Source organism: Caballeronia sordidicola, from assembly GCF_002220365.1.
In the GTDB taxonomy this organism is placed as follows: domain Bacteria; phylum Pseudomonadota; class Gammaproteobacteria; order Burkholderiales; family Burkholderiaceae; genus Caballeronia; species Caballeronia sordidicola_C.
The window spans coordinates 1-57,224 of record NZ_MTHB01000290.1 but is presented as its reverse complement, the minus strand read 5'-3'; the positions used below and the strand labels follow the sequence as shown (position 1 = coordinate 57,224).

52 protein-coding genes, 5 tRNA genes and 1 pseudogene (1 of these 58 running past the window's edge) are annotated in these 57,224 nt (G+C 60.0%); 28 read left to right on the top strand and 30 right to left on the bottom strand.

Translation table 11 applies throughout. From position 1 onward, the window contains the following. Positions 1-379: the 5' portion of a CDP-alcohol phosphatidyltransferase family protein gene (locus BSU04_RS42645; RefSeq protein ID WP_089166197.1), read on the bottom strand. The gene continues 326 nt to the left of window position 1, outside the view; only the first 379 of its 705 coding nucleotides appear in the window; it begins with the start codon at positions 377-379; the stop codon falls past the left edge of the window. 192 nt (positions 380-571) lie between these two features. Next, entirely contained in the window at positions 572-1,318 is a 747-nt protein-coding gene (locus BSU04_RS42640) for a DUF4136 domain-containing protein (protein ID WP_089166240.1), read from the bottom strand. Between the two features lie 253 nt (positions 1,319-1,571). On the opposite strand from BSU04_RS42640, the gene pepN reads away from it, so the two are divergent. The 5 genes from pepN to BSU04_RS42620 all read left to right on the top strand — a co-directional run bounded on the left by pepN (position 1,572) and on the right by BSU04_RS42620 (position 7,310). Then, entirely contained in the window at positions 1,572-4,280 is a 2,709-nt protein-coding gene (gene pepN / locus BSU04_RS42635; protein WP_089166196.1) for an aminopeptidase N, read from the top strand. 194 nt (positions 4,281-4,474) lie between these two features. Beyond that, on the top strand, positions 4,475-5,500 hold the full coding sequence (locus BSU04_RS42630) for a class 1 fructose-bisphosphatase (protein WP_089166195.1): 1,026 nt from the start codon (positions 4,475-4,477) through the stop codon (positions 5,498-5,500). A gap of 54 nt (positions 5,501-5,554) precedes the next feature. Further along, positions 5,555-5,630, top strand: a tRNA-Thr gene (locus BSU04_RS42625). 651 nt (positions 5,631-6,281) lie between these two features. Continuing rightward, on the top strand, positions 6,282-6,431 hold the full coding sequence (locus BSU04_RS46950) for a hypothetical protein (protein ID WP_160172473.1): 150 nt from the start codon (positions 6,282-6,284) through the stop codon (positions 6,429-6,431). 270 nt (positions 6,432-6,701) lie between these two features. Beyond that, complete coding sequence (locus BSU04_RS42620) at positions 6,702-7,310, top strand: chorismate mutase (RefSeq protein WP_089166239.1); 609 nt, start codon at positions 6,702-6,704, stop codon at positions 7,308-7,310. Here the strand turns inward: BSU04_RS42620 and BSU04_RS42615 are convergent. Beyond that, positions 7,307-8,425: an exonuclease domain-containing protein gene (locus tag BSU04_RS42615; RefSeq protein WP_256983897.1), complete on the bottom strand. Its 1,119-nt coding sequence runs from the start codon at positions 8,423-8,425 to the stop codon at positions 7,307-7,309. The genes BSU04_RS42620 and BSU04_RS42615 overlap by 4 nt on opposite strands. Before the next feature lie 425 nt (positions 8,426-8,850). On the opposite strand from BSU04_RS42615, the gene BSU04_RS48420 reads away from it, so the two are divergent. Next, complete coding sequence (locus BSU04_RS48420) at positions 8,851-9,108, top strand: hypothetical protein (protein ID WP_256983905.1); 258 nt, start codon at positions 8,851-8,853, stop codon at positions 9,106-9,108. 550 nt (positions 9,109-9,658) lie between these two features. After that, positions 9,659-10,801 carry a porin gene (locus BSU04_RS42605; protein ID WP_089166193.1) on the top strand — a complete coding sequence of 381 codons (1,143 nt, stop codon included), beginning with the start codon at positions 9,659-9,661 and terminating at the stop codon, positions 10,799-10,801. Between the two features lie 97 nt (positions 10,802-10,898). On the opposite strand, the gene greB is transcribed toward BSU04_RS42605, so the two are convergent. Next, positions 10,899-11,459, bottom strand: a complete 561-nt coding sequence (greB, locus tag BSU04_RS42600; RefSeq protein ID WP_089166192.1) for a transcription elongation factor GreB — start codon at positions 11,457-11,459, stop codon at positions 10,899-10,901. A gap of 139 nt (positions 11,460-11,598) precedes the next feature. On the opposite strand from greB, the gene BSU04_RS42595 reads away from it, so the two are divergent. Then, a tRNA-Arg gene (locus BSU04_RS42595) sits at positions 11,599-11,675 on the top strand. A gap of 90 nt (positions 11,676-11,765) precedes the next feature. Beyond that, positions 11,766-11,842, top strand: a tRNA-Arg gene (locus tag BSU04_RS42590). 156 nt (positions 11,843-11,998) lie between these two features. Here the strand turns inward: BSU04_RS42590 and BSU04_RS42585 are convergent. From BSU04_RS42585 to BSU04_RS42565, 5 genes are all read right to left on the bottom strand, one after another. Next, a complete protein-coding gene (locus BSU04_RS42585; protein ID WP_089166191.1) occupies positions 11,999-12,490 on the bottom strand; it encodes a phage protein NinX family protein in 492 nt (163 codons plus the stop codon). Positions 12,491-12,613: 123 nt separating this feature from the next. After that, positions 12,614-15,046, bottom strand: a complete 2,433-nt coding sequence (locus BSU04_RS42580) for a RelA/SpoT family protein (protein ID WP_089166190.1) — start codon at positions 15,044-15,046, stop codon at positions 12,614-12,616. Between the two features lie 62 nt (positions 15,047-15,108). Further along, positions 15,109-15,312, bottom strand: coding sequence for a DNA-directed RNA polymerase subunit omega (gene rpoZ / locus BSU04_RS42575; protein ID WP_031359151.1), 204 nt, complete (start codon positions 15,310-15,312; stop codon positions 15,109-15,111). A 57-nt stretch (positions 15,313-15,369) separates the two neighbouring features. Next, on the bottom strand, positions 15,370-16,035 hold the full coding sequence (gene gmk / locus BSU04_RS42570) for a guanylate kinase (RefSeq protein ID WP_089166189.1): 666 nt from the start codon (positions 16,033-16,035) through the stop codon (positions 15,370-15,372). A gap of 7 nt (positions 16,036-16,042) precedes the next feature. After that, complete coding sequence (locus tag BSU04_RS42565) at positions 16,043-16,975, bottom strand: YicC/YloC family endoribonuclease (RefSeq protein ID WP_089166188.1); 933 nt, start codon at positions 16,973-16,975, stop codon at positions 16,043-16,045. Positions 16,976-17,361: 386 nt separating this feature from the next. On the opposite strand from BSU04_RS42565, the gene rph reads away from it, so the two are divergent. From rph to BSU04_RS42540, 5 genes are all read left to right on the top strand, one after another. Then, positions 17,362-18,108, top strand: a complete 747-nt coding sequence (gene rph / locus BSU04_RS42560; protein ID WP_256983904.1) for a ribonuclease PH — start codon at positions 17,362-17,364, stop codon at positions 18,106-18,108. Next, the gene (rdgB, locus tag BSU04_RS42555) at positions 18,101-18,730 is read left to right on the top strand and encodes an RdgB/HAM1 family non-canonical purine NTP pyrophosphatase (protein WP_089166186.1); all 630 of its coding nucleotides are present in this window, start codon (positions 18,101-18,103) and stop codon (positions 18,728-18,730) included. The genes rph and rdgB overlap by 8 nt, the downstream gene beginning before the upstream one ends. Then, positions 18,727-19,974, top strand: coding sequence for a radical SAM family heme chaperone HemW (gene hemW, locus BSU04_RS42550; RefSeq protein ID WP_256983896.1), 1,248 nt, complete (start codon positions 18,727-18,729; stop codon positions 19,972-19,974). Before rdgB ends, hemW begins: the two co-directional genes overlap by 4 nt. Before the next feature lie 40 nt (positions 19,975-20,014). After that, positions 20,015-21,205 carry an MFS transporter gene (locus tag BSU04_RS42545; RefSeq protein ID WP_089166237.1) on the top strand — a complete coding sequence of 397 codons (1,191 nt, stop codon included), beginning with the start codon at positions 20,015-20,017 and terminating at the stop codon, positions 21,203-21,205. A gap of 112 nt (positions 21,206-21,317) precedes the next feature. Beyond that, positions 21,318-21,407: transfer RNA gene (locus BSU04_RS42540), tRNA-Ser, on the top strand. A gap of 64 nt (positions 21,408-21,471) precedes the next feature. Here the strand turns inward: BSU04_RS42540 and BSU04_RS42535 are convergent. From BSU04_RS42535 to BSU04_RS46945, 3 genes are all read right to left on the bottom strand, one after another. Further along, positions 21,472-21,741 (bottom strand): BrnA antitoxin family protein, encoded by a 270-nt coding sequence (locus tag BSU04_RS42535; protein ID WP_256983895.1) that lies wholly within the window; start codon positions 21,739-21,741, stop codon positions 21,472-21,474. 4 nt (positions 21,742-21,745) lie between these two features. Further along, complete coding sequence (locus BSU04_RS42530) at positions 21,746-22,012, bottom strand: BrnT family toxin (protein ID WP_089166184.1); 267 nt, start codon at positions 22,010-22,012, stop codon at positions 21,746-21,748. Between the two features lie 181 nt (positions 22,013-22,193). Further along, complete coding sequence (locus BSU04_RS46945; protein WP_179258625.1) at positions 22,194-22,352, bottom strand: hypothetical protein; 159 nt, start codon at positions 22,350-22,352, stop codon at positions 22,194-22,196. Between the two features lie 114 nt (positions 22,353-22,466). Here BSU04_RS46945 and BSU04_RS42525 point away from each other — a divergent pair, with 114 nt between their 5' ends. Then, positions 22,467-22,946 (top strand): energy transducer TonB family protein, encoded by a 480-nt coding sequence (locus BSU04_RS42525; RefSeq protein WP_089166183.1) that lies wholly within the window; start codon positions 22,467-22,469, stop codon positions 22,944-22,946. Positions 22,947-23,258: 312 nt separating this feature from the next. Continuing rightward, complete coding sequence (locus tag BSU04_RS42515) at positions 23,259-24,575, top strand: MFS transporter (protein ID WP_089166181.1); 1,317 nt, start codon at positions 23,259-23,261, stop codon at positions 24,573-24,575. Positions 24,576-24,640: 65 nt separating this feature from the next. Here the strand turns inward: BSU04_RS42515 and BSU04_RS42510 are convergent, their stop codons facing one another. Next, a complete protein-coding gene (locus tag BSU04_RS42510) occupies positions 24,641-25,795 on the bottom strand; it encodes an OpgC domain-containing protein (RefSeq protein WP_089166180.1) in 1,155 nt (384 codons plus the stop codon). A gap of 207 nt (positions 25,796-26,002) precedes the next feature. Between BSU04_RS42510 and BSU04_RS42505 the strand changes: the two genes are divergently transcribed. Continuing rightward, on the top strand, positions 26,003-26,182 hold the full coding sequence (locus BSU04_RS42505; RefSeq protein ID WP_089166179.1) for a hypothetical protein: 180 nt from the start codon (positions 26,003-26,005) through the stop codon (positions 26,180-26,182). A gap of 308 nt (positions 26,183-26,490) precedes the next feature. After that, positions 26,491-27,861 carry a chloride channel protein gene (locus tag BSU04_RS42500; protein WP_089166178.1) on the top strand — a complete coding sequence of 457 codons (1,371 nt, stop codon included), beginning with the start codon at positions 26,491-26,493 and terminating at the stop codon, positions 27,859-27,861. A 212-nt stretch (positions 27,862-28,073) separates the two neighbouring features. On the opposite strand, the gene BSU04_RS42495 is transcribed toward BSU04_RS42500, so the two are convergent. The 7 genes from BSU04_RS42495 to BSU04_RS46110 form a co-directional block, all read right to left on the bottom strand. Further along, positions 28,074-28,379, bottom strand: coding sequence for a YXWGXW repeat-containing protein (locus tag BSU04_RS42495; RefSeq protein WP_089166236.1), 306 nt, complete (start codon positions 28,377-28,379; stop codon positions 28,074-28,076). Between the two features lie 247 nt (positions 28,380-28,626). Further along, positions 28,627-28,881 carry a cell division topological specificity factor MinE gene (minE, locus tag BSU04_RS42490; protein ID WP_031359136.1) on the bottom strand — a complete coding sequence of 85 codons (255 nt, stop codon included), beginning with the start codon at positions 28,879-28,881 and terminating at the stop codon, positions 28,627-28,629. A gap of 9 nt (positions 28,882-28,890) precedes the next feature. Further along, positions 28,891-29,706, bottom strand: coding sequence for a septum site-determining protein MinD (minD, locus tag BSU04_RS42485; protein ID WP_031359135.1), 816 nt, complete (start codon positions 29,704-29,706; stop codon positions 28,891-28,893). Positions 29,707-29,803: 97 nt separating this feature from the next. Next, a complete protein-coding gene (gene minC, locus BSU04_RS42480) occupies positions 29,804-30,559 on the bottom strand; it encodes a septum site-determining protein MinC (protein WP_089166177.1) in 756 nt (251 codons plus the stop codon). Positions 30,560-30,768: 209 nt separating this feature from the next. Beyond that, positions 30,769-31,290 carry a GNAT family N-acetyltransferase gene (locus tag BSU04_RS42475; RefSeq protein ID WP_089166176.1) on the bottom strand — a complete coding sequence of 174 codons (522 nt, stop codon included), beginning with the start codon at positions 31,288-31,290 and terminating at the stop codon, positions 30,769-30,771. A 193-nt stretch (positions 31,291-31,483) separates the two neighbouring features. After that, on the bottom strand, positions 31,484-32,266 hold the full coding sequence (map, locus tag BSU04_RS42470) for a type I methionyl aminopeptidase (protein ID WP_089166175.1): 783 nt from the start codon (positions 32,264-32,266) through the stop codon (positions 31,484-31,486). A 914-nt stretch (positions 32,267-33,180) separates the two neighbouring features. Further along, the gene (locus tag BSU04_RS46110; protein WP_144021527.1) at positions 33,181-33,501 is read right to left on the bottom strand and encodes a hypothetical protein; all 321 of its coding nucleotides are present in this window, start codon (positions 33,499-33,501) and stop codon (positions 33,181-33,183) included. A 187-nt stretch (positions 33,502-33,688) separates the two neighbouring features. Between BSU04_RS46110 and BSU04_RS42460 the strand changes: the two genes are divergently transcribed. Continuing rightward, positions 33,689-34,150: a hypothetical protein gene (locus BSU04_RS42460; RefSeq protein ID WP_144021526.1), complete on the top strand. Its 462-nt coding sequence runs from the start codon at positions 33,689-33,691 to the stop codon at positions 34,148-34,150. Positions 34,151-34,240: 90 nt separating this feature from the next. On the opposite strand, the gene BSU04_RS42455 is transcribed toward BSU04_RS42460, so the two are convergent. The 3 genes from BSU04_RS42455 to BSU04_RS42445 all read right to left on the bottom strand — a co-directional run bounded on the left by BSU04_RS42455 (position 34,241) and on the right by BSU04_RS42445 (position 37,315). Further along, positions 34,241-34,330: transfer RNA gene (locus BSU04_RS42455), tRNA-Ser, on the bottom strand. Positions 34,331-34,519: 189 nt separating this feature from the next. Beyond that, the gene (gene serS / locus BSU04_RS42450; RefSeq protein ID WP_089166172.1) at positions 34,520-35,818 is read right to left on the bottom strand and encodes a serine--tRNA ligase; all 1,299 of its coding nucleotides are present in this window, start codon (positions 35,816-35,818) and stop codon (positions 34,520-34,522) included. Between the two features lie 183 nt (positions 35,819-36,001). Further along, positions 36,002-37,315, bottom strand: coding sequence for a replication-associated recombination protein A (locus BSU04_RS42445; RefSeq protein WP_089166171.1), 1,314 nt, complete (start codon positions 37,313-37,315; stop codon positions 36,002-36,004). 242 nt (positions 37,316-37,557) lie between these two features. On the opposite strand from BSU04_RS42445, the gene cytX reads away from it, so the two are divergent. Beyond that, positions 37,558-38,898 (top strand): putative hydroxymethylpyrimidine transporter CytX, encoded by a 1,341-nt coding sequence (gene cytX, locus BSU04_RS42440; protein WP_089166170.1) that lies wholly within the window; start codon positions 37,558-37,560, stop codon positions 38,896-38,898. Positions 38,899-39,049: 151 nt separating this feature from the next. Here the strand turns inward: cytX and lolA are convergent, their stop codons facing one another. Further along, the gene (lolA, locus tag BSU04_RS42435; protein ID WP_179258624.1) at positions 39,050-39,715 is read right to left on the bottom strand and encodes an outer membrane lipoprotein chaperone LolA; all 666 of its coding nucleotides are present in this window, start codon (positions 39,713-39,715) and stop codon (positions 39,050-39,052) included. Positions 39,716-39,772: 57 nt separating this feature from the next. Continuing rightward, entirely contained in the window at positions 39,773-42,088 is a 2,316-nt protein-coding gene (locus tag BSU04_RS42430; RefSeq protein WP_089166168.1) for a DNA translocase FtsK, read from the bottom strand. 379 nt (positions 42,089-42,467) lie between these two features. Between BSU04_RS42430 and trxB the strand changes: the two genes are divergently transcribed. From trxB to BSU04_RS49075, 7 genes and pseudogenes are all read left to right on the top strand, one after another. Then, a complete protein-coding gene (trxB, locus tag BSU04_RS42425) occupies positions 42,468-43,463 on the top strand; it encodes a thioredoxin-disulfide reductase (RefSeq protein ID WP_089166167.1) in 996 nt (331 codons plus the stop codon). Positions 43,464-43,736: 273 nt separating this feature from the next. After that, positions 43,737-44,621: a Smr/MutS family protein gene (locus tag BSU04_RS42420; protein ID WP_089166235.1), complete on the top strand. Its 885-nt coding sequence runs from the start codon at positions 43,737-43,739 to the stop codon at positions 44,619-44,621. 2 nt (positions 44,622-44,623) lie between these two features. Then, positions 44,624-45,244 carry a trimeric intracellular cation channel family protein gene (locus tag BSU04_RS42415; protein ID WP_089166166.1) on the top strand — a complete coding sequence of 207 codons (621 nt, stop codon included), beginning with the start codon at positions 44,624-44,626 and terminating at the stop codon, positions 45,242-45,244. Positions 45,245-45,413: 169 nt separating this feature from the next. Then, positions 45,414-46,067: a protein-L-isoaspartate O-methyltransferase family protein gene (locus tag BSU04_RS42410; protein ID WP_089166165.1), complete on the top strand. Its 654-nt coding sequence runs from the start codon at positions 45,414-45,416 to the stop codon at positions 46,065-46,067. A gap of 179 nt (positions 46,068-46,246) precedes the next feature. Continuing rightward, the gene (locus BSU04_RS42405) at positions 46,247-46,570 is read left to right on the top strand and encodes a rhodanese-like domain-containing protein (protein WP_089166164.1); all 324 of its coding nucleotides are present in this window, start codon (positions 46,247-46,249) and stop codon (positions 46,568-46,570) included. Next, a pseudogene (locus BSU04_RS48415) lies at positions 46,531-47,640 on the top strand (TolC family protein). Before BSU04_RS42405 ends, BSU04_RS48415 begins: the two are co-directional and overlap by 40 nt. 24 nt (positions 47,641-47,664) lie before the next feature. After that, positions 47,665-48,186 (top strand): TolC family protein, encoded by a 522-nt coding sequence (locus BSU04_RS49075; protein ID WP_089166161.1) that lies wholly within the window; start codon positions 47,665-47,667, stop codon positions 48,184-48,186. 66 nt (positions 48,187-48,252) lie between these two features. Here the strand turns inward: BSU04_RS49075 and BSU04_RS42385 are convergent, their stop codons facing one another. Genes BSU04_RS42385 through hemC form a run of 3 tightly spaced genes read right to left on the bottom strand, consistent with a single transcriptional unit; the run spans position 48,253 to position 52,684 of the window. Further along, positions 48,253-49,446, bottom strand: a complete 1,194-nt coding sequence (locus BSU04_RS42385) for a heme biosynthesis protein HemY (RefSeq protein WP_179258626.1) — start codon at positions 49,444-49,446, stop codon at positions 48,253-48,255. Next, complete coding sequence (gene hemDX / locus BSU04_RS42380; protein ID WP_089166159.1) at positions 49,446-51,617, bottom strand: fused uroporphyrinogen-III synthase HemD/membrane protein HemX; 2,172 nt, start codon at positions 51,615-51,617, stop codon at positions 49,446-49,448. Before hemDX ends, BSU04_RS42385 begins: the two co-directional genes overlap by 1 nt. Positions 51,618-51,673: 56 nt before the next feature. Further along, complete coding sequence (gene hemC / locus BSU04_RS42375; RefSeq protein WP_089166158.1) at positions 51,674-52,684, bottom strand: hydroxymethylbilane synthase; 1,011 nt, start codon at positions 52,682-52,684, stop codon at positions 51,674-51,676. A gap of 346 nt (positions 52,685-53,030) precedes the next feature. Between hemC and ppc the strand changes: the two genes are divergently transcribed. Continuing rightward, positions 53,031-56,105, top strand: a complete 3,075-nt coding sequence (ppc, locus tag BSU04_RS42370; RefSeq protein WP_089166157.1) for a phosphoenolpyruvate carboxylase — start codon at positions 53,031-53,033, stop codon at positions 56,103-56,105. Positions 56,106-56,235: 130 nt separating this feature from the next. Here the strand turns inward: ppc and BSU04_RS42365 are convergent, their stop codons facing one another. Then, positions 56,236-57,048: a hypothetical protein gene (locus tag BSU04_RS42365; RefSeq protein ID WP_089166156.1), complete on the bottom strand. Its 813-nt coding sequence runs from the start codon at positions 57,046-57,048 to the stop codon at positions 56,236-56,238. Positions 57,049-57,078: 30 nt separating this feature from the next. Further along, positions 57,079-57,224: IS4 family transposase (locus BSU04_RS42360; RefSeq protein ID WP_306299672.1), on the bottom strand; the 146-nt coding region annotated here is incomplete at its 5' end.

The following is a 57,224-nucleotide window of genomic DNA, read 5'->3' as shown; positions in this document are numbered from 1 at the left end:
GCACAATCATGGCCGGATGATGCACGCTCACATAAAACCCGAGGCCCACGAACAGCAGCACGGTCACCACCGAATCGCACGCAAGATCGTAAAGATGACCGATCTTGCTCGATTGCCCGCTAATCCGCGCAAGCTCTCCGTCTGTATGGTCGACGAAATTAGAGAGCGCGACCAGCAAGGCGCCGAGACTGCATGACCAGAAACTGCCGACCGACAGGTAATAGGCGCCGGCAATGCCAATCAGCAAGCGCAGAGTGGTCAGGTGATTCGGAGTAATCGGGGTGCCGATGAGCGGTGTAACGAGGCGCCGAGCGAGCCGCGCATCCCAGGTTGCGGGCTCAGGAAGCGCATGGTGTTTAGCGTTGCGGGGTTTGTTCATCCTCGAAATATATCTCGTTTCGAATTTAATTGCATACAAGGTCACTCCGCCATATGCCTGTAGGAAAGCGGGTTTTTAACCGGAATTTGAGTGTTTCGTGGGATGCAACGAAGGCCGCGATTGAATCATTCGGTCAGCCTCCGTAGCGGTAAATTTTTCTCAAACCGGACCTAAACTGCGCCGGCTTGACGGCTACTGAACGGGCACCGGTCCTGGAACGGGCGCTGGGGCGGTCGCCTTCTCGGCCGCCCCTACCGCAACCGGCGCGTCATTGCTGACACCGCCCGTCTTATCGAGCGGGATTTTCACCGTGCGCACGGTGCCGTTGCCCAGCGGAAAATCCGCAAGCGCGCTGCGGATCAGATAAGGCATCGCCCGGACAAGCGACGACTCGCCGCCTGAATTGCTCGCCGTCACTTTGTACACTTCGCGTCCGCTTTCACGCTCGGTCATGCGGATCTGTAGCGAGTGGACGAAGATCGGGTAGCTTTGGTCGACATAACCCGCCGGTCCCATATCCCAACCTCCCCACCCACCGTATCCACCGTATCCGCCCCATCCGTACGGCCGGCCGTACCAGCCGCCGTACATGGGCCATGGATCGTAATAGACAGGCTGGCGCACAGTGACCATGTCGCCACGAATGGAGTACGACAATTCCACGAGATACCGTGCGCTGGCGTCGGGAACCCGCTTGAACGAATGGGTCGCAAGCTCGTTCGCCGCGAGCACTTCGTACGTTTTCTGCTCAATGCTGTTTTGCTGCGACGCCGAGCGCGCGAACGCATAGGTTCGCGTGGCGTCAGTCCCGGACCAGTCGGAGAACGCCGCCACCTGCGTCTGAACGTAGGTCGTACACCCTCCGAGCAACGTGAAACCCGCAATGAGCAACACACGCGCCGCACCCTTCCATTGCCCGTACAACCGTCCCAACGTCATGGCCGACCTCATTGTCTTGTTGATTTTTGCTGCGATGTCATGTGTAAGACAGCAATCGTGAAGTGTCGCACGCACCGCACGAAAACCGCCTGATTCCATCTGTTCAAAGACCGTTGCAGGTGGGCGAAGTTCGGGAAACAGGCCATTCGGCCGACCCTGAATCGAGCGCACGATCCCGCGAGCCTTTGTACAATGATCCGACACAAGGCCGCCTGGAACGCAAAGGCACCCGCTCAACTCAATCAGAACCGCCATGTCCAACTCGACCGCACCTGCCGTAATCCGCCGTGCCGACTACACGCCGCCTGCATTCCTGATTGAAACCGTCGCGCTCGAATTCGACCTCGTCCCCGACCGCACGGTAGTGCGCAACACCATGCGCCTGCGCCGCAACCCGGACGCCGCGCCTGCGTCGACGCTGGAGTTGCTCGGTGAGCAGATGGAGTTCATTGGCGCCACGCTGGACGGGCGCCCGCATGCGAATGTCCGGGTCACTGAGAACGGTTTGTCGGTAAGCAATATTCCCGACGCGTTTGAATTGACGCTGGAAAGCGAGTGCAACGCTGCCGCGAACACGACTTTGTCGGGCCTGTATGTATCGGGCGGCAATTTCTTTACGCAATGTGAGGCCGAGGGCTTTCGGCGCATCACCTATTTCCTTGACCGCCCCGATGTCATGGCCACGTACACGGTCACGCTGCGGGCGGACAAGGAAGCGTACCCGGTGCTGTTGTCAAACGGCAACCTGATCGAAGAAGGTGATCTGGAAAATGGCCGGCACTTTGCGCGATGGGAAGACCCGTTCAAGAAACCAAGCTATCTGTTCGCACTGGTGGCGGGCAAGCTCGTCAAGCTCGAGCAGCGCATGAAGACCGGTTCGGGGAAGGAAAAACTGCTGCAGGTCTGGGTCGAACCTCACGATCTCGACAAGACCCAACACGCCATGGATTCGCTGGTTCATTCCATCGAATGGGACGAACGCCGCTTTGGGCTGGAGCTCGACCTGGATCGTTTCATGATCGTCGCCGTGAGCGACTTCAACATGGGCGCGATGGAAAACAAGGGCTTGAACATCTTCAATACAAAGTACGTGCTCGCGAATCCCGAAACGGCTACGGACGTGGATTTCAGCAACATTGAAGCGGTGGTCGGCCATGAGTACTTCCACAACTGGACGGGCAACCGCGTGACCTGCCGCGACTGGTTCCAGTTGAGCCTGAAAGAAGGCCTGACCGTGTTCCGCGACCAGGAATTCTCCGCCGACATGGCTGCCGGACTCGAACCAGGCGCGGCCAGCGACGCGGCCCGTGCCACCAAACGGATTGACGACGTGCGCGTGCTGCGCCAGATGCAGTTCGCCGAGGACGCGGGTCCAATGGCGCACCCGGTGCGCCCCGAAAGCTACGTGGAGATCAACAACTTCTACACGATGACCGTCTATGAAAAAGGCTCGGAAGTCGTGCGCATGTATCAGACGCTGCTTGGGCGCGACGGTTTCCGGCGCGGCATGGACCTGTATTTCCAGCGCCACGATGGCCAAGCGGTCACCTGCGACGACTTCCGCCACGCAATGGCCGACGCGAACGGCCGCGACCTGGCGCAATTCGAGCGCTGGTACAGCCAGGCGGGCACGCCCCGCATCACCGTACGCACGCGCTACGACGCAGCCACCAAGCGTTACACGCTGACGCTCACGCAAGGGTACGGCGAAGCGTCCGAAGCCGCGCGCGCGACGCAGAAGGGGCCACTGCTGATTCCGTTCTCGGTCGGCCTGATCGGCAAGAGCGGAGCCGACCTGCCACTGAAACTCGAGGGCGAGAAAGAACCGCAAGGCACCACGCGCGTACTGGAATTCACGGAACAGGAACAAACCTTCACGTTCGCCGATGTCGCCGAAGAGCCGTTGCCCTCGTTGCTGCGCAATTTCTCGGCACCGGTGGTGGTTGATTACGACTACACCAACGAGCAGCTCGCGTTTTTGCTGGCTCATGACAGCGACCCGTTCAATCGATGGGAAGCCGGCCAGCGCCTCGCCACCCGTGAACTGCTTGCGCTGGCGGATCGGGCATCGAAAGGTGAGGAACTGACGCTCGACGACCAAGTGGTATCCGCATTCGCTCAGGTACTCGACGACACCACGCTTACGCCGGCATTCCAGGAACTGGCGCTGATGTTGCCATCCGAGGGATATCTTGCAGAGCAGATGGCGGTGTCCGACCCCGCTGCCGTTCACGCGGCACGCGTGTTCGTCAGCCGTCGCCTCGCCACGGGCCTGCGCGAGCGCTGGCTCGCCGTGTACGAAGCGAACCGCACGCCGGGCGAGTATCGAGCGACGCCAGATGACGCCGGCAAGCGCGGGCTGAAGAATCTTGCCCTCGCCTACCTGAGCCAGCTCGACGACCCCGCCCGCGCCATCGAACTGGCGAGCGCCCAGTACGACGCCGCGAACAACATGACGGACCGGTCGGCTGCGTTGTCCGCGTTGCTGACGGCGGGCGCGTCAGGTTCCGTCGATACCAGCGTCGCGGACGCCGCGCTCAGCGACTTCTACCAACGCTTCGAGAAAGAGCCGCTCGTCATCGACAAATGGTTTGCGCTGCAAGCCACGCAACGCGGTGGACCGAAGCGCAATGTGCTCGACATCGTGCGCAAGCTGATGCAACACCCGGCGTTCACGCTGAAAAATCCGAATCGCGCCCGCTCGCTGATTTTCAGCTTCTGCGGTGCGAATCCCGCGCAATTCCACGCAGCGGATGGTTCCGGGTACGCGTTCTGGGCCGAGCAGGTCGCGGCGCTCGACGCAATGAACCCTCAGGTGGCTGCGCGCCTGGCTCGCACGCTGGAACAATGGCGTCGCTACACGCCGGCCCTGAGCGAAAAGGCGCATGCGGCGCTGGAAGAGGTGGCGTCGAAGGTGAAATCACGCGATGTACGCGAGATTGTGGAAAAAGCGCTCGGCTAAGCGTTCAATCCTTATTTCGGCCCACGGAAACCGGCGCTGCGGCGCCGGTTTTTTGCGAGAGCGTCTCGAAAATCAGCCGGAACGCGCCTCGGCGCAACCCGTTAAACGTGCGCCACATTCCTGTGACATCGGGAGACACATTCCGAGCGGGTAGAATCTGAGGCATTCGTCTAACGCTCCTGGAGCCCAACGCAATGTCGACCCCCTCATCTATTTCCCGCCGCACGACGCTGACCAAGTATCTGATCGAGCAGCAGCGGGAACATCAAAACCTTCCCGCGGACCTTCGGCTGTTGATCGAAGTGATTGCACGCGCATGCAAACAGATCGGCTATCAAGTGAGCAAGGGCGCGTTGGGTGAAGCGCTGGGCACCGCCGGCAGCGAGAACGTTCAAGGCGAAGTGCAGAAAAAACTCGATATTCTCTCGAACGAAATCCTGCTCGAAGCCAACGAATGGGGCGGCAACCTGGCCGCGATGGCATCGGAAGAAATGGAAAAGATTTTCCCCATTCCGAACCGCTATCCAAAGGGCAACTATTTGCTCACGTTCGATCCACTCGACGGCTCGTCGAATATCGACGTGAACGTGTCTATCGGCACCATCTTTTCAGTGCTCCGATGCCCGGACGGCATGGAGCCGAGCGAACAGGCATTCATGCAGCCGGGCTCGGCGCAGGTTGCGGCTGGTTATGCAGTCTATGGTCCGCAGACCGTGTTCGTGCTGACCACCGGGTACGGCGTGAACTGCTTCACGCTCGATCGCGAGCTGGGCTCGTGGGTGCTCACGCACAGCAACATGCAGATTCCCGCCGACACGCGCGAGTACGCAATCAACGCGTCGAATAGCCGCCACTGGTACGAACCGGTGCAAAAATATGTGAACGAGCTGAATGAAGGCAAGGACGGCCCGCGCAAGGACGACTTCAACATGCGCTGGATCGCGTCGATGGTCGCGGACGTGCACCGCATCCTGAACCGCGGCGGCGTGTTCATGTACCCCGCCGACAAACGCACGCCCGATCGTCCGGGCAAGCTGCGCCTGTTGTACGAAGCGAACCCGATGGCCTTCATCGTCGAACAGGCCGGCGGCGCTGCGACGGATGGCGAACAACGTATCCTCGACATCGTTCCGACCAACCTGCATCAGCGCGTGCCGGTGTTCCTCGGATCGAAAAACGAGGTCGACCGCGTGACGCGCTATCACTCGGAAATTAATTGACCGTAGGGTGTTGCCAAACTCGCCGGAAGGTCCTTATAATCTCGTTTCTCTGATGCCGGAATAGCTCAGACGGTAGAGCAGCGCATTCGTAATGCGAAGGTCGGGGGTTCGATTCCTCTTTCCGGCACCAAGCTTCATTTCAAGAAACCCGCGTCGCCTCCAGGCTTCGCGGGTTTTTTAATTTTCCGCTTCCTCTCAAAAATAATCTTTAAGATCAATCGATAAGTTCATGTACTTAAAGTGAAACTTTAAGTGAGCGCAATTCATAAACTTCTCGTCGCATCCTCGATGCTTTTCTCTCGCGTGATTTGCGAACATTCGTTTGCATGAATACGTGCGCTTTCAGACATAGCAAAACGTTAAATTTTTTTAAAGATAGATAAAACGGTCAACCACAAGTGAATCGTGCCGTTATCACTAATGAGAGGGCTCGCTTTTAAGCAACGGTTCGCGTTTTCGATACAAAAACGGCCTGGGAGACAACCGTGTGCTTTGAAGTGACTTGCGAAATATTAGCCGCTGCCGCCAACAGGCGCCTGCAAAGATTGGCAATAAGCGAGCGTCCAGTTAATCAGTGGAAGTGGCTGGAGAAATTAGTTGGCGAACGCATCCTGAGGTGCGGAAAAATATCGGCTGCTAAACGATGATTATCACAGCCTTAAGTCACGCCAAAGGTGTTCCGTTAAAGCAACACAGAAACGTGGAAATGCAGCAGCCGCGCATTCGACGCTAGCGCGAAGCCAGAGTCGAGATTGATAATCGACCTATACAAGGAGAGAAAATGATGGACGCCAAGCCGACAAAAATCCCGACGCCCGACAAGGTGCAATGTCCGGATCAAGAACCGGTCGGGGTCGAATTCCTCGCAGAGTTGCCTGAGTATGTGCGGGCATTCTTCGACGAACAACGTAACCTGTGCGACCCGAAGTAATTGCCGAAGTGCGCAGCACGCCCACGGTGTTTGCAGATGTTGTGCGAGCCAAGGGGTCCGCACGCTTGATCGTTGGAGCATATCTTTGCAGCAACGCCGGATTGGCACGCGGCTATTAATAACACGACCGGAATAGCACGGCCGGTTACACCTTATAGCGCCACGAGCGCGGCGCGTTTCATGATCGCCTATGATCACCCGTCGCGCGCCCTGCGCCATACTGCACGTCATACGTTAAGCTGCGGCTTTCTCGATCTGGCTCCGGTATTCATGCTTCGCCATTCCCTTCTGCAAGTTCTCCGCGCCAAAGCTTGCCTGGCTGCCTGTGTTATTGCCATCACCGCTTGTTCCTCGGCGGCTCTCGCTGATGGCGACGACACGCCTTTCACCAATATCATTGCGTTGTCGTCACAACGGCTGGCGCTCGCCGAGCCGGTCGCGCGCTGGAAATGGGCGCATCACGAGCCCATCACCGATCAACCTCGTGAGGCCGCGTTGCTGGCCGTTATCGATAGCCGCGCGAAATCCGCCGGCATCGATCCGGCGTTTGCGCAGCTTTTCTTTCGCGATCAGATCGAGGCGAGCAAAGACGTGCAGAACGCCCTCTTCGATAACTGGCGGAAGTCACGTGCGCCCGAAGGAACGCCACCGGACCTCGCCCACGATACCCGGCCGAAGCTCGATAGCGTCACCAACGCGTTACTCTCGGCGCTAGCCGGCGTGGAGCCGTTGCGCCATGCCGACGATTGCCCGCTGCGGCTGGCCGACAGCATTGCGCGCTGGAAACATCTCACCCGCTACGATTCCGCCCAGAATGCACCGCTCACGCGCGCGTTGTCGCACGTGTGCGAGTCGGGTGGCGTGGGCGCGGTCGGCTAGACGCGGTCGGCTAATACCGGCTCGCCTGACAGGCAAGCCGTGGCTGCGAGCGGCACGATTGTCAGTCCGCGCGACAGACGTTCGCTGAGAATCCGGTACGTCGATAACTCGAAGCATGCCGCAGGCGCTGCCGCGCGCAGTTGCGCGGCTTCGTCGAGCGACCCCGCCATGCCGAAATACTGCCAGGCATCGACAACATGCCAGACCCGCGCGCTGGTTGCGGCGTCCGTTTCTTCTATTGCAATGGCGCCAGGGTAGGTCCAGGGCGCCTGGCTCGGGTCATCGCGACGCGCTTTGGACTGCCGGTTATGCGCAGGACGCAACCGTGCAATGGAGCGCCCTTCCACCAGCATCGCGCCGATCTCGCCGCCCGTCGCGGTCCACTCCACACGCCGGATGAGTTCCGCGAGCCGCAGATCCTTCGCCGAGCGTTTCACACCCGACAGATGCGCACGCACGCGCTGGCGCAAGCGCACGCTTCGTCCAACATACAGCGGCACATCGTCCTCGCCATAAAACACGTAGATGCCGCAGCCGGCCGGAATCTGTTCAATAGTGTCCTCGTCGATATCGCCGGCAAGCCGGAAGCGCCGGGCAACCTGTCCTATATAGCCGTGCAGGACGTCGGTGGAAAATGCGCGATGCAGGTGCTGCCAGAATTGCCAGAGCAGATCGGCGTCGGCAAGTGCGCGGTGGCGCGCCGCAGGCACCAGCGCGTGCCGCTCGATCAGCGCATCAAGCCCATGCCGACGTTGCGCAGGATAGATGGCGCGCGACAACTGAACGGTGCACAACACGTCAGGCTGGAACTTGATGCCGACCCGTTTGAACTCGCTGCGCAGGAAGCCGTGATCGAACCGCGCGTTGTGGGCAATAAATAGCCGCCCGTCGAGGCGGGCCAGCAGATCATGCGCGATCGCATCGAACGTCGGCGCGTTGCGCACCATCGAATCGCTGATACCGGTGAGTTGCTGGATAAAGAACGGAATCGGCTGCTGCGGATTGACGAGCGAGCTCCACTGCGTCACGCCGGCCGGCCCGATTTCGACCACGCCGATTTCAGTAATGCGATCCACGCCAAAGGTCCCGCCCGTGGTTTCGAGATCGACGAACACCAACGGTTCTGAACTAACACTATTAGTAAGGATTGGAAGCACAGCGCTGACCGCTAAAAGAGGAATGGACGCGATCCGCGCAGAAGAAAGGCGTATCGATCGCGCATTTTAGCTCACGTCTATTAGAGCGCCGGCGGTTCCAGGCCGTTCCCAGCCACGAAGCCCGCTCGACGCACCGGAAGCGCATAGAACGTCAGTCCGCATGCTCTCGAATCACGACTGCTGAAAAGAGAACAACCGGTCGTAATATTTCCGGATTGAGCCATCTATATCCGTCAAAAGGAAATATTTACTCAGCTTGTAACTGTTCCTATCGAATCGTAAGCGTTTACGAGTCTTGTTACCGAAATGAGCTATCGGCATCATGAAAGAGTACCGCAAGCACTTTAAAGGAGGTCATTGCTTTGACGACCGAACTCAAAAGCATGTTTTCGTGGATCAGGACTCTGGTAGCGCCCCAAGCAGTCATGGAATCGCATTCAGCTCTGGATTTCGATCCGGCATGGCATGGCGATCATTGGCAGAACCTGCTGTCATCGCCAATGGATGCACGCCGTTATGTGATGGAAGACTGGACAGTATCGAGTTTGCTGACATTCGATAGCAACGACGAAGCGAAATCACCCGAAGTTGGGAATGAAGCTGAGGCGATGTCGGAAGAAGAGCTGGAAGCGGCTATCTAAGTGAACAGTGCCTGCAACAGGCTTCGAGCATTGAGCCCGTTCAGGCAAAAAAAAAGCGCGACTGGGAAGTCGCGCCGACAAGGTTTGGAGATCTTTTCCGTCAACGAAAAAGTCTGCTTCGGAAAGCAGCGATTAAAGTATAACGGCACGCCAACTGGTAATCATCAACAGATCCGGCAATCATCTATTGCTGTTCCGTCAACAATCGACATCTAGGATTATTGGCGTTGTATTTTAACGATAGCGCATGTAGCAATTGCGCAACGAAGCCCTGTTGACACGTCAGACTTATCCCCGCCTTTCCCCCGCAAAGCCTTGCCAGTAAAGGCTTAGATTGCATTTCTTAATCATTGCCGATCGCAGAATACTTTATTGCGTAAATCGGAATGCCATCTCTGTAACACCGTCTTTACACTTCGTCTGGTCCGGAAACGACTGTGTCTTCTGTTGGCACATGAAATCACCTGACAGCGCCTCTCGCAGCGCGTCGGAGTGAAGGTTTCCTTCAAGCCTGGGTTGTCAGACCCAAACTGCTCTCGGAGTTACAAAGATGAAAAAGACTCTCATGGTCGCCGCCCTGTCGGGCGTATTTGCAACCGCCGCTCATGCTCAAAGCAGCGTGACGTTGTACGGTTTGATCGATGCTGGCCTGACGTACACGAACAATCAAAACGGTTCACATAACTTCAAGATGACGAGCGGCGCCGTGAACGGCAGCCGTTGGGGCCTGCGCGGCTCTGAAGACCTCGGCGGTGGCCTGAAGGCAATCTTCACGTTGGAAAACGGCTTCAGCATTGCTAACGGTACGCTCGGCCAGCAAGGTCGTGAGTTCGGCCGTCAAGCCTTCGTTGGTTTGTCGAGCAACCAGTTCGGTACCGTTACGTTGGGTCGTCAGTATGACTCCGTGGTCGACTATCTCGGCCCGTTGGCTCTGACCGGCACGCAATACGGTGGCACGCAGTTCGCGCACCCGTTCGACAACGACAACCTCGACAACTCGTTCCGTATCAACAACTCGGTCAAGTACCAGAGCGCGAACTACGCCGGCTTCAAGTTCGGCGCGTTGTATGGTTTCTCGAACCAGGCTGATGGTTTCGCGAACAACCGCTCGTACAGCGTTGGTGCGTCGTACAACTACGGCCCGTTGAACATTGCTGCAGCTTACTTGCAACTGAACAACAACATTACGGCTGGCGCAATCAACAACGCCAACGGCGCTGTTGCTGGCGACAACACGTTCAACGCAGGTCTGCAACGCACGTTCGGCGCTGGCTTGAACTACGCGTTCGGCCCGGCAACGGTTGGTTTCGTGTTCACGCAAACCAAGCTTGAAGATGCAGCAAGCATCAACGGTGCTACGGTTGGGAACACGGGCAACATCGCGATTGGCAACTACGCTCGCTTCAACAACTATGAGCTGAACGCCCACTATGCCCTGACCCCGGCCCTGAGCCTGGCAGGCGCATACACGTACACCGATGCTCGTCTTGATGGCGAAAAGCCGTCGTTCCATCAGTTCAGCCTGCAAACCGCTTATTCGCTGTCGAAGCGCACGGACGTGTACCTGCAAGGCGAATACGTTCACGCACTCGACCTGGGCGACAGCGGCATTGGCGCTCCGATCAACGGCGTAGGCATGTCGTCGACCCCGAACCAAGTCTCTGCAACGGTTGGCATTCGTCACCGCTTCTAAGTCTTGTTCAAGGCTGTACCGATGTGAAAAAGGCGCCGCTTGCGGCGCCTTTTTTTCGTCCTGAGGTTCCTGACGTTATTGCTTCAGATGAAATGGCTCAGGACTTCGCCGGATAATGCACATCGAGGATATCGATCTGCTGGTTGCCAGCAGGCGTGTGCAGCGTGACCGTATCGCCGACCTTGGCCTTGAGCAAGGCGCGGGCGATAGGTGAAATCCAGCTCACGTGTCCGACATCCAGATTCACTTCGTCCACGCCCACGACGGTCACCGTGTGCACTTCTCCATCGTCACCGGCGTAATTCACCGTTGCACCGAAAAACACCTGGTCGACGTTTTCCTGCCGGCTGCTGTCTACCACTTCCGCCTTGTCGAGCCGCTTGGTCAGGAAGCGAATCCGCCGGTCAATCTCTCGCAAGCGCCGCTTGCCGTAGATGTAGTCGCCGTTCTCCGACCGGTCGCCATTGGACGCCGCCCACGAGAGCAGTTTCACGACATCCGGCCGCTCAACGTCCAGCAAATGCAGCAGCTCGTCGCGCAGACGCTGGTGCCCCGCCGGCGTGATGTAGTTCTTGGTGCCAGGGGGAACGCCCGCGGGTTGCTCGAGGTCGAGATCTTCGTCGCTCTCGTCTGATTCCTTTACAAATGCTTTGTTCATGGTGCAAACCGCTCAAAATAACGTGAAGAGGAGCGAGATAGCTCCTGTGCAAGGTAACACGAAGGAGATCGGCATTACAGAAATCAAGGCGTAACCCTTCCTTTTTTGGGAGAGCTTGGCTATACTCTTGGTCTCGCGTGCGGCTGTAGCTCAGATGGATAGAGTACTTGGCTACGAACCAAGGGGTCGTGGGTTCGAATCCTGCCAGCCGCACCACTTCTTCAAAACGTTTTAGTTGAGCGTTTTAGTTTTTTGTTTCAGGCAAGCGTTTCCTGCATCAGCTTTTTGTATTACCCTGTTTCATGCGCGGCTGTAGCTCAGATGGATAGAGTACTTGGCTACGAACCAAGGGGTCGTGGGTTCGAATCCTGCCAGCCGCACCAGTTTTAGAAGGGCCTTCCTCACGGAAGGCCCTTTTTGTTTGTGCGGACGTTTTACCAGCGAAATCCGTAAGGAGGCCCGAGGGTTCTTCTGGCCCTGCACTGGTTGTGAGCCCTTCGGCCAAGCTTCCAAGGCGCGTGCCCAGCGCACAAACCCGCTTACTGCCGCGCGGTCGACCCTATATCGCCGATACGTCCATCCGGCAGGGGCGCATCTTCAACCGTCGCCGCCGCGCTCTGCTCGCCCAGCAGCTCAGCCCGTTCCCCGAGCAGCATTTGTGAACGATGCGGAAACTCGTCGTCCACCGTGTCACCGAACGCATGCAGCAGAAACGCCCGCAGCAATGCGATACGCAACGACGGTCCGCGCCCCTCCACTTGCACACCGGACTTGCCGAATATCGCCGTACACACGACTTCACCCCGTCCGTGGTCGTTCATCTCCAGCCGGCACGCGCGCTCCAGCACAACGGAGGCCGCCTCCCATGACGTCGACGGCAGGAATCGCCCGTCCCAAGCCCGGCCACGGTCATTGCCGCGGATGGACAGCGTCTGGCCGCCATCAGTGAAATGAATTTCGCGGATGAAGTCATGCAGCCCGCGCGCGACCCAATAGTCGAGCTCGGCGCCTTCCAGTTCTGATGTTTTCATAAGTGCCCCTGTGTACGCAGAATGGGTACAGGCACGCAGGTCGTTTTTCAGCGGCGGCGAATCGAGCTCAGACCCAGACTCAGGCTCCGCCGGCCGCTCTCGCCAAGAGGCGAACGCCAGGCTTTAATAATCGCCGCGTTCGCGATCGATCCGCATGCCGCCTTCGGTATTGCGATGATGCGGCTCATCACTCGGCCGCTCACGCGCGATGCGCATCACGTCCGGGTTCGTGCGCACGCGCCGCATGACGTTCGCCAGATGCACGCGATCGCTGACCTGGATGACGAAACGCAGCACGGTGGATTCCTGCGTCACGTCCTCGTCCATGGCGATGTGGACAATGTTGGCATCGGCAGACGTAATATCAGCCGCTACGCGGGCGAACACGCCCTTCGACGTGCTGACGAGCACTTTGATGGCTACATCGAACAGACGGCCCGGCTGCGGCGCCCAGGCCACGTCAATCCAACGCCCCGGATCGCGCTTGTGAATCCGCTGCGCCACACGGCATTCGGTGGTGTGAATCGCCATGCCCAGCCCGATGCCAATGTAACCCATGATGTCGTCGCCGGGAATCGGGCGGCAACAGGCAGACAACTGCACCGACATCCCTTCCGTGCCGGTGATCACAACCGGCGGCGCGGTATTCGTGCTGAAGCTCTCGCGCGGGGAATCATCGTCGTCACGACCGGTCATCAGCACTTCAATGCGCTTCGCCATCACGGCTGCCACGCGCCGGCCAAGGCCGATATCCGCGAAAATTTCCTGGCGGCTCTTGTTGCCCGTCCATTGCGCCAGCTTTTCCCAGGCTTCCGGTGTCACTTCCGACAACGCCAGGCCATAACCTTTAAGGCATTGATCGACGAGCCGTTCGCCCAGTTGGACGGACTCGTTCAAGCGCATGGTCTTGAGATAGTGGCGAATGGCTGAACGCGCCTTGCCGGTACGCACAAAACCGAGCCACGCGGGATTCGGTTTCGAATAAGGCGCCGTGATCACTTCCACGATATCGCCGCTCTTCAACTCGGTGCGCAGCGGCAGCAACTCGTTGTTGATCTTCACCGCGACGCATTGATTGCCCAGGTCGCTGTGAATGGAATACGCGAAATCCAACGCCGTCGCGCCACGTGGCAGCGGCATGATCTTCGACTTGGGCGTGAACACGTAGACCGCATCGGGGAACAGGTCGATCTTGACGTGCTCGAGGAATTCGCTGGAATCGCCGGCTTCGCTTTGAATATCGAGTAGCGACTTCAGCCACTGGTGAGCGCGCTTTTGCACATCGTTCAGATCCGCGCCGCCATTTTTGTAAAGCCAATGCGCAGCCACGCCTGCTTCGGCGATTTCGTGCATCTTGCGTGTACGGATCTGGAATTCAATGGGCGCGCCAAACGGGCCGACGAGCGTGGTGTGCAAAGACTGATAGCCGTTCACCTTCGGAATGGCGATGTAATCCTTGAACTTGCCCGGCACCGGCTTGTAGAGCGCGTGCAGCGCGCCTATGCACGTATAACATTCGAGCGCGGTATCCACGACCACGCGAAAGCCATAGACGTCGAGCACTTGCGAGAACGACAACTGCTTGTCGCGCATCTTCTTGTAAATGCTGAAGATGGTTTTCTCGCGGCCGGTCACGTCGGCCTTGATTTTCGCGTCCGCGATCGTGCGCTGGACCGCTTCAAGGATCTTGCCCACCACTTCACGCCGGTTGCCGCGAGCGGCCTTCACGGCGCGCTCGAGCGTGGCGTACCTATGCGGATTGAAGTTCGCGAAGCTCAGGTCCTGCAGTTCGCGATACGTGTTGTTCAACCCAAGCCGATGCGCGATAGGCGCATAGATGTCGATGGTTTCACGTGCCACGCGACGCCGTTTTTCCGGGGGCACCGCACCCAGCGTACGCATGTTGTGCAGCCGGTCCGCCAGCTTGACAAGAATCACACGGACGTCGCGCGCCATGGCGAGCAGCATCTTGCGGAAGTTTTCCGCCTGCGCTTCCTCGCGATTGCGAAATTCCATCTTGTCCAGCTTCGACAAGCCATCGACAAGTTCTGCAACCTTCGGCCCGAACCGTTCCGCAATCTCGGTCTTCGTCACACCCTGATCTTCGATCACGTCGTGCAGCAACGCCGCCATGATCGATTGATCGTCGAGTTTCCAGCTGGCGCAGATTTCCGCGACCGCGACCGGATGCGTGATGTACGGCTCCCCACTCTGGCGATATTGCCCAAGATGGGCTTCATCGCTGAAATGGAAAGCCAGCTTGACCTGCTTGATTTCTTCCGGCGAAAGGTAGGCGGCCAGCTCGGTCGTCAGTTTCGCAATGGAAACGACGTCGTGGCGACGCGGCTTTTCCGGGGTGGCAGTCGGCCCGAACAGATGGCGAAACGATTGTTCGAGAACTGCGTCGATGTACTTGCGCGCCGCCGACGGCGAATCAGCATCATGAGCGTTGTCATGATCGTGCGCGTGATTCTGAGCGTGATTCTGAGCGTGAGACTCAGTACTGAGGACGTCGTTATGCGGGTCCACAGAGACGGACGATGGAACAGGATTCATGGTCGCCTCCGTGGTTTGCTGACGCGGTTAGTGACAATGCGCGTAGACGTCCGGACCCGTAATCAGACCGGAACCTTCTTCAGCATCTCGACGCCGACCTGGCCGGCTGCGATTTCGCGCAGCGCAACAACAGTCGGTTTGTCGCGGCTTTCGATCTTCGGCGTATGGCCTTGAGCGAGCTGGCGCGCGCGATACGTTGCCGCGAGCGCGAGCTCGAAGCGGTTGGGGATCATTTTCAGACAGTCTTCGACGGTGATGCGGGCCATGGTTGATTCCTTCTCGATATGTTTTTCATTCTACCGCATGTGACCGGAAAGCCCCGTTCACTCGGCGTGCGGCGAGTGTATGCCTAACTCGACAAACAACTGCGTATGACGGGCGTACTGTGAACCGAAACGTAGCCGTGTGGCAGCAACGAGACACTGCAATTCGCCGAGCGCGCGCTCGAAGTTCTCGTTGATCAGCACATATTCCGCTTCCGGCGCATGCGCCATCTCGCTGCCGGCGGCCAGCAAACGGCGCACGATGACGTTCGGCGAGTCCTGGCCACGCTTCTTCAAACGCTCTTCAAGCGCATCCAGCGACGGCGGCAGGATGAAGATTTCCACCGCATTGCGAAAGCGTTTCTTGACCTGTTGCGCGCCTTGCCAATCGATTTCGAGCAGCACGTCGTGGCCGCTTTTCATCTGCTCTTCAATCCACACGCGTGACGTAGCGTAGTAGTTGCCGTGCACTTCCGCACTTTCGAGGAACTCGCCGGCAGCGTGGCGCGCCATGAAGTCATCGACGGAAGCGAAATGGTATTGAACGCCGTTGTGCTCGCCCGGACGCGGTTCGCGCGTGGTGTACGACACGGACAGGCGGATCGCCTGGTCCTGCGCGAGCAGCGCGTTGACCAGCGTCGACTTGCCCGCGCCCGACGGCGCCACGACCATGAACAGGTTGCCCGGATAAACGCCGGCGTAGGTGTTGCGTTGTGCGTCGTTCATGGCAGCGTCACTCCAGGTTTTGCACTTGCTCGCGCATCTGTTCGATGAGCAATTTGAGTGTCATCGACGAATCCGCAAGTTCTTTCGCAGCCGCCTTCGACCCGAGCGTGTTCGCTTCGCGATTCAGCTCCTGCATCATGAAGTCGAGCCGCTTGCCCACTTTCCCGCCCTTTTGCAGCACGTGGCGCGTTTCCGCCAGATGCGCGGAGAGGCGCTGCAATTCCTCGGTGATATCGATACGGATGCCGTATATGGTCACTTCCTGGCGAATACGCTCCGCGATTTCCTCGCGCGGGATGCTGGTTTGCGTGCCTTCCGGCGACGCAATCCCCAACGCGTCCTGCAAACGCTCGACAATTTTCTGCTGATGCTTCGTGATCAGTTCCGGCACGAGCGGCGTGACCTTTGCCACGATAGCCTCCATTTCCGTCACGTTCGCGATCAGCACGGCGGCGAGTGCGGCGCCTTCACGGGCGCGGACATCGATGAGTTCAGCAATCGCCTGCTTGCCGCATGCCAGAACCGCGTCGCGCAGCGTTTCCGCCGATACACCGCTCTCCGACAAAATGCCTGGCCAGCGCAGGATTTCACCGGTACGCATGCGTTCGGCATCGGGGAAGATATCCAGCACCGAGCGCTCGAGCGCCGCGAGTTGCGACAGCGCATCGCGATTGAGCACGCCAGCAATGGTGGTCTGCTCTGCGCGATTCAGGTTGATGCGGATATCGACCTTGCCGCGCGAGAGCTTGTTCATCAGCATTTCGCGCAATTGGGGCTCGCAGACGCGCACGTCTTCGGGCATGCGGAAATTCATGTCAAGGAAGCGCGAATTCACCGTACGCAATTCCACCGATACACCCACGCCCGAGCCATTTGCGCCCGCGCCGTCCGACGCTACTTCGCGCGTTGCGCTGGCGTAGCCTGTCATGCTGTAGATCATTGTCGCGTCCGTGATTGAAGGCCGTGGCGGCTTTGCTGCTTGCTCGCTTGTTGCTGCTTGCTGCTTGCTGCTTGTAGCTTGTAGCTTGCTGCTCGCGCGGCACGGCCAGTTCGATTCGAAACGCCCGGCATGAAGCTGCGCGAAATGGCAGGCAATGTTGGCCGGGCGAGGAAGCTCGCATTATCCCATTTTTGCCGATCCGGCCTTGAGAAACCCAATACCGCAATGCGACGCGCGCAGATCAACACGGGACGCCGCGACGGACGCTCGCTCCGATTGCGGATAAAATTCGAACTTTGGCGCGGTTTTTACGCTTTTTTTATCGAGCGCCCAAGCTCCTTTCATTGCGTTTCTTTCACTTTGCCTCCTCCATGACCGACTCCACGCTGAACCCGTCCGCCCCGTTCAACCGCCCGAGCGGCCGTATCCCGGGCCAATTGCGCGATGTGCGCATCACGCGGCACTACACAAAGCATGCGGAAGGGTCGGTTCTCGTCGAATTCGGCGATACCAAAGTAATCTGCACCGCGAGCATTTCCGAGCGCGTGCCCGAATTCCTGCGCGGCCGTGATCAGGGTTGGCTTACTGCCGAATACGGCATGCTGCCGCGTGCCACCAACACCCGTAACGACCGTGAAGCCGCGCGCGGCAAGCAAACCGGACGCACGCAGGAAATCCAGCGCCTCATCGGGCGGGCGCTGCGCTCCGTGTTTGATCTCAACAAGCTGGGCCCGCGCACGCTGCACATCGACTGCGATGTAATCCAGGCCGACGGCGGCACGCGCACGGCAAGCATTACGGGCGCCTTTGTCGCGGCCCACGATGCCGTAACCAAGCTGCTGGCCGCCGGCAAGATCGCGGAATCGCCGATCAATCAATTTGTCGCGGCGATCTCGGTCGGCGTGTACAACGGCCAGCCGGTGCTCGATCTCGACTACGACGAAGACTCGCAGTGCGACACCGACATGAACGTCGTGATGACCGGCGCAGGCGGTTTCGTGGAAGTACAGGGAACGGCCGAAGGCGTACCGTTCACGCGCGCCGAAATGAACGCGCTGATGGATCTGGCGCAAAGCGGTATCGAAACATTGATCGCGAAGCAGAAGGTCGCGCTGGAGTTGCTCAGTGTCTGATTCTGCTTCCGCTCGCGCGTTGAAACGCGTCGTACTCGCGTCCAATAACCCCGGCAAATTGCGCGAGTTCGCAGCCCTGCTTAGCACCGCTGGCATCGATCTCGTGACGCAGGGCGAACTGGGCGTGTCCGAGGCCGAGGAACCGCACGTGACGTTCGTCGAAAACGCGCTGGCGAAGGCGCGGCATGCATCGGCGGCGACCGGAATGCCCGCCCTCGCCGACGACTCCGGCTTGTGCGTGCATGCGTTGCGCGGTGCGCCGGGCGTGTATTCCGCGCGTTATGCGCAATTGGTCAATGGTGGAGAGAAAAGTGATGCAGCGAACAATGCGCGGCTCGTGAAGGATCTCGCTAATGAACCCGATCGGCGCGCGTATTTCTTCTCCGTACTCGTGCTGGTGCGTCATGCCGCCGATCCCGAACCGCTGATTGCGGAAGGCCGCTGGCACGGCGAAGTCATCGATACCCCGCGCGGGGCGAACGGCTTTGGCTATGACTCGCATTTCCTGGTGCCGTCGCTCGGACAAACCGCCGCCGAGCTCGATCCCGCCGTGAAAAACGCCAATAGCCATCGGGCGATTGCGCTGCGCCACCTGCTGGCGCGGTTGAAGGAACTATCGTGACGGCCAGCTCAAGCGGCCCTCAGGCGATCAACGTTATCAAGGCGTTCACGTCGCCGGGCAGTATCCGGCTGACGTCGCTGCCGCCGCTGTCGTTGTACGTGCATTTCCCGTGGTGCGTGCGCAAATGCCCGTATTGCGATTTCAACTCGCACGAATGGAAAGGCGAGACGTTTCCCGAGGACCGTTATCTCGATGCATTGCGTGCTGACCTCGAGCGCGCGTTGCCGATGGTCTGGGGCCGCCAGGTGCACACAATTTTTATCGGCGGAGGGACGCCCAGTTTGCTGTCGGCGAAAGGGCTGGACCGCCTGCTCTCCGATGCACGCGCGCTGCTGCCGCTCGACGCCGACGCCGAAATCACGCTCGAAGCCAACCCCGGCACGTTCGAAGCCGCGAAGTTCGCGCAGTTTCGGGCGAGCGGCGTGAACCGTTTATCGATAGGCATTCAAAGTTTCAACGAGCAGCACCTGAAGGCGCTCGGCCGCATTCACGATGCAACGCAAGCGCGTCGGGCGGTGGAAATAGCCGCAAGGAACTTCGATAACTTCAATCTCGACCTGATGTTCGCGCTGCCCAAGCAGACGCTGGATGAATGCCGGGCAGATATTGAAACCGCGATCAGTTTCGCGCCGCCGCATTTGTCGCTGTATCACCTGACGCTCGAACCGAACACGATGTTCGCCAAGTACCCGCCGCCCGTGCCCGACGACGACGCTTCTGCCGACATGCAGGACTGGATTCACGAGCGCACGGCTTCAGCGGGTTATGAGCGCTACGAGGTGTCGGCCTATGCGAAACCGCACAGGAAGAGCCAGCACAACCTGAACTACTGGCGCTTCGGCGACTATCTCGGCATTGGTGCGGGCGCGCATACCAAGCTGTCGTTTCCGCAGAAAATCGTGCGCCAGGTGCGTTACAAACATCCGGGAACGTACATGGATGAAGCGCTCGGCGGCGCGGCGGTGCAGGAAGAGCACGAGGTTGGACCGCGCGAGCTGCCGTTCGAATTCATGCTGAACACGCTGCGGCTTGTGGAAGGGTTTCCGGTGCATTCGTTTAACGAACGGACCGGACTCGCGATGTCCGCGATCGAATCGGGACTGATCGAAGCCGAGCGTCGTGGCTTGATCACGCGCGACATAGAACGTATCGCGCCAACGCAGCGCGGGCAAGATTTTCTCAACGACCTGCAGGCGCTCTTTCTCAGGGACACGCCGTCGATAAAAATCAAGGAAGAACGTTAAATTGGATGCGTCCGCCCCTAGTCTGACCACCGGCTCCGTGATGCGCCACCGGCCCTTCGCGCTGTTCTGGAGCGCGCGGGTGATGTCATCGGTTGCGTTCCAGATGATGTCGGTCGCCATCGGCTGGCAGATCTACTCGATCACGCACAGTGCGTTCGCGCTCGGGCTCGTCGGCCTCTCCCAGTTCCTGCCGATGTTCATGCTCACGCTGGTGGTGGGCCATGTCGCGGACCGCTACGACCGGCGCACGATCGCGTTCATCTGTCAGGCAATCCAGGGCGTGGCCGCGTTGACGCTGTGCATTGCGACGTGGCGCGGGGTCACCAGTCAGGGGCTGATCTATTTGATCGCGGCCATTGCCGGGTCGGCGCGCGCGTTCGAGTCACCATCGATGGCCGCACTCTTGCCCAACCTGATTCCACGCGCCCAATTGCAGTACGCGACGGCGTGGTCGACGTCGGCGAATCAGACAGCACAGATTCTCGGACCGGCAATGGGTGGTTTGCTCTACGCCTTTGGTGCGTTGACAGTATACGGCGCGGTCGCGGTGGCGTTCATCGGGGCGGCGGTGGTGCTGTCATCGATAAAGATCGAACAAGTGGTGCGCATGCGCACGCCGCTGACCTTCGAATCGCTCTTCTCGGGCATCGCCTTCATTCGACGCAAGCCCGTGATCCTGGGGGCGTTGTCGCTGGATCTGTTCGCGGTGCTGCTTGGCGGCGCAACGGCATTGCTGCCCGTTTTTGCACGCGATATCTTGCACGCCGGGCCGTGGGCGCTCGGCGTCCTGCGCGCGGCGCCTGCGGTTGGCGCGCTGGCCGGATCAATTTATCTCGCGCATTTTCCGCTGCGGCGGCGAGCCGGGACCGCGTTGTTCGGCGGCGTGATCGCGTTTGGCATTGCGACGATCGTGTTCGGGTTATCGCGGAATCTATACGTTTCGCTGATCGCGCTGGCCGCGCTCGGCGCCTCCGATGTGATCAGCGTCGTCGTGCGCATGTCACTCGTTCAGCTTCAAACACCCGATGACATGCGCGGACGCGTGGGCGCCATCAATTCACTGTTTATCGGGACGTCAAATCAGTTGGGCGAGTTCGAGTCGGGGATGACGGCGGGATTGTTCGGCGCGGTGCCGGCGGTGCTGATTGGCGGCGTGGGTACGCTCGCCGTTGCCTTGATATGGATGCGATTGTTTCCCGGTTTGCGGGCGACCAGGTCGCTGGAAGGGTGAGGCGGTTTTGCTTGCTGGACGGCAGGGAAAGTTGCGCTACAATACGCGCCTTGCCAGAAAGGTGCGACGCGGTTTAAGCGCACTTTTCTCGTAGTTGCTATGTGTGAAACGTGGAAGCGTGGCCGAGCGGTTTAAGGCACTAGTCTTGAAAACTAGCGACGGGGTGACTCGTCCGTGAGTTCGAATCTCACCGCTTCCGCCAAAAACAGCACCCTGGCTTGTCTGCAGCCCTCTGCTTCAAATTTCTCGCCTCCACACCAAGCCATTCACACCGCCAGTTCGTCAGGCGAGTGCGTCTTGAGCCAATCGGCCAGAACCACGTCGATTCGCGTCTGCCATCCCTCACCCGACGCGCGAAACGCCTCCACGACCTGCGGCGAAAGTCGAAGCGATAGCGGAATTTTTGTTGGCGCTTTTTGAGGACCGCGAACGCCCGTCTTCGCCCTCAATGATGCGGGTAATGCTGCGCTGCCGCGCTTGAACGTCTTGATGTCCGCGGCCGTCAGTTCGCGTACTTCGCCGCTCTCGTCAATCATGGGCTTACGTGCTGGCATAGCGATTCACCTCTCTCGAATTAGCTTTGCGAAAACTGATCACGCGAATTCCATCGTGGGTTTCAGTGAAACAGAGAACATGCAAGCGTTCGTCGAGATATCCCAGAGCGACATACCGTACTTCGCTGTAAACACGCCGATCGTCGGTGCCGATCAACGCTGTCTCGAAATTGAATTGAGCAGCCCGTTCGAACGATAAACCTCGTTCAGCGATGTTGCGGGTGATCTTATTCACATCGAAGGAGACTTGCATCCATCAAATGGTATATACAAAATTCACTACAAACCAGGTTTTTTGTATATACAAAGATCGACGAGAGGTGCGTCACACCGACGTTCGCTCCAGCAAGCAGGTCCTCGCCGCCTCACTGCGATGAAAACCCGCGTCGTCGTCAATGCGAGTATTTGGCGTGCAGGACACGCCCTACCAAAGCTCACCCCACGTCCGGCTCGCCCTCTCCCGGCTTCTTTCCGGGCTTATCGCTTGGAGCCTGCTTACGGTCGTCATCGGCACGGTCGGGCATCTTGCTTGCCTCGTTATCGCTATGCTCTGCAGGCTTCGGGGTTTTCACATCAGTGGAATCGCTGCTCATGGTTCTCTCCTTGCGCATCAAAATGCAGTGGACGTGCAAAATGGGGCAGCAAGACCCGGACCAGCCGCGTATTGTTAAGCATGAGTGCAACGAATTCGTGGAGCCTCGCCTGCCATGACCTCACGTTTGAAAATCGCGCGCATAGCGCTCACCACAGCAATCGCGGCAGTCATTGCCGCCTGCACGATCACCCCGCCGCCCAGCGCGCTTGAACCCAAACCCGCCGCCGCCGTGAGCGGCGCGACGCTCGATCAGTACAAGGTGCGCGTCGCACAACACATCTTCGACCGCAATCCGTCGCTGGTACTCAAAGGCACGCCGCAAGCAATGCTGCGCTCGCTCGTCGTGGTCGCGTTCACCGTGGACCGCAACGGCCGCGTGATCCGGTCGTCGGTCTACCGGACCAATGGCGACGACGAAGCCGAAGCCACCGCCCTCGCGTCGCTGCGACGCGCTTCGCCATTACCCACGCCACCCGCACGTCTGCTCGACGGCAACGGGCACCTCGATTTGTTCGAAGACTGGCTCTTCAACGACAACGGTCAATTCCAGCTACGCAGCGTCCATTCACCGCAGGCGACAACCATCGATTGAGTGGAACAGGCGGAACTATTGGTGCATTCATCAATACGGTTTCCTTGCCGGCCGCAACGCACGCTCGTTATAATTTTCGATACCCCACGCCGGCCATGCCGGCAGAGCCGTCGCCGCCCGCCCATCCAGCGCTTGATCGACGCGCCTGACCGGTCGACCTGCGCGACACACCGCGCGCAGTCCAAGCCGTTCGTTTCCTGCCGTACATCGCATCGAGCGCCCGGCGCCCGTTGCACGCTGCGCATTCAATACAAAGTGTCCCGACGCGCGTCCCCGTTCCTGGGCGTGATAGAAGGGCGAACCGGAGACGCCATGTCATCAGCCTCACCCTCGGGCTCGTTGCCCGCATCGCCCGCAAGCGACGCGCAAATGAGCACTTCCCGCGTGATCTTCGCGAGTTTTATCGGCACGGCGATCGAGTTCTACGATTTCTATGTCTACGCGACCGCCGCTGCGCTGGTTATCGGTCCGGTCTTTTTCCCCCATAGCTCGCCTGCCGCACAAGCGTTGTCGGCGTTTGTCACGTTTGGTATCGCGTTCATCGCGCGGCCGATCGGCTCGTTTATCTTCGGCCATTTCGGCGACCGCATCGGGCGAAAATCAACGCTCGTCGCGTCGCTGCTCGTGATGGGCGTGTCGACCACGCTGATCGGCTTCGTTCCGGGCTACGCGTCCATCGGCAGCCTCGCGCCGGTGCTGCTGTGTATCCTGCGCTTCGGCCAGGGCATCGGACTCGGCGGCGAATGGGGCGGAGCAGCGCTCCTTGCCACCGAATACGCGCCGCAAAACAAGCGCGGCTGGTTCGGCATGTTCCCGCAACTCGGGCCGTCGGTGGGTTTCCTGGCATCGAATGGACTGTTCTTCGGGCTGGCGCTCTCGCTCAGCGACGAACAATTCCGTAGCTGGGGCTGGCGCGTGCCGTTCATCGTCAGCGCGGTGCTGGTGGGACTCGGACTTTACGTGCGCCTGAAAATTGCGGAAACGCCGGCGTTCCGTGAGGCTATCGAGAAAAAGGAACGCGTGCGTGTGCCTATCGCGACGTTGTTCGGCCAATACCTGAAACCGACGCTGCTCGGCGCGATCGCGATGATCGTCTGCTACACGCTCTTCTACATCTCGACGGTCTTTTCGCTTTCGTACGGCGTCTCGACACTGCATTTCACGCGCGAGAAATTCCTCGGCCTGCTGTGTTTCGCGGTAATTTTCATGGCTATCGCGACACCAATTTCCGCATTGGCCAGCGATAAGTTCGGCCGTCGGCCGGTGCTGATTGTGGGTTGTATCGCGGCTATCCTGTCCGGCTTCACCATGGCCCCGCTGCTCGGCAGCGGCAACACCTACGCGGTTGCGTTGTTTCTTACTATCGAACTGTTCCTGATGGGCGTGACCTTCGCCCCGATGGGCGCGCTGTTGCCCGAGTTGTTTCCGACCAACGTGCGTTATACCGGCGCAGGTGTCGCGTATAACGTGGGCGGCATTCTGGGGGCGTCGGTTGCGCCGTACATCGCGCAATTGCTGGCGAATCGCGGCGGTCTGGCGTGGGTCGGCGGGTACGTGTCGGTCGCGGCAGCGATCAGCTTGCTCGGCGTGCTGTGCATGCGGGAAACGCGCGACATCAAGCTCTCGTAGTGCTCAATTCGTGCTGGCGACGCTTTGTAAAGCTCGCCGGCACGCGTTGTTCAAACTCCCCTCTTTCATCTATCGCGCGGGTTGGCCGCATGCGCCGGCACCGGCGGCCCTTTCGGCTGCCGCGCTTGCTGCGTCTCCAGCCGCGCCCGCTGCGCCGCCTTGCGCTCGCGCCATAACGCTGCGAGCCAGATCAGACTACCAATCGCGATGGCGTCGCCGCAAAGCCCCGCTATCCATTGATATTGCCCGAGCGACACGAGCCGCAAGGCGGTGTCGATGACCAGCGACATGCACGCGCCCGCAATGAAACACACCAACCCCTGCTTGCCGATGTTGACCACGCTCGGCAAGCTCTTCGCGAGCGCCTTGATCCACCCCGCGTGCACCGCCTGAGCGAACAACCACGCGATCACGACAAAACTCACAATGCGCAGGCTCGCCAGGTTCTGCTTCATATATCCGGGCGGCGCCTGCGTCTCCAGGAACAGCTTCGCGAATGCGAACGTCAGGAACACGACAATTGCCGCACGCGTCATCCAGCGCGCGGTTTTGGAATCGTGGAATTCGGCGGAGATCGGCTGCACGCGCGCCAAAATGCCGAGCGCGAACATCAGTTGCCACGCAAACGGATTGAAGGACCACCCTTCCGCGTAAGCCGACGGTAGCCATTGCGCGAGTGACGATGCAAAAAGCCACACGCCGAGACTGCCAAACAGCATGACAACCGGCTTACGTTCGGCCAACGGCACCACGAACGGCACGGCGAGCGCGAACATGGCGTACATGGGCAATACCGCCGATAAATACGGCTGGTGCCGCAAGGTCGCGACATCGAACGTCAGCCCCAGCGGCCGAGCCAGGAACGACGGCCATTCGGTGATCTGCATCATCGGGGTGTCGATACGCAGCCACATCAGCAGCGCCCCGCCCAGCAGCATCATCACGGCCGTAAAGAGGTACGCGCGATAAATCTCCCAACTGCGCTTCAGGAAGCGGCGCCGCGCGGCCCCGTGACTCCGGCTCGCTGCCAGCGTCGTATAGGCAGCCGCCGATGCGTATCCACCCAGGAACACGAAAACCTCTGCGGAATCGCAGAACGCGTAACTATGCAATGTAAATTTGGATAAGACGCTTCCCGAAATATGATCAACGGCAATGACCAGCAGCACGATTCCCCGGAAGAAATCCACTTCTAGAGAACGGCGATTCGGGGAATTCATAAATACAACTCCGTAGACAAGGCGGCCCTGCACGGGAATACGCCAATTCGGGTTAGTACGGACAGCGCCCGGAAAATTCCCATCGGATGATTAGATAAATGCAACAGCCGTGCCATTGCTTTTTTTTTGTGCAACTTGCGTACCGGCACGTCCTGTCTATACTCAACAAACGCTCAACAAAGACTGAACATTCGTGAGACCGGCGTCATGCGCATTCATCTTCAAAGTGCTGATGTGGTTGCAATAATCGCTATTGCGCTATTCACCGCACTCATGCTGGCCGTGCGTTTCCGGACAACGAGCTGGCGCGGGATCGTGCTGCAGGCGCTGGTTGCGAACGCTGGCGCCATCGCCGCTGTGGTCGCGTTCGAAGTAATGACGACCTGATCTTCAGTAAGCGCTCCACGTCCCGCCTACTACAGTAATCGATAAAACTTTCAAACACCCTGGGCTATCGTTGAAACGTTTGCGTGTCATTCAAAAACCTGAATAACACATTACTTATTAATTACGTTCTTCTCTCCGCTCTCGCCACCCCGACGAGAGAGTTTTGGGGCGGCGGCTCATGGCTGCGCCCCATTTTCTTTTTCAAAGCACCCGGCAACCATTAATCGTAGGCACCAATCGGCAGGATTATTGATTCAAATCGGTATAATCACTCCTTTGCCGACAGCCGGTCGCATGGCTCACCGCACATGATTCGCGCCTTACGCTCTCTCCCCCGATTTACTCTCCGACGTGCGCGCAGCCTCTGGTACCGCTACGGCATTTTCTGGGTTGGCGCAGTCGCGGTCGGGCTGGTCGCGGTGCTGTACGCGAAGCTCATCGACTGGGGCTATAACGCGTTTCGTGCCGTTCAGCATGACCATGTCTGGCTACCGCTGATCCTGACACCGGCGGTGGCAGCGTTATCCGTCTGGCTCACGCGAAAATTCTTTCGCGGCTCGGAAGGCAGCGGCATTCCGCAGGTCATCGCCGTGTTGCACAGTCCGCCAGGACTGGGAACCCGGCTGTTGTCGCCAGCCATCCTGATCGCCAAGATGGGAATCTCGTTTATCGCGATCCTCGGCGGTTTCACCATCGGCCGCGAAGGTCCAACCGTCCAGGTCGGCGCAGCGCTGATGTACAACCTGCGACGACTGTTTCCCCGCTCAAACGCCCGCATCGAACGGCAACTCGTGCTGGCCGGCGCGGCGGCGGGCTTATCGGCGGCGTTCAATACACCGCTTGCCGGCATTGTGTTCGCGATCGAAGAACTGACGCGTAGTTTCGAAGCGCGTACGAGCGGCGTGCTGATCACGGGCATCATCCTCGCGGGTATCGTCGCGCTCGGCCTGAACGGCAATTACACCTATTTTGGCACCATCGAAGTCAGTGCGCATTTTCCCAGCTTGCTGGCGGTCGCGGTGCTGCTCACGGCCGTCTTGACTGGTATCGCGGGCGGCGTGTTTTGCTGGTTGCTGCTCAATACGTCCAGATGGATTCCGGCACGTCTGCGCGAGATGCACGCGACACGCCCGGTTGTGTTCGCCACGCTCTGCGGGTTGATCATCGCCGTGGTCGGGCTTGTGTCGGGCGGGACTACCTTCGGCAGCGGCTACGCCGAGGCGCGCGGCCTGCTGGAAGGCCACGAGCAGCTCTCGCCGCTGTATCCGCTGCTCAAGATGGTCTCGATGATCGGCTCGTACCTGCCCGGCATTCCGGGCGGCATCTTCGCGCCGTCGTTATCGATTGGCGCCGGTTTCGGCAACGTGCTCCATATGGTCTTCAGCCACATGCAGCTGTCGATGCTGATTGCGCTCGGCATGGTTGGCTATCTGGCGGCCGTTACGCAGTCGCCGATCATGTCGTTCGTGATCGTGATGGAAATGATCAACGGTCACGCGCTGGTGATTTCGCTCATGGCGACAGCGCTCATTGCGAGCCGGGTGTCGCGCCTCTTCTCGCCGCCGCTTTACGAAGCGTTGGCTGAGCGCTACATGACCCCACTACCCTTGCCCGTGCCCCGGGCATCGCCCGAAGTGCCGGAAACACCCGTCGAGGACGAAGAGCCGGTCACCAAATAAAGCTCGGGCAAACCTAATACACGTAGACGCGTGGCACCGGATGATAAGCATACGGATGCGCCGGCACGACGATACAACCAGCCAGCAAGGTTGCGAGGAAGCCAATAATCAATAGTCTGGTTTTCATGTGGAACTCCTGAACGGGTTCATCGGATTCGGGCGGCATTAACTGGCCGCCCGTGAGGCTGGCGACGTATCGCAGCGATCAGGCGTCAGGCCCAGTGTCCGGGCATCCAGCGCCATGCACCGCCACGCGCGACCCAGTGTCCCGGCACCCAGTGATACCCCACGCGTTCGACTTGCCAGTGCCCCGGATTCCACACGTATTGGCCGTGTTCCCAGCGCCAGTGGCCGTTGTCCCACACATACCCCACGCGAGCCGGCGGAACGGATTCAATACGCACCGGCGGCGGCGCATTCGGCGCCACGATAATTACTTCAGCCGACGCACTTCCGGCTACTGCCGCAACACCGGCCAGAACAATCGCTGCCTGGGCAATGAACAAACGTATTTTCATGATCGGCCTCTTGAGTTGGTCGCCTTGTATCGGCGATACACACTCAATGCGCGAGGACATGGTTTGGCCGACAGCGCCCGTGTAACTGCGATGGCTAAACTGCAACGGAATATTGATGTAAGTCGCGCAAGCGACTTAAAGGTGCAGGCGCACTAGTGAAAAAGGCCGGAATCATGTGATTCCAGCCTTTTTTGGATGCTGCGCGCCAAGGTCATACTTCAGCGCTGGTTCAAACCGTCATCCCTCTTCAAACCGATGGAATTTCGATCTTCACTTCGAGTACTTCGAGATCGTCCTGACGTTCGAGGCTTACCCGGATATCGTCGCTCGAAATCTTTACGTACTTGGAAATCACGGCAACGAGTTCTCGTTGCAACGCCGGCAGATAATCGGCGGGTGCATGTCCGCCCGCTCGCTCGTGCGCGATGATCAACTGCAAGCGTTCCTTCGCGACCGAAGCGGACTTCTTTTTCTCGCCCAGCAAAAACGAAAGAATCGACATTGCGTCCCCTTACTTGTTGCCGAAGATGCGTTGCAACAGACCTGGCTTCTGATAGTCGGTGAAGCGCAGGGACTTTTCTTCGCCGAGAAAGCGCGAAACGATGTCCTTGTATGCTTCAGCAACGTCAGTGCCATCGAGGTGCACGGCCGGCAGACCCTGGTTGGACGCATGCAGCACGGCTTCCGACTCTGGAATCACGCCGATCAGCTCGATGCGCAGGATTTCCTGGATGTCGGTAAGCGACAGCATCTCGCCTTCGCTCACGCGCTTCGGGTTGTAGCGCGTGATCAGCAGATGTTCCTTGATCGGCTCCTTCCCTTCAATCGCGCGCTTCGTCTTCGACGAAAGAATGCCGAGAATGCGGTCCGAGTCGCGCACGGACGACACTTCCGGATTCGTCACGATCAATGCTTCATCGGCGAAATGCATGGCCAGCAACGCGCCCGATTCGATCCCTGCAGGCGAGTCGCAGACGATGTATTCGAAGTCCATCGCGATCAGGTCGTTGATGATCTTCTCGACGCCGTCTTGCGTCAGCGCATCTTTATCGCGGGTCTGCGAGGCCGGCAGGATGAACAGGTTCTCGCACTTCTTGTCCTTGATCAGCGCCTGGTTGAGGTTCGCTTCGCCCTGGATCACGTTGATGAGGTCGTACACCACGCGGCGTTCGCAGCCCATGATGAGATCGAGATTGCGCAGGCCGACATCGAAGTCGATAACAGCCGTTTTGTGCCCGCGCAACGCGAGGGCTGATGCGAAGCTCGCGCTGGTGGTCGTCTTGCCGACGCCGCCCTTGCCCGAAGTCACCACAATGATTTTTGCCATTCCTGTACCTTGTGTTCGTCAATTAAATCCGCTCGCGTCCTGTCCGAAAAGCGCGCCGTCCCCATCAGGCGCGCCTGGCTGATACCTCTCAGGCCTCTCAGGTCAGCCGCAGCGGTTCGATCATCAGTTTTTCTTCGTCGAGCCAGATCTGCACCGACTTGCCCAGGACATCAGGGCCGAGCGGTGTTTCCATCGTCCTGTAGATGCCGGCGATAGAGATCAGTTCCGGTTCCAGACACGTGCAGAAAATGCGCGCGTCGAGGTTGCCGTGCACGCCCGCGAGCGCCCGGCCACGCAACGGCGCGTAGATATGAATGTTGCCTTCCGCGATCACTTCCGCGCCATAGCTCACGAGCCCGAGCACGACGAGATCGCCCTTCGCATAAACTTGCTGGCCCGACCGCAACGGCCGGTCGATGATGGTCGTCTTCGGCACCGGCGCGGTGGGCGCAGGCGTTTGCGCCACGGCCGCTTCGATCACGGCAGCCGCCTCGGTGTTCTCGACGCCCGCGTCCACCGACGGCTTCGGCGCACCGCGCCGGTCGCGCGCTTCAAGCAACGGCAGCGCGCCTTCGGACGCCCATGCCTGATCCCCCGATGCAACTACACCGATCGGGCGCATGCGTACGCTGTCGAGCAACGTCGCGAGTTCGCTGATCGATATCCGCTCGTCGGCAGCCAGACGGCGCACGTCGATGGCGACAGTGTCGTTCGCGAAAAACTCGGGAGTCGCTTCGAAGCGCCGCGTGAGTTCCGTTCGCAGCGCGTCGAGGTCGGTAGTCTTGACGACAAACAAAAGCGTGTCGACAGAGCCGCTGCGCAATTCGAAAAAGGGCGTTTTTTTGAGCGACATAGGTAAAGCCAAAAATTTTGCGTATTTTACAGGCGTGAGCGCAAGCAAACGGAAAATTTCAGATTGCCGCCCGAACGCGGGCAGCATGATGTGAAAAGAGATAAGCGAGACAGGGGACGGCGAGATGAGCCGGGGCGGACCAAGCCACGCGAGCCGTGGCTAATCCAGCCGCGGCGAACGCTGGCGGATCAAATGCTCAAGTCATACGCTCAGGTCACGTGATCAGCCACGCGGCGCACGAGCAGCGTTTCATATTCCTCGGGATGCGCTGGAATCCGGCGACGTTCACCGGTAGGACCAAAGCCCAGGCGCTCGTAGAAACGCATGGCGTTGCGGTTTTCGTCGGCGACCCAGGCAAAGACGTCATGCACGCGCCGCTCCGCGAGCCACTGCGTAGCAGCGTTCACCAGCAGTTCGCCACCACGCAGATGCCTCACGGCCGGGGCAACCCACAACGCGTAGACGAATGCGCGCGGTGCAGGCGCTTCGTCGATAAACGCACCCACCAAACCCGCTGGATGACCTTCGGTGTACAGGATAAACGACGCAGTAGCGGATGAATTCGCGTGGCGGTCGGCCGTTTCGTCGAAGCTTGCGACGTCGGCGGACAGGGCCTCCTCCAGCGTCTCACCGAACGCGTAAGGCGCCTCGCGCAATGAGGCCGTGCGAAGCTCGCGCAGGACGGCACCTTGATGCGCGGTGATCCTGCGAACAGTTAGTGAAGGACTCATGCGGGTGTTTTTCTCTCAAGCTTTCACAAGCTTCTTAAGCTTTCTTAAGCCGGCTTGGTCTGTTTAATAGCTTCAACCGAACAGGCGAACGAGTCAAATCATTATTTCAGTCGATGCGCGAAGTGCCCTCACCGTGGGTCTCTCAGCCCACAACGCCGCTCGCCCATGGTGCTTTACGGTGTTGTTGTGTGCATCAGGGTGCTGCGTATTCACCCGTGCCGTCGGGCCAGGGTGTCAGCAATTCGAAGCCATCGTCAGTCACCACGACCATATGTTCCCATTGCGCCGACAACGACCGGTCCTTGGTGGTCACGGTCCAGCCATCACGCGATTGCTGCGTTGCAGCGCGGCCCGCATTGACCATTGGCTCAATGGTGAAAACCAGACCGGGCTTCAAACGCAATCCCGTCCCCGGTTGTCCGTAATGCAGCACTTGCGGATCTTCGTGATACACGCGGCCAATGCCGTGTCCGCAATACTCGCGCACGATCGAATAGCCCTCGCGGTTTGCGATGGTCTGGATCGCATAACCCACATCGCCCAACGTCGCGCCCGGACGCACCGCCCGAATGCCGGCGACCATGGCTTCATACGTCGTATCGCACAGCCGTTTGGCCTCGCGGCTCGGCGTGCCGGCGAAGTACATGCGGCTGGTATCACCGAAATAACCGTCCTTGATGATCGCGACGTCGATGTTAATGATGTCGCCGTCCTTCAGCGCCCGAGGGCTGGGAATACCGTGACAGACCACGTGATTTACCGACGTGCAAATGGTCTTGGTAAAACCCATGTACCCCACGTTCGCCGGGATCGCCTTCAGTTCGTCGACAATGAACCGGTTGCAAATTGCATCCAGCTCTTCCGTGGTGATGCCCGGCTGCACATGCTCGCCGATCATCGCGAGGACTTCTGCGGCCAGGCGCCCGGAAATACGCAGTTTTTCTATGTCGGCAGGCGACTTGAGTGTAATGGCCATGGAGCGTTGGTGTGTCGGCGCGCGATATCGATGTATCGCTGACGCATTAATTCAGGATGCCGGCGATGATAGCATCGGACGCTTTTCCGCTCTTTTTTCGATGGCGTGTTCGATTGCCTTGCGGCCGGGCGACGCCATGCTTTAGGCTTCGATCCAGCTTGATTCAGTTTGCTCGCTCGGGTGCGTCACTTGTGGGTTGCGCCACTTGTGGGTTGCGCCCATTGTCCTGGCCCCTGATTTTCGGCCTGTTTCTATTTTTACGTTGCCTCGTTTGTTGCCAGGCTCCTACTGACGCCCATTGCTTATGCTCTCACGCCGAGTTGTCCCGCTCACATCCTTGTTCGCGTCTGTGCTTGCGCTTGCTGCGTGCAGTTTCGCAAGCGTCCCCGAACTTCGCGCTTCGAGTCCGGTGATCTATGTGTCGTCGCACCGCCAGCCCCGTGACGTGCTGAACTGCCTTGAAGACAAACTGCCATCGGTGTCGACGTCGAAGCTGGGAAGCGCCTCAGAATTGCTGGTCGGCCCGAACGCATGGCTAGTTACACTCACACCATCACAATATGGGTCGACGGTGAAGGTGCAAAAATCTTCAGAGGATTATGGCGGATTGCCCGAGCCCGAAATGCGCTTCGACATAGCGCGCTGCACGACTTGAGTTCAATTGGCATCGGCCAAGTAAAATCTCCGGCGATCAATAAACCGCCCGGGATCTTTTAATACTGATTCAACCAGTCCTTAAACCATCAAAAATAGTAGTGAACGCCGACCGTGACGCCGTCGATACTACGTTTGCTTCCTTCATGACTGTCTGATTCAGCGCTCCACCCAGCTGCGACGCTTAGTTGTTTTATAAACTTATATTCAACGCCCAAGCCGCCATCAAGGCACGCCCCAGGCCAGGTTCCCGTCATGCCTCAACGCGCGTAGGGCATGATCGTATTGAAAGGCATTCCGACCTTAAGATTCCCACCACCATCTTTGCAGGCGGTCGAACCGCGATGGAAGTCGGCGAACACTTCTACGCCGATCACGAACTGTTTTGCATCGAGCCCTAGCCTGCGGTCAGGCCGTGGACAAGCAGGGCGTGGGACGGCTTGTTGACGACTCCAGACGCGTGAGCCCATTCTCCCCCGCTTGACCCCGGCATAGAAGCCTGCGAACTCGCTTGCTTGAGCGCACGAAATACCGGTCAGGGAAATGCCGCGCGCGGCAAGAAACTTCTTCGAGTTGGACATGGGGACTGATGCATCACATCAAATTGAAACGTAGCGGTGATTGTGGCATTCGCGCACATTCATTGTGATTATTACTTTACCTAACTTCTATTGATCTTTAATTTTGCAACGAAGCGAATGACTAAATTGCAGCGACGTACGGAACCAATCAGACTGATTCTAATTAGATGCTTTGGCGTTATTATTTATGACCTCTTTTTTCTCAGAAACACCTAAAAGGAAGGATGCCGAGATGGTTTTGTTTTTCATTTACAACGACGGTCGTCACAACGCCCGAGTTGTTGATTCAATCGAATGGAACGTCCGCAGAAGCTTGGTGACGACAGCCGTGGCTGCCGCATCGCTTTGCTCCGCGGCAGACGCCCAAACGGCCAACCCGGTCGCGCCATCCACCGACCATCCCGCTTCGCTGTCTGTGGCGCCTGTCCATGTGTATCGATCGCCCTCAATTACCGGGACGTCGCAGCCTGAATCCGACCCAGGACCTGCATCCGGCCCCGATGACTTGGCGAACCGGCAGACACCTAGTATTGAGAAGCCGGATAACTGGGCCTGCCGGACATCAAATAATCTGGCGCGAAGCTCGGCCGGCAAAAATCCCGACGGCAAGTCCACCTTCGATATAGAACGCTTGCTGCCGAAGTGCTGACGAGAAAACGCGGGGAGGCTGGGGACGGAATTCGAGCGCTAGAAGGGCAAAACCCCCGCCGATCTTTCGATCAACGGGGGTTTTTAGATTTGGCGGAAAGGGTGAGATTCGAACTCACGGTACGCCTAAACGTACACTGGATTTCGAGTCCAGCGCATTCGACCACTCTGCCACCTTTCCATTTACTGCAACCGCGTTAGTGCTTATGTTAATGCTTATGTTAGTGCTTACATTAGTACTTGTTACTGCTCTTTGCGGCCTTCGCTTAGCGGGTCGATGCTCAGCGAAGAGAAAGATTATAGACGACTCGGAATCGATTTCCAACCCCTTTTCGTGAGCCGGTTACAACACACCGGCTCGATCCGCCTCTTATTCTGCCTTCGGTACGTCCAGTTTTTCGAGACCACGCATGTAGAGCCGCAATGCCTGCGGCACCGTCACCGATCCATCTGCATTCTGAAAGTTTTCAAGCACCGCAACGAGCGTGCGTCCTACCGCCAGTCCCGACCCGTTCAACGTATGAACAAATTCGGGCTTGCCCTGTGCATTGCGGAACCGCGCCTGCATCCGGCGAGCCTGAAATGCTTCAGTGTTCGAGCAACTCGATATCTCGCGATAGGTGTTCTGCGCCGGCAGCCAGACTTCCAGGTCGAATGTCTTCGACGCCGAAAACCCCATGTCGCCAGTACACAACGTGATCACGCGATACGGCAGTTCGAGCTTCTGCAGGATTGCTTCGGCGTGTCCGACCATTTCGTCGAGCGTGTCGTACGATTTGTCCGGCGACACAACCTGCACCATTTCCACTTTATCAAACTGATGCTGGCGGATCAGGCCACGCGTATCGCGGCCATACGAGCCTGCTTCGGAGCGGAAGCAGGGCGAATGTGCAGTGAGCTTCACCGGCAGCGCAGCGGCGTCGAGAATGCTTTCGCGCACCGTGTTCGTCAGCGAAATCTCGGAGGTCGAAATCAGATATTGCGTGATCGTGTTTTCTTCGCCGCCTTTCTCCACGCGAAACATGTCGTCCGCGAATTTGGGCAACTGTCCCGTGCCGACCAGGATTTCCGGATTCACGATATACGGCGTGTACGCCTCCGTGTAGCCGTGCTGCTCGGTGTGGGTGTCGATCATGAACTGGGCAAGCGCGCGATGCAGCCGTGCGATCTGGCCGCGCAGCAGCGTGAAACGCGCGCCGGAGAGCTTGGCGCCGGTCTCAAAGTCGAGGCCGAGCGGAGCGCCTACATCGACGTGATCCTTTACCTCGAAATCGAACGAACGCGGCGTGCCCCAGCGACGCAGCTCCACGTTTTCCGTCTCGTCGCGGCCAACCGGGACGCTTTCGTGCGGCAGGTTCGGTACGCCGAGCATCAGGTCGGCGAGGCGTTTCTGAATGTCGTCGAGTTGCGCGGACGACGCCTTCATGGTGTCGCCGATTCCGCCCACTTCCGCCATCACCGCAGCAGTGTCTTCGCCACGGCCCTTCATGGCGCCGATCTGCTTCGACAACGTGTTGCGCCGCATCTGCAGTTCTTCAGTCCGCGTCTGGATCTCGCGACGTTCGGTTTCCAATGCCGCGAAGGCCGCGACGTCGAGGGTGTAGCCGCGTTGGGCCAGACGCTGGGCGACAGCGTCAGGGTCTTTGCGCAGAAGTTGAATGTCGAGCATGGCAGGGCCGGTTCTGAGTAGGTGCGAATCCGCGATTTTAGCGCAGCGCCGAACGGTTATTGGCGCGCTTTGACCGCGTTAGCCGTTCGGCCTGAAGTTCGGCGCGTTTTCCGTTCCACAAAAACCTGTCTTGAAATTGGTCGCTACGCTATTTATAAACAGTGCCGCTGCACGCGGCCGCGATCACTTCTTCTCGCCTTTGTTCTCGCGCCGCCATTGCGCGTCCATCTCGGCCAGCCTCGCCATCTTCTCGCCGATCTTGCCCTCCAACCCGCGCGGCGTCGGCTCGTACCAGTGCGGATCGCGCATGCCGTCCGGCAGATACGTCTCCCCCGCCGCGAACGCGTCGGGTTCATCGTGGGCATAACGGTATTCATGCCCGTAGCCCAACTCCTTCATCAGCTTCGTCGGTGCGTTGCGCAAGTGCACCGGCACCCCGCGCGACTGATCCTTGCCGACAAACCGCCGCGCCTCGTTATAGGCCTTGTAGCCCGCATTCGATTTCGGCGCGACCGCCAAATAGATCAGCGCCTGCGCCAGCGCCAGTTCACCTTCCGGTGTGCCCAGCCGCTCGTAGGTCTCGGCGGCATCGAGCGCAATCCGTCCCGCACGCGGATCGGCGAGACCAATGTCTTCCCATGCCATGCGCACGATGCGCCGCGCCAGATAACGCGGATCAGCGCCGCCATCCAGCATTCGACAAAACCAGTAGAGCGTCGCGTCCGGATTACTGCCGCGCACCGACTTGTGCAACGCGCTGATCTGGTCGTAGAACGCGTCGCCCCCTTTGTCGAAACGACGCAAATTCTCCGCAAGCGCGCTGCCCAGCAACGCCCCATCAATATTCGTCGACTTCTGCTGCGCCGCCGCCCGCGCGACGATCTCGAGATTGTTGAGCAGCTTGCGGCCGTCGCCATCGGCGGAACCGATCAGCGCGTCGCGGGCTTCATCGGTAAACGTGAGACCGCCCAGTTCGCCTTGCGCTCGGTCCAGCAACTCGGTGAGCTCGCTTGCTTCGAGACTTTTCAGTACGTACACAGCCGCCCGCGACAGCAACGCGCTGTTCACCTCGAACGATGGATTCTCGGTCGTCGCACCCACGAACACGAACAGGCCCGACTCCACGTGCGGCAAGAATGCGTCTTGCTGGCTTTTGTTGAAGCGATGCACTTCGTCAACAAACACGAGCGTCTGATGCCCGTTCGCCCGATGAATCTGCGCCAGTTCGACCGCCTCGCGAATGTCCTTCACGCCCGACAGCACCGCCGACAGCGAGATGAATTCAGCGTGAAACGCCGCCGCCATCAACCGCGCGAGCGTGGTCTTGCCCACGCCCGGCGGCCCCCAGAGGATCATGGAGTGCGCTTCGCCGGACTCGAACGCGACACGCAGCGGCTTGCTCGGGCCCAGCAGGTGTTTCTGGCCGATGACCTCGTCGATAGTGCGAGGCCGCAGACGCTCGGCAAGCGGAACATTGGCACGGTTTTCTTCGAACATGGCGCTCTGGAGGGTTTCCGAATAGGTCTGATTAGATCTGGGTCGTGCGTCTGATAGTGCACAAGTGCAAAGACAGCGATAATCGTGCGCTTTTCGAGACGGACGCCGCCGCTGCTTCAAAGTGGACGTTTCGCCTCGAAAAAACGTGAATCGAGCCGCAACGGGTGATTATGACAGCCGCGGACGAACCGATGAAACGCGCATGAACCGGGCCAAGCCCTATAGATAAGGACGAAACGCGAATGGGACAAGACAACACTACGGGCACGACCGGCGAAACCGGCACATCGACTTATGCGCCGCTTCTGCCGGTCCCCGCCGCGCGGCGCGCGTTCGGCACATCGGACGCCTTCGCGTTGTGGTTTTCACTCGGCATCGGCTTGCTGGTGGCGCAGGCCGGGGCGCTGCTCGTGCCGGGCATGTCGCTGCCGCATGCGCTCGCGGCCATCGTGATCGGTACGGTGATCGGCGTGGTCTTGCTGGCGCTCGCCGGCGTGGTGGGCACCGACACGGGCCTGGCCGCCATGTCGTCGCTGCGCCCCACGCTGGGGCTGCGCGGCGCGTCGGTACCGGCGGTAATCAACGCAGTGCAGCTCGTCGGCTGGGGCTCGTTCGAAATCATCGTGATGCGCGATTCCGCCGATGCCCTCGCCAAACAATCATTCGGCCTCTCCATGCCGCTGATCTGGACCTTGATCTTCGGCGTGCTGGCGACAGCACTCGCGATCACCGGGCCGTTGTCCTTCGTCCGGCGCTTCTTGCGTACATGGGGAATCTGGCTGCTGCTTGGGGGCGCGGGCTGGCTGACGTGGAATCTGCTGTCGAAACAAGACTTTGGCGCGCTGATGAACCGCCCCGGCACGGGCGACATGCCGTTCGGCGCGGGTATCGACCTGGTGGTCGCCATGCCGCTGTCGTGGTTGCCGCTGATCGCGGATTACACGCGTTTCGGGAACAGCGCGGGCGGCACGTTCCGCGGCACGCTGTTCGGATATGGAATCGCGAATATCTGGTTCTATGCGCTCGGCGCGTTCTACGGCCTCGCGGCGGGTGGCGGCGATGCGCTGCTCACCGTCGCACTGGCTCAGGCGGCGGGTGGGATTGCGCTGCTGCTGATTCTCATCGACGAAATCGACAACGCCTTCGCCGATATCCATTCGGCCGCCGTTTCCACCGGTACGTTCTGGGCGAAGGCGAGCGTGCCGTTGCTGTCGGCGGCGTTCGGCGCGTTGTGCACGCTGATCGCGCTGCTCGTACAGATGGGCAAGTACCAGAACTTCCTGCTGCTGATCGGCTCGGTGTTCGCGCCGCTATTTGGGGTGGTGCTGGTGGACCACTTTATCGTGAGGAAACGTCGCGTTGAAATCGCGGCGCTCACCGATCCGCGCGGACCCTACGGGTTCTCGGGCGGTTGGCACGTAAGCGGGTTTATTGCGTGGGCGTTGGGGATTGCGGCGTATCACGCGATCAATCAGTGGCTGCCGAATCTCGGTGCCACGCTGCCTGCGCTCGCGGTGGGCGCGCTGGCTTATCTGGCGCTGGTGGCGGGCCGCCGGGAGCAACAACAGTCGTCGGCGACCTAAGCGGCTACCTAAGCGGCTAACTAAGCGGCGATCCAGGCGAGCGGGTTGAGCAAGAGGATCGTCGGATCCTCGCGCCGGCCTGAAAAGCTTGTCTGACAGCCTGCCCGGGCAGCTTGTGCTGGGTAGGCTCTGCTGAGCCGCCTGCGCTGCGTCAGCCGTTGATCACGTCCGCGCCCTTCGGCACGATGAACTTGAACTGATCGGCTTTCAGCGGCGGATTCTTTTCGATATTCGAGAACGTCAACAAGGTGACATTGCCGAACACGTCATGCAATTCCATCGCTTCGAGATTGCCGTTCTTGAAACCAATACCAACCTGCTGGAATTGCGTGTCCTGCGCTTTCGGAGTCAGTTCCAGCCAGTCGATGCCATCCTTCACGCCCGCATCGCGCGACGTGAAATTCTTGTCGAGGTCGTTGCTGCCGAAGAGAATCGCGGCCGGACTCGCGCCCAGCGCGTTGCCTAACGGCCGGATGGTGACCTGGTTCAAGTCTTTGTCGTAGACGTAGAGCTTGTCGCCGTCCGCCTGCAACACCTGCGCGTAGGGTTTGTCGTACGACCAGATGAACTTGCCCGGCCGCGCGAACGTGAACGTGCCGCTCGACGTGCCACCGAGCCGCGACGCCATGCCTTGCGTAGCCGATGCCGCCGCTTTACTCGGCGCCTTCACCTCACGCTGGACGAAGTCGCCATGCGCCGCGTGAACCTGCGCGATAAACGCCTTCAGTTGCTCGGTACCGCTTGCGAAAGCCTGCGACGCCAACAGCATGGACGCGCCAAAAACGACGGCTTTTATCGTCCGGTTTTGATATTTCATAGCCGATCTCAACGCCGATCCCAAAACTGACTGCATATAAAAACTCTCCAGATAACCTTATTCGGCTTCACGCGCCGGCGTGAGGATTTCGCGATTGCCGTTCGAGGACATCGACGAAACAAGTCCCGAATTTTCCATTTGTTCGAGCAGCCGTGCTGCCCGGTTATAACCGATCCGCAGATGCCGCTGCACGAGCGAGATCGACGCGCGGCGGTTCTTGATCACGATTTCGACGGCCTGGTCGTAGAGCGGATCGGCTTCGCCTTCTCCGCCCGCGCCTGCGCCGCCCGGCGCGCCGTCCTCGCCATCGCCCAGCACACCGCCTTCAAGAACGCCCTCGATGTAGTTTGGCTCGCCCTGCTCCTTCAGCTTCGCGACCACGCGATGCACTTCCTCATCCGACACAAACGCGCCGTGGACACGCACCGGCAACCCTGAGCCCGGCGGCAGATACAGCATGTCGCCCATGCCGAGCAAGGATTCCGCGCCCTGCTGGTCGAGGATGGTCCGCGAGTCGATCTTCGACGACACCTGGAAAGCCATCCGCGTGGGCACGTTGGCCTTGATCAAACCGGTGATCACGTCCACCGAGGGCCGCTGCGTGGCGAGAATCAGGTGAATCCCGGCCGCCCGTGCTTTCTGCGCGATCCGCGCGATCAGCTCTTCCACCTTCTTGCCGACCACCATCATCAGGTCGGCGAGTTCGTCGATCACGACCACGATGGTCGGCAAGCGGTTAAGCGGTTCCGGCTCATCCGGCGTCAGGCTGAACGGATTAGGGATCTTCTCGTCGCGCTTGGTGGCTTCGTCAATCTTGTTGTTGAAGCCCGCAAGATTACGCACGCCCATCTTGCTCATCAGCTTGTAGCGGCGTTCCATCTCGGCCACCGCCCAGTTGAGCGCGTTGCCGGCCTGGCGCATGTCGGTGACGACCGGACAGAGCAGATGCGGAATGCCTTCGTAGACACTCATTTCGAGCATCTTCGGGTCGATGAGAATCATGCGTACTTCGTCAGCCGTGGCTTTGTACAACAGCGACAGGATCATCGCGTTGATACCCACCGACTTGCCCGAGCCCGTGGTCCCCGCCACCAGCAGGTGGGGCATCTTCGCGAGGTCGGCGCATATCGGCTTCCCGCCAATATCCTTGCCGAGCCCCATGGTCAGGGGCGAAGCGGCATCGGCATAAACCTGCGAACCGAGGATCTCGGACAGGCGCACGGTCTGACGGCGCTGATTCGGCAATTCCAGCGCCATGAAATTCTTGCCCGGAATGGTCTCGACCACCCGAATGGAGACAAGCGACAACGAGCGCGCCAGATCCTTCGCCAGCCCGACGATCTGAGAGCCTTTCACTCCAGTTGCCGGCTCGATTTCGTAGCGCGTCACGACAGGACCCGGGTACGCGGCAACCACGGCCACTTCCACGCCGAAATCCTTGAGCTTTTTCTCGATCAGCCGAGACGTGTATTCGAGCGTATCGGCGGAAATGGTTTCCTTCACTTCGGGCGCGGCGTCGAGCAGAGCCAGCGGCGGCAGCGTGGAATCCCCGGGGAGATCGGTGAAAAGCGGCACCTGCTTTTCCTTCTCTACACGCGCCGATTTAACCGGCGCGGCCGGCGGCACAATCATCACCGGCTCCTGCTCCTCGATCTTCACGCGCCCGCGCACGACCTTGCCTTCGCGCTTCTCAGCCGCCACTTCACCCAGCTTGCGGTCGCGGCCTGCTTCGCGGCGCATTCTCGCGCCGGTGATCGTGACCATGATGGCGTCGCCGGTTTTTTCGCAGACTGACAGCCAGGAGAAGTTGAAATACAGCGACAAACCGATCGCCAGCGCGATCAGCAGGAAAAGCGTAGCGCCGGTAAAACCTAACGCGTGGGAAACACCATGCGCAATCGCTTCGCCGACCACGCCGCCCGATGCATATTGACGTGGCATCTGCACCTTGAGCGACCACATCCGCAACGCTTCGAGACCGTCGCTGGAAGCCAGCACCAGCACGAACGCGAATGCCTCGGCCAGCCAGGTGCGATCTTTCGATGGCGCTTCGTCAGCCGCTTCATGATTCGTGATCCGCTGATAGTTCGCGATGATCCGCCGCACCAGCAGCACGACCCACCAATAAGCCGACAGCCCGAACAAAAGCAGCAGGATATCGGCTGTCCACGCGCCCACGCGACCGGCCCAGTTGGCGATCTGGTCGACTTGGGCGGCATGGGTCCAGCTTGGATCGTGGCGGCTGTAGCTCACCAGCGCCATGAGCAGGAACACGCCGAGCGCGACCTGCAAGATCCATCGAATCTCGGTGAAAAGGCGCGACATGCGGTGCGGCAACGCCTGCGCGCTTGCAGAATAGGTAGCTTTTGCCATTGATCCGTAAGGCGTTCTGACCCGCTGCACGGGGTGCGTCGGGTCGACAGGTTTAATGACGCATTGTAAACGCTGCGTTGCGATGATCTAGGAAAAATGGTCTGCAGTTTCACCCTGTAACACTCGCGTTACAGGGTGCGCGCCCTGGAGCGTGCTATGACCGTCATTGAAAGGATCACTCGGCGAGGGTTCTTTACGCCCTTTATAATGGCGAACTCGCACCTAACTACAGGTCACCGGCAGCAGTGCGTGGCATGCGGTTCGCCGCCACGAGCGACTCTCCACCGTCCGCGCGCTCAAGTCGATATGAATCATTTATCGGATTAACGCAGATCAACGCGGATCAATGATTCGGCCCTAACCACAACGGATTGCTCTCATGTCTTCGCCCAAACACGCAAAAGTGCTGATTCTCGGTTCCGGCCCCGCCGGCTACACCGCCGCTGTCTACGCGGCGCGTGCCAACCTGTCGCCGTTGCTTATTACGGGCCTGGCGCAGGGCGGTCAACTCATGACGACTACCGACGTCGAAAACTGGCCCGGCGACCCATTGGGCGTGCAAGGTCCGGAACTGATGCAACGTTTGCTGGAACACGCCGAGCGCTTCAACACTGAAGTTGTCTTCGATCACATCCACACCGCCAAGCTGACCGAGCGGCCTATCCGCCTGATTGGCGACTCGGGTGAGTACACCTGCGACTCGCTGATCATTGCAACGGGTGCATCGGCGCAATATCTTGGCGTGCCGTCGGAAGAAGCGTTCATGGGCAAGGGCGTGTCGGCATGCGCCACGTGCGACGGATTCTTCTACAAGAACGGTGAAGTCGCCGTGATCGGCGGCGGCAACACGGCTGTGGAAGAGGCGCTGTACCTGTCGGGTATCGCCAAGAAGGTGACCGTGGTTCATCGTCGCGACAAGTTCCGCGCCGAACCGATCCTGATCGACCGCTTGCTCGCGAAGGAAAAAGAAGGCCTGGTCGAGATCAAATGGAACCACGTCTTGGATGAAGTCACGGGTGATGCTTCCGGCGTGACCGGCTTGCGCATCAAATGCACCGAAACCGGCACGACCAGCGACGTACCGCTGCAGGGCGTATTCGTTGCGATCGGCCACAAGCCGAATACGGACCTGTTCGTTGGCCAGCTCGAGATGAAAAACGGCTACATCATCACGACCGGCGGCCTGCAAGGCGGCGCAACGGGCACGAGCATTCCGGGCGTGTTCGCCGCCGGCGACGTTCAGGATCATATCTATCGCCAGGCTGTCACCAGCGCCGGCACGGGTTGCATGGCCGCACTCGATGCACAGCGTTATCTTGAAAGCATCGACGAAAATCCCGCCGTGCATTCGATGAGCGCCGAAGCAGAACGGTAAGCGGTGGGAGAGGCGGCGCCCAGGTAGCAAGAGTTTCCGCGCTGCTTGAGCACGCCTCGGTATTGCCCGGTTTTGGTATGCAGGGGCGCAAAGAAACGCCGGTCGCGATCCTCTGGATCGGCCGGCGTTTCCGTTTTGAGCACGCTCGACGCTGAATCAAAACGGGTAGGAAAATACCCGGCGCACCGATTTTTTGCTCGTCCCATGTTAAAAAGGGTTTCCGAAAGCGGCGTGAACCGTGTTTCGCCGCCGTGCATTTTCTTCTGCCGTGCAATGCCCAAGAACCTGCCCCATCCGAACGAACCCAGGCTGAAACGCCAGCGCGATGCCGCGTCGGCGTCGGCGTCGGCGTCGGCGTCGGCGCCCAATACCGCCGCCGGTCCGCCCAAGGCCGCTGCGCCAACGCCGGAAGAGGTGTCGGCGGCCTTGAAACGCGATGGCCTCGCTGGGCTCGGCGCGTTGCGCATCTCGCTTGAGACCGCTGCGGCCAAACGCAAGATCCAGCGCGCCGCAGCCGTAATGGCCGAGCGGGAAGCCGTGGCGGACGCGGATGTTTTCCGTCGTTCCATCGGTGAAGTGGAACCGCTGAAAGTCCCGCCCCGCATGACGCTGCCGCGCGTGCCGCCGTCACCGCTGCCATTGCAGACGCGCCTGGATGAAGAAGCCGTCCTGCACGAAGCCCTCTCCGACGAATACGATCCCGAAAGCCTGCTCGATACCGACGACTCCCTCTCCTACTGCCGCCACGGCGTGCGTCAGGAAGTGGTGCGCAAGCTCCGGCGCGGCGCATGGATCGTACAGGCGCAACTCGACCTGCACGGCATGCGGCGCGAGGAAGCGCGTGAGGCACTGTCAGAATTTATCCGTGAATCGGTGAAACGCGGACTGCGCTGCCTGCGCGTGATTCACGGCAAGGGCCTTGGGTCGATAGGACGCGAACCAGTGCTCAAGGGCAAAGTGCGCGCGTGGCTCGTGCAGAAAGAGGAAGTGATCGCATTCTGTCAGGCGCGGCCGCACGACGGCGGCGCGGGCGCCGTGCTCGTGCTGCTCCAGCCGGGCAGCTCACCGCACCACCACAGTCATCCGCAGGATCGGGATCACCCGCCTCACCGAGATCGCGATTCCGACCACCGGCACGCAGAGCGAAAGGGGCCGTAACCGTGCATCCGAGGCTCACGCTGGCCATCTCGATCATGGAGGCGTTCGCGATCTTCGCGTATGCGATTTCCGGGTTGATCGAAGCGAGAAAGCGCCGGCTGGATGTTGTCGGGGCATTTCTGGTGGCGCTCGCCACTGCTTTTGGCGGCGGCACGATGCGCGATGTGCTGCTGTCGCGCCGGCCGTTTTACTGGGTCCAGCATCAGGACTATGTGATCGTCATCTTCATCATGGCGATCTTTGCGCCTTTCCTGCTGCGTACGACCACGCGCCTGTTCGATCAGCGCGCGTTGCTGATTGCAGACGCCGTCGGACTGGGCCTGTTCAGCATTTCCGGGACGTCAATTGCACTCGATGCGCAGATGCCCGCGTTCGTAGCAGCCATGATGGGCGTGGTGACGGGGGTGTTCGGCGGCATCATGCGAGACGTGCTGTGCAACGAGGTCCCGTTGATCCTGCGCGACTCTCGCCCGTATGCAGTGTGTGCGTTCGCGGGTTGCTGGCTCTATCTCGGGCTCGACTGGCTAGGGCTGGAAGGGGTGTACAACGTACTGGCATCGACCGGATTTATTTTGATCGCACGGCTGGTCACGCTCAAGCTCGACGTCCGCTTGCCGCACTGACCGGCAGTCGCGACGCCGGTCCCGCCAACACGCGCCAGCGAAAGCCGCCGGCTATTTGCTACAATCTATCCTCGTTTTTGGCCTTATTTCCGGCATTGCAATTACTTGCATTTACGTTAGCTCGTTACGTCAACTCCACACCAACGGTCGATCGACCTGCAGACTGAACATGAATATTGAGCAAGCGCGTTTCAACATGATCGAACAGCAGATCCGTCCCTGGGATGTGCTGGACCAGGACGTCCTGAACCTGCTGTCGATCGTCAAGCGTGAAAATTTCGTTCCGGCCGCGTATCGCAATATCGCGTTCGCGGATCTCGAAATTCCGCTGCCCGCCGGCCAACACATGCTGTTTCCGCGAGTCGAAGCGCGGGTGCTGCAGGAACTGGCCGTGAAAAAACACGAAGTCGTGCTGGAGATCGGCGCTGGTTCGGGATACATGGCGGCGTTGCTCGCTGCACGCGGCCGTTCGGTCACCAGCGTCGAAATCGAGCCTGAACTCGCGAAGCTGGCCGCAGACAACCTGGCGGCGAACGGCGTGTCGAATGCGCTGGTCGAGCTCGGTGACGGCGCGCTGGGCTGGAAAGAGGGCGAACCCTACGACGTGATCTGCGTTTCGGGAGGCCTGCCGGTCATGCCGCAGGAATTCCTCGATCAGTTGAAGATCGGCGGCCGGCTGGCGGCGTTTGTCGGCAGCGCGCCGGTCATGAAAGCGCAGATCATTACGCGCGTGGACGAAAAGCAATTCCGCGTCGCCGATATTTTCGAAACACTGATCCCGCCGCTCAAGAACGCCGTGCACCCGTCGCGCTTCAAGTTCTGACACGACCTGATTTCAGGTTTGAACTCGCGCTGGCGGTAGCACTGGCGCTGATCACTGCGCTAATTTTGGCGCTATGCGGCGAGTCCGAAGCGTCACGTAGCAAGCTGCGTCTTTGTTTGTGCGGGTAGCATCGGCGGGCCGCTCGGCTCGCTGTCGCTAACCACTTTCACCGGAATCCCATGCAAAATCTGTCCGCACCCGAACTGGCCGAATGGCTCGCCGATACCTCGCGTCCCGCCCCTGTCCTGCTCGACGTCCGCGAACCGTGGGAAATTGAAACCGCCAAGCTCGCCAACATTGTCGCCATCCCGATGCGCGATATCCCGGCGCGCAGCGAAGAACTGGACGACGAAGCGCAGATCGTCTGCATTTGCCATCACGGCGCCCGCAGCGCGCAAGTTGGCATGTTCCTGGAGTCCCGCGGCTTTACGCAGGTGTTCAACTTGTTTGGCGGTATTGACGCATGGTCGCGTCAGGTCGACCCGGCCGTTCCCACGTACTGATCCGTCCGCTTTCGCGCCGTCGGTTTAGTCGTTCTACCCTTTCCGCTTACGGGTCCCGGACGAATCCCATGCGCCCGATGTTCGAACTCGCGCCATGCAGTATTGGCGCCGGGTTTGCATGCTCGCCGGCCTCGGCCGTAAGTCTCAATCAGCTCTACGACGAAGCGCTTGAAACCGACGCGCAGCTCCAGAGCGCGCGTGCCAGCCTCACTGCCGACAGCGAGCAATTGCCCCAAGCCCGCGCGAAGTTGTTGCCGCAACTCTCGGCATCAGTGACCGCCAGCGAGCAGCGCACGGAGCTCGGCGGCGGGTTCCCAGCGTCGACGGGAAACAGCAACGGTTAAGTCGTTTCGCTGACGCAAACGCTCATCAACGTCGCTAGCTGGCAAGGTTATCAGCAAGGCCAGATCTCCCAGACATCCGCGCAGGCGCAGTTCGAAGCCGCCCGGCAAGACCTGATCGTGCGGCTCGGCCAGGCGTACTTCGACGCCCTTTCCGCGCAGGACAGCGTAGTAATCGTGCGCTCGCAAAAGGCGTCGATTGCCGAGCAGCTCGAATCAGCGAAACGCTCATTCGATGTGGGCCAGTCGACCATCACCGATACCAATGAAGCCCAGGCAAAATACGATCAGGCGATTTCACAGGAAATCGCGGCGCAGAACGACCTTGAGGTGAAGTTGGCTGCACTGGAGCAGATCGTCGGGCATCCGGTAACGCGGGTGGATGGTCTGGCACACGGCGTGACGCTGCCGCCGCCCATTCCCGCCGACATGCAGCAATGGGTCGACATGGCACGCGACGCGAACTATCAGGTCGTGCTCAAGCGACTGGCCGTGGCGAACTCGCAGCGGGAGATATTGAAGGCGCAGGCCAGTCATTATCCGACACTCGATCTGGTCGCGAGCTACGGAAAAAACAGTCTGGGCGCCGCAGGCGCCGGGAATTTCGGCGGGAATTTCGGCGGGAATTTCGGCGGGAATTTCGCCGGGAATTTCGGCGGCGGTTTCGGCAGCGGCGCGAATACGATCTCGCCGCATGTACCCGCGGCCGCAGCAGAACTGGGCAACTAAGGCGCGTATTACACGAACGCGACCGTGGGCGTACAGCTCACTATTCCGCTGTACGAAGGCGGCGCCACGCAGAGCCGCGTGCGCCAGACACTGGCGCTGGAAGACAAGGCCGCAGCGGATCTGGATGCGGCGCGGCGTTCGGCGGCGTTATCGGCGCGGCAGGCATTTCTGGGGGTATCGAGTGGACTTGCACAGGTCCGCGCGCTCGAAACCGCTGAACGATCCGCGCGGACGTCGCTTGAATCGAATCTGCTCGGGTATCAGGTGGGCGTGCGGATCAACATCGATGTGCTCAACGCACAGGACCAGCTCTTTTCGGCACGACGTGATCTCGCGAAAGCGCGTTACGACACGCTGATCAACTCGCTGAAACTAAAGGCATCCGCGGCCAGCCTGACCGATAGCGACGTGCTCTCGCTGAACACACTGCTCTCCCCCACCGCCGACACGGCACTGACTACGTTGCCGGTAGCGCCAAGCGTGCCGCATCCGGGCGCAGCGGCAGGTAAAACTAACGCGGTCGGCCGCCGCCCGATGCCGCAATAAAAAACCGCGGGCTTCTTTCGAGTACGAATACGGAAGAAGCCCGCGGTTTTGCAGAGCCCGTAAAAATCAAACCACGTTCATTGCCAGCGCGCTCTCGCGATAATGCAGGCTCGCCTTTTCGCTATCGCCGAGTTGTTCGTGCAAACGGGCCAACGCCCGATGCGTGCGAATCTTTAGCGGTTCGTTATCGGCGAGCTTCAATGCCGATTCCAGGAACGCTTGCGCCTTGCCCCACAACTGCTGATGCAGGCACAGCCGCCCAAGCGTGAACATCAGGTCCGCGTCTTCGGTGCGCTCCTTCTGCCATGCTTCGGCGCGCTGAATCAACGGCAACGCATCGCCCGGTGACGCGCAATCCGGATACCGCCGCAACAGTCGCGCGTCCCAGTTGTGATTCAACGCTTCTTCAACAATCTTGCGCGCGTCGTTCCTTCTATCCAGCGCGATCAGCAATTCGGCGGCAAGATCGGCCAGCCGAGGCGATTGCCGCTCGGTTGCCGACAACGACTGCCAGAACTCCAGCAACGCGTCCGGGTTATGTCGCCGGTCGCGCAGCAAATTCTCCGATGCAACCTGACGCAAGCGCACCGCGACCGCCGGATGCAGCGCCTCGCGTTTCTCCAGTGTCTTGACCAGCTTCAGCACTTCGCCCCAGTTCTTCAACTGCTGCTGCGCGCGCAACGCAATCTGCTGCGCATGCAGCCGCCGGCCGCCCTGCGCCTGCATCTCGGTCAGCGCTACCAGCGCGCCGTCCGCATCGCGGCCATCGGCGCGCATGTCGGCCGTGGCCATCAGACGGGCGTCTTGCCAGTCGCTCTCCTGCACCTTGGCGAGCCATTCGTCGCGACGCGCGTACTCGTTCATCTCATGCGCCGCCTTCGCGCCGATCAACCCAGCGGCACCCGCGTTTTCATCGGCGATCAGGGAATCGCGTGCCGACTTCTCCGCCTTGGAAAAACGCCCCGCATACAAATGGCCGATGGCATCGCGCAACGCGGCGTTGGCCTTCGCGAGCCGCGAGCGGGTCCGGTACGCCGACACCCGCTGCGGCATTTTCAGCACGCTGCGAACGGCGCGAAGCACGGTGTAGATCACGATGAACGACACGACCAGCGCCACCACGAACAGATTCAGCGATATATCCACCCGATACGGCGGCATGACCAGCAGCACTTGCCCGCCGTCGAAGACGCCAACGAGCGCCAGGCCCGCAGCCGCTGCGAACAGCAGTACAAACCAGATGAGTCCGCGCATCGTCATCATCCGCCTCGCTTGAACTGGTGGACCGCCGCAAGACTCGCGTTCAGATCGGGCACGGTGACCGCGAGTGACGCCTGATCGACTTGCTGCAAGAGCGTACGAACCGCCTTGACCTTGCCCGACGACTGATCGAAATAACGGCCGAGCGCCGTGTCCGCCGCGTGAAGATCCGACTTGAGCGCAGGTTCACTGCGTGACAACAGCGACAAGCGCGCCGACAACAACCGCAGTTTCACGTTTTCGCGCACGAAATAGCCTTGGTCGGGCGACGCGAGCATGGCGTCGGCGTTATCGATACGACGCACCGTCACCAGGCTCGACAACTGCTGCCCGATACCGCTCGCAATCTGCTGCAACCACACTCTCCAAACCGGCTGGCCGGTCGCGGCCGCGATGGAAGCAGTATCGCGCGGGGTATCGGCGTGGGCGGTGGCCGGCGTGATCGGCGCTTCGCCCGCCAGCGGCAGGGAGTCGATCTGATCGATTGCTGTATCGAGCTTGATGGCGAGCCCGGTGAGATCGGTGGACGGCGTCGCGTGCAGCTTGTCCATGTCCTGCGCGATGGCCTTGCGGATCGTCACGATCTGCGGACCCGTGGTGGCGGCCAGGCGCGTGTCCGCACTTTGCAGCGCGAACAGCGCGAGCTGGACGTTGCCGGTGAGCTGCAACTGCTGGCTCGCGCTCGACAGGATCTGCTCGACTTCGGCGAGCGTCCAGTCGTCGCGATTACTCGCCAGATCCTGGTATTGCTGTTGCAGCGCCTGGCTTTGCGCCTGCGCGTCGGTGAGTTTGCCCTGGAACTGGATGATCTGCGTGTTGATGGCGGACACGGAGCTGGCAGCCTGATCAGCCTGTGCGCGCAAGGCGTTCGTCTGCGTGTCGCTCGCTTGCAGACGTTGCGCGAATTGCGCGTCGCGCTGATCGAACTTGCGGTTGAGCATGAAACCGCCCACGCCCGCGACCACCACGACAATCAGCAGCACCAGCCACAGCAGCGCCGTGCCCGAGCCACCGCCACGCTGTTTTGGCTGAGACTCGTAGGGCGTGAACGGCGTGTTCGGCGGGTTCGACGACGAGGACGAGGACGGAGTCGACGTAGCGGACTGCGAGGCGGTTTTACTTGAATCGATCGAATCAGTCATGCGTGATTGAGCCGGTTGGTGAGCCGGCGTTGAAGCCGGCCTGGAATCCGTCGGCGCGGGCTCCTGGTTGGTTTGACTGGATTGACCGAACGGCGCTGCCGTCGAGGCCTTGTATCCATGTTCCTGCGCTTTTGCAACCTGCGCGTCGAATTCTTGTTCGGGTTCTCGTTGTTTCGCGGTCTGTTCCGATGCCGCAGCGAAGATGCCGCCAAGCGCCTGCACGATACGCTCATCGCCGGCGCCGGACACCATAATCCTATCAAAACCCGCTTGCCGCGCGGCTTCGGCAATACGCGGATGCGGCGTGACGAGCGGCGCGTGCTTGAGCGTGAGGGTTTCATCGACGGTGAGATGTTCGCGGGCGAGCTCCTCGAGATTGCGCACGCCTTCCGAGCTCGTGAGCAGCCACGCGTGCGGCTCGCCGGCAAGCAATGCATGGATGCGTTCCCAGTCGAGCATGGAAGGCTCCGGCACGATCCGCCGATACGCCGCGACCTTCTCCACTTTCGCGCCCGCTGCGCTGAGCGCGTCAGCCAGCCATTCGCGGCCACCGTCGCCGCGCACGATCAGTACCCGTTTGTCCTTGAGACCATCGGGGCCGACATGCGCTTCGATAGCCGCATACAACGCCTCGGAATCGTAACGGGGGTCCGTGGGTGTTTCGGTCACCGCTGCACCAGCCGCCGGGCTGATGATCGTATAGGCCGGGGGCGCCACGCCTTGCCGCGCGAGCGCAGCCACGCTGCCGGGACCGACCACGCCAATCGCAACGTGCGAGGGCCATGCGGAACTGAGCGCGGCAAAAGCGTGATCGATAGCATTCGGCGAAACGAACACCACCAATGCAAAGCCAAGCTCAGCGGGTGCATACAGTTCGCCGAACGCGGCGTGCAGCGGCGCTGCATCCGCCACCGGGCCGATATCGATGAGCGGAAACTCGATCGACTCGAAACCAGCGCGCGCAAGCAACGCCAGCAACGCGGCCGACTGGCCCAAAGGGCGCGTGACGACAACAGCGGGGCGCTGCATTGGCGGTTGGGTTGGCCCTTGCGCCGACGAATGGGCAGATCCTTGAGCGCTCGCCATTAGTCTGCAGGCGACGCAGCGGGGGGAATACGCACGCCGCTCGCGGTGCTCAACTCCCGGACGATGTCCATTGCGCCCTGCGCTTCGAGTTCGGCCGAGACGCGGCTGCCGAGATCCAGCGCGGCCTGCAGGTCGGCGCCGTCGGCGGCCGTGGCCGAGCCTTCGGCGCGCAGGACCCGCGTGCCGTCGACAGTCGATACACAACCGCGCAGATGCAGCACGCCGTCGCGCCAGTCGGCATAGGCCGCGAGCGGCACTTCACAACTGCCGCCGAGCGAGCGCGACACCATTCGTTCGGCTTCGACGGCGGCGGCCGTCGCCTCATGGTGCAAAGGCGCGAGCCACGCCGCGAGTTCGTCGCGGCCGGAGCGGATCTCGATACCCAGTGCGCCTTGCCCTGCCGCCGGCAGACTGATTTCGACCGGCAAACTGGCACGAATCCGTGACTCGAGGCCGAGGCGTTTCAACCCGGCGGCGGCAAGGATGATTGCCGCGTAATCACCGCGATCAAGTTTGCCTAGACGGGTATCGAGGTTGCCGCGTAACGGACGGACGTCGAGATGAGGGAACTGCATGCGCAACATGGCTTCGCGGCGCAGGCTGGACGTCCCCACGATGCTGCCTTCAGGCAGTTCAGAGAGCGATGCATAGTGAGGCGAGACGAAGGCATCGCGGGGATCTTCGCGCTCGAGAATCGTGCTCAGCGTGAAACCGTCAGGCAGTTCCATGGGCACGTCTTTCAGCGAATGCACGGCCAGGTCTGCGCGGCCGTCGGCCAGCGCAGCTTCCAGCTCCTTGACGAACAGGCCCTTGCCGCCGACCTTCGACAAGGTCCGGTCGAGAATCTGATCACCGCGTGTCGTCATTCCGAGGATTCTGACGTCGCAAGATGGATATAATTTGTGCAGCGCAAACCGCACGTGCTCAGCCTGCCACATGGCTAGACGGCTTTCCCGCGAGGCAATGACCAGAGTGTCGGGCGGTGGCGTGGGAGGCGTCTCGGAGTTCATTGCAAGTCAATCGGATGACGGGATGGATAACAAACAATGGTAGCACGCACGCCATTGCCCAATTACAGTCGGACCCCGTGCCCGAACGCCACGGCGCGGGCTTCGGACGAGGCGGAAGGACGAAGACAGCAAAGGTGTGCCGCATCATGCGGCATCGCCGGGGCCCGCATTTTATCGTGTGGCTGCGGCAGGGCACCTTCGCAATCCAAGGTTCCATCCGCCACGGTGTAATGATGCATGGCAAAGCAGTAGAACGTCGCACCGGCCGGCGGACTCGCGCCCTTTCATCTTTTCTGGCGCCCGGCGGCCTCGGTATCCTGTCTCTGGCTTTCAAGAGGAATTCAACGTGACGTCTCCCGGATCGGCGCGCAACGCCCGCCCCCGCCGCAACGCTGTATCGAAGGATGCTTCTTCCGCCGTGCCCGCCACGGCGCCCGCCGTGCGTAGCCGCGCGGCCACGGTCGCCAAGGCGTCCAAAACCGCCGTCTCCGTGAAAACGGCTACGGCCGGGACAACCAAACGTGTGGCGAACGGCCGCGCTGCCGCTGCCGCTTCCGTGTCCCCCGCGCCCGCGGAAATCGTGAAGAACGGCAAAGCCCCCAAAGCCCCCTCGCGCGCGCGCGACAACAAGGACCATCCGCTCTTCGAAGACATCCGCTATCTCGGCCGCCTGCTCGGCGACGTGGTGCGCGAGCAGGAAGGCGACGAGGTGTTCGCTGTCGTGGAAACGATTCGCCAGACGGCTGTGAAATTTCGTCGCGAAGAAGACAACGAGGCGTCGCAGACCCTTGAAAAGCGCTTGAAATCGCTATCGCCCGAGCAGACGGTAAGCGTCGTGCGCGCGTTCAGCTACTTCTCGCATCTCGCGAACATCGCGGAAGACCGGCATCACAACCGGCGCAGGCGGATACATGCGCTCGCCGGTTCCACCCCGCAGCCAGGCACGATGGCCTATGCCATCGAACGCCTGAAGGCGAGCCCGAATGCGAAGAATGCGAAATCGGCGAAGGCTACGTTGCAGAAATTCTTCGATAACGCGCTCATCGTTCCCGTGCTGACCGCTCACCCGACTGAAGTCTCGCGCAAGAGCATTCTGGATGCGCAGCACCAGGTCGCACGGCTCTTGGCCGAGCGCGATCAGGAGCTGACCGCGCGCGAACGGGCGCACAACGAGGCCATGCTGCGCTCGCGCGTGACGTCGCTCTGGCAAACGCGGATGTTGCGCGACGCCCGCCTGACTGTCGCCGATGAAATCGAAAACGCGCTCTCGTACTACCACGCGACGTTTCTCGAAGAAATCCCCGCGCTTTACGCCGACATTGAAGCTGCGCTGGCCGAGCATGGCCTACCCGCTCGCCTGCCGCCGTTCCTGCAAATGGGTAGCTGGATTGGCGGGGATCGCGACGGGAACCCCAACGTCACCGCGCCCACGCTCGTGCACGCCATCACGCGGCAAGCCACGGTGATCTTCGAACATTATCTCGAGCAGGTTCACAAGCTGGGCGCGGAGTTGTCGGTGTCGCATTTGCTGGCCGGCGCAAGCGACGCGCTGAAGACACTCGCCGATGCTTCGCCGGATTCGTCGCCGCATCGTATCGATGAACCTTACCGGCGCGCGTTGATCGGCGTGTATGCACGGCTGGTGGCGAGCGCCGACGAGCGGCTCGGGCGCGGCTTGGTCGCGGCGCGTAGCCGCCATCCAGCGAAACCGTATTCATCGGCGGCAGAATTCGGCGCCGACCTGAATGTGCTGATCGAATCGCTGGCCTCGCATCATGGTGAGTATTTGTCGGCGCCGCGGCTGTCGCCATTGGCGCGTGCCGCAGAAGTGTTCGGCTTCCATCTGGCGAGCATCGACTTGCGTCAAAGCTCGGATATCCACGAAGCGGTGATCGCGGAACTGCTCGCGCGAGCGGGCGTCCAGGACGATTACGCAGCGCTGCCGGAAGCCGACAAGATCGCGTTGCTGCTGAGCGAGCTCGCACAACCGCGGCCGCTGCGCCTGCCCTATTTCGACTATTCCGATCTGGCCAAGAGCGAACTCGGCGTGCTGGAAACGGCACGCGTGACGCGTGAGAAATTTGGTACGCGCGCGGTGCGCAACTACATCATTTCGCACACGGAAACAGTGAGCGATTTGCTGGAAGTGATGCTGTTGCAGAAGGAAACGGGCTTGCTGCAGGGACGGCTCGGACATGCCAAAGACCCCGCGCACGATGGCCTGATGGTGATTCCCCTGTTCGAAACCATCGCCGACTTGCGCAATGCGCCGCACATCATGGGCGATTTTTTCGCGCTGCCGGGTGTGGACAAGCTTGTCGAACTGCAAGGCGGCGAGCAGGAAGTGATGCTCGGCTACTCCGACAGCAACAAGGACGGCGGCTTTCTCACGTCGAACTGGGAACTGTACAGGGCGGAACTGGCGCTGGTGGCGTTGTTCAAGCAGCACAGGACCACGCTGCGGCTCTTTCACGGTCGCGGGGGTACGGTCGGACGCGGAGGTGGCCCGACCTACCAGGCAATCTTGTCGCAGCCGCCGGGTACCGTCGACGGCCAGATTCGTACGACCGAGCAAGGCGAAGTGATCGCGAGCAAGTTCGGTAACGCGGAGATCGGGCGCCGCAATCTCGAACTCGTGGTTGCCGCGACGCTCGAAGCGTCGCTTCTGCCGCACGAAAACACGCCGGCGCAATTGCCGCTGTTCGAAGCCACCATGCAGACCTTGTCGGATTCGGCCATGGCTGCGTATCGCGCGCTGGTTTATGAAACACCCGGCTTCAAGGAGTATTTCTTCGAATCGACGCCGATCTCGGAGATTGCAGAATTGAACATCGGCAGCCGGCCCGCATCGCGAAAACTGCAGGATCCGAAGCAGCGCAAGATCGAAGACCTGCGGGCGATTCCGTGGGGCTTCTCGTGGGGCCAGTGCCGCCTGCTTCTCACGGGCTGGTATGGCTTCGGCAGCGCGGTGACCGAGTTCCTGGATGCGTCGACCGATGCCGCCGAGCGCGCGCGCCGTCTCGGCACGCTCAAGAAAATGCACAAGACCTGGCCGTTCTTCGCGAATTTGCTGTCGAACATGGACATGGTGCTGGCGAAGACGGATATCGCAGTGGCATCGCGTTATGCGCAACTCGTCACCGATAAAAAACTTCGCAAGCACGTGTTCGGCCGGATCGTGGCGGAATGGGAGCGGACGTCGAACGTGTTGTCGGAGATCACAGGGAATACTGAGCGGCTGGCGAATAATCCGCTGCTGGCCCGGTCGATTAAAAACCGCTTCCCGTATCTCGATCCGCTGAATCACTTGCAGGTGGAGTTGCTGAAACGCCATCGAGCGGGGGATGACAACGTGCGGCTCGGGCGGGGGATTCATTTGACGATCAACGGGATTGCAGCGGGGTTGCGCAATACGGGGTGATTAATGGGTATGGTGCCGGCTTCACGACATCGAAGAACCAGTTCGACAGTCCAACCGGCACCGTCGCGATATTCGCAGGACAACTGACTTCTCGCAGAAAGGACAGTCAGTTTGTCGGCGTTGCTTCAGTTCAAATCTGGAAACTCCAGCCGGCATTGGCGATAGGGAAGCCATAGCCGTTGCCGGGGATATAGATACTGTTGTTCTGGATCACAGCTCCGTCACCTGTAAATTTCGTCTGCGCCGTCATTTGACCGGTTGTACTGTAATTGTTCGACCAATACGAACCATCATTGTTATACGTATACTTCGTGAAACCGCTCAGTTGGCCAGAAGTATTGAATCGGTCTGCCTCGATTTGCCGACCGATTCCATCAAACAAGTCGCGCTCAAAGAGCCAGTTTTGTGAGTACTGATAGTAGTCGTAAATAATGTGGTTAGAACCAAAAAGAGCGATATATTCCTTCGCTCCGTCAAAACTGTGCGAAATGTAGCTGTTATCGACTGAAAAATCGTACTGTTTCGTCGCCTTGCCATTCGTGTACAAGATATCCTGTGTCTTGAAACCGCTGGCACTGAAGGTCGCATATTCGGTTATCAGGCCGTTAGTGCCGAAGAGTGCTGCGAACTGACTGCCGTCGCTGTTGAACGCGTGAGAGGCGTAGCTGCCGTCCAAGTTGAAGTCCAACTGTTTCGTAGTTTTTTGGTCCGCGCCGAAAAATATGTCTTGCGTCATAAAACCGCTGGCGTTGAACTTCGCATATTCCGTCACTTGCCCATTGACACCAACCAATGTTGCCGTCTGCGTGCCATCCACACTGAAGTCGTACTTGGTATAGCTCTTGTCGAGATTAAAGTTGTATTGCTGCGTCGCCTTGCCGTTTGTATAGAAGATGTCCTGGGTCTTGTAACCGCTGGCGTTAAATGTCGCGTATTCCGTCATCTGACCGTTGACCCCGTACAATGCATTCCATTACACACAAGTCTGATGCTCAAGCTCGCGTACGTATCTGATGCCAGCAGCGAAGTCCACCACTCGCTGCATGCCTTGCCAGATGGTTTTGACGCCAGGCTCGCCGTCGCCTTTGCGCGCGAGGAAGCCGCCGAGCATGGCGACGA

Bases quoted from the DNA above. Each gene is read 5' to 3' on its own strand.
- BSU04_RS42460 (WP_144021526.1), top strand. From the start codon at position 33,689: ATGACCTCTTTTTTCTCAGAAACACCTAAAAGGAAGGATGCCGAGATG.
- minD (WP_031359135.1), bottom strand. From the start codon at position 29,706: ATGGCAAAAATCATTGTGGTGACTTCGGGCAAGGGCGGCGTCGGCAAG.
- BSU04_RS42510 (WP_089166180.1), bottom strand. From the start codon at position 25,795: ATGAATTCCCCGAATCGCCGTTCTCTAGAAGTGGATTTCTTCCGGGGA.
- BSU04_RS42495 (WP_089166236.1), bottom strand. From the start codon at position 28,379: ATGAAAATACGTTTGTTCATTGCCCAGGCAGCGATTGTTCTGGCCGGT.
- BSU04_RS42580 (WP_089166190.1), bottom strand. From the start codon at position 15,046: ATGAATCCTGTTCCATCGTCCGTCTCTGTGGACCCGCATAACGACGTC.
- BSU04_RS46950 (WP_160172473.1), top strand. From the start codon at position 6,282: ATGATGGACGCCAAGCCGACAAAAATCCCGACGCCCGACAAGGTGCAA.
- BSU04_RS42535 (WP_256983895.1), bottom strand. From the start codon at position 21,741: ATGATTGACGAGAGCGGCGAAGTACGCGAACTGACGGCCGCGGACATC.
- BSU04_RS42385 (WP_179258626.1), bottom strand. From the start codon at position 49,446: ATGACGATGCGCGGACTCATCTGGTTTGTACTGCTGTTCGCAGCGGCT.
- BSU04_RS42365 (WP_089166156.1), bottom strand. From the start codon at position 57,048: ATGACGGAATACGCGACATTTAACGCCAGCGGTTACAAGACCCAGGAC.
- rpoZ (WP_031359151.1), bottom strand. From the start codon at position 15,312: ATGGCCCGCATCACCGTCGAAGACTGTCTGAAAATGATCCCCAACCGC.
- trxB (WP_089166167.1), top strand. From the start codon at position 42,468: ATGTCTTCGCCCAAACACGCAAAAGTGCTGATTCTCGGTTCCGGCCCC.
- BSU04_RS42605 (WP_089166193.1), top strand. From the start codon at position 9,659: ATGAAAAAGACTCTCATGGTCGCCGCCCTGTCGGGCGTATTTGCAACC.
- BSU04_RS46945 (WP_179258625.1), bottom strand. From the start codon at position 22,352: ATGAGCAGCGATTCCACTGATGTGAAAACCCCGAAGCCTGCAGAGCAT.
- hemC (WP_089166158.1), bottom strand. From the start codon at position 52,684: ATGAACTCCGAGACGCCTCCCACGCCACCGCCCGACACTCTGGTCATT.
- BSU04_RS48420 (WP_256983905.1), top strand. From the start codon at position 8,851: ATGTTTTCGTGGATCAGGACTCTGGTAGCGCCCCAAGCAGTCATGGAA.
- minC (WP_089166177.1), bottom strand. From the start codon at position 30,559: ATGTCGCTCAAAAAAACGCCCTTTTTCGAATTGCGCAGCGGCTCTGTC.
- BSU04_RS42525 (WP_089166183.1), top strand. From the start codon at position 22,467: ATGACCTCACGTTTGAAAATCGCGCGCATAGCGCTCACCACAGCAATC.
- BSU04_RS42515 (WP_089166181.1), top strand. From the start codon at position 23,259: ATGTCATCAGCCTCACCCTCGGGCTCGTTGCCCGCATCGCCCGCAAGC.
- BSU04_RS42505 (WP_089166179.1), top strand. From the start codon at position 26,003: ATGCGCATTCATCTTCAAAGTGCTGATGTGGTTGCAATAATCGCTATT.
- BSU04_RS42500 (WP_089166178.1), top strand. From the start codon at position 26,491: ATGATTCGCGCCTTACGCTCTCTCCCCCGATTTACTCTCCGACGTGCG.
- BSU04_RS42430 (WP_089166168.1), bottom strand. From the start codon at position 42,088: ATGGCAAAAGCTACCTATTCTGCAAGCGCGCAGGCGTTGCCGCACCGC.
- BSU04_RS42405 (WP_089166164.1), top strand. From the start codon at position 46,247: ATGCAAAATCTGTCCGCACCCGAACTGGCCGAATGGCTCGCCGATACC.
- hemDX (WP_089166159.1), bottom strand. From the start codon at position 51,617: ATGCAGCGCCCCGCTGTTGTCGTCACGCGCCCTTTGGGCCAGTCGGCC.
- minE (WP_031359136.1), bottom strand. From the start codon at position 28,881: ATGTCGATTCTTTCGTTTTTGCTGGGCGAGAAAAAGAAGTCCGCTTCG.
- BSU04_RS42585 (WP_089166191.1), bottom strand. From the start codon at position 12,490: ATGAAAACATCAGAACTGGAAGGCGCCGAGCTCGACTATTGGGTCGCG.
- BSU04_RS46110 (WP_144021527.1), bottom strand. From the start codon at position 33,501: ATGTCCAACTCGAAGAAGTTTCTTGCCGCGCGCGGCATTTCCCTGACC.
- BSU04_RS42445 (WP_089166171.1), bottom strand. From the start codon at position 37,315: ATGTTCGAAGAAAACCGTGCCAATGTTCCGCTTGCCGAGCGTCTGCGG.
- BSU04_RS42545 (WP_089166237.1), top strand. From the start codon at position 20,015: ATGCGCCACCGGCCCTTCGCGCTGTTCTGGAGCGCGCGGGTGATGTCA.
- BSU04_RS42410 (WP_089166165.1), top strand. From the start codon at position 45,414: ATGAATATTGAGCAAGCGCGTTTCAACATGATCGAACAGCAGATCCGT.
- BSU04_RS42475 (WP_089166176.1), bottom strand. From the start codon at position 31,290: ATGAGTCCTTCACTAACTGTTCGCAGGATCACCGCGCATCAAGGTGCC.
- BSU04_RS42640 (WP_089166240.1), bottom strand. From the start codon at position 1,318: ATGACGTTGGGACGGTTGTACGGGCAATGGAAGGGTGCGGCGCGTGTG.
- BSU04_RS42530 (WP_089166184.1), bottom strand. From the start codon at position 22,012: ATGCAAGTCTCCTTCGATGTGAATAAGATCACCCGCAACATCGCTGAA.
- BSU04_RS42565 (WP_089166188.1), bottom strand. From the start codon at position 16,975: ATGATCTACAGCATGACAGGCTACGCCAGCGCAACGCGCGAAGTAGCG.
- BSU04_RS42620 (WP_089166239.1), top strand. From the start codon at position 6,702: ATGCTTCGCCATTCCCTTCTGCAAGTTCTCCGCGCCAAAGCTTGCCTG.
- gmk (WP_089166189.1), bottom strand. From the start codon at position 16,035: ATGAACGACGCACAACGCAACACCTACGCCGGCGTTTATCCGGGCAAC.
- BSU04_RS42420 (WP_089166235.1), top strand. From the start codon at position 43,737: ATGCCCAAGAACCTGCCCCATCCGAACGAACCCAGGCTGAAACGCCAG.
- map (WP_089166175.1), bottom strand. From the start codon at position 32,266: ATGGCCATTACACTCAAGTCGCCTGCCGACATAGAAAAACTGCGTATT.
- BSU04_RS42630 (WP_089166195.1), top strand. From the start codon at position 4,475: ATGTCGACCCCCTCATCTATTTCCCGCCGCACGACGCTGACCAAGTAT.
- serS (WP_089166172.1), bottom strand. From the start codon at position 35,818: ATGCTCGACATTCAACTTCTGCGCAAAGACCCTGACGCTGTCGCCCAG.
- lolA (WP_179258624.1), bottom strand. From the start codon at position 39,715: ATGAAATATCAAAACCGGACGATAAAAGCCGTCGTTTTTGGCGCGTCC.
- pepN (WP_089166196.1), top strand. From the start codon at position 1,572: ATGTCCAACTCGACCGCACCTGCCGTAATCCGCCGTGCCGACTACACG.
- greB (WP_089166192.1), bottom strand. From the start codon at position 11,459: ATGAACAAAGCATTTGTAAAGGAATCAGACGAGAGCGACGAAGATCTC.
- cytX (WP_089166170.1), top strand. From the start codon at position 37,558: ATGGGACAAGACAACACTACGGGCACGACCGGCGAAACCGGCACATCG.